The following is a 56,012-nucleotide window of genomic DNA, read 5'->3' as shown; positions in this document are numbered from 1 at the left end:
GCGGGCGCCTTGGCCGCCAGGACCCCGCCGACCGCCAGCACGGCGACCCAGAGCAGGGCCACCAGCCGGCGCCGTGCGAAGGCCCAGCGGCCCAGGCGGTACAGGAACGTTGCCACGGGAGAACGGACTCCTTCGATTCGGGAACAGGTGCGGAGGCGGGGACGGGCGGGAGCGGCGGCCCGGAAGCGGTCCGCTCGCAGCATGACCAATCCTTGATCGCCGGCCCCTGCTCCGTCGTCGTCTCTGCGCAGGCCGTTTTCGTACTGCGGACGCAGTACGGCCCTCCCCCGTACGGAGGAGCGCACGCCCTCCACCGGGAGCAGCCGGGAGCACCCCCGTGGCCTGCGGCGGGAGCAGTCCCGGGTCACCCGGCCGGCCGGTGACGACGGGCCGCGGCCGCCCCGGCCCAGTAGCGTGATGGGCCTCTGGCCCGACCGTTTCGCACCGGTTCGAGCCGACCCGTCCCGATCGGTGCTGATCCCAGCCCGCCGCCGGAGGTGCCCCATGGGCGTGCCAGCCGCCCGCATCGTGTTCGACGAGAACGACCGCGCGGCCGTCGCCGACGCCGTGACCGAGATGCTCACCACCGGCGCCCTGACCCTCGGACCGTGGACCGAGCGCTTCGAGCAGGCCTTCGCCGCCGAGCACGGCGCCTCGCACGCCGTCGCGGTGAGCAGCGGCACGGCGGCCCTGGAGATCATCCTGCGCGCCGTCGACGTCCGCGGCCGCGACGTGGTCGTCCCCGCCGTCACCTTCTACGCCACGGCCGGCGCCGTGGTGCACGCGGGCGGCCGCCCGGTGTTCGCCGACGTCGACCCGGACACCCTGGCGCTCTCCCCCGAGACCCTGGCCGCCGCCCTCACCCCGGATACCGCGGCCGTCGTACTCGTCCACATCGGCGGGCTCGTCACCCCGCACGTGGACGCCCTGCGCGAGCTCTGCGACCGGCGCGGCATCCCGCTGGTCGAGGACGCCGCGCACGCCCACGGCAGCAGCCGCGGCGGGCGCGCCGCCGGGACCTTCGGCCTGGCCGGGGCCTTCTCCTTCTACCCGACCAAGGTCACCACCAGCGGCGAGGGCGGCCTGATCCTCACCGAGTCGCCCGAGCTGCGCGACGAGGCCCGGATCTACCGCGACCAGGGCAAGGGCTCCTTCGGCACCAACCACCACGTCCGGCTCGGCTACTCCTGGCGGATGAGCGAGCTGCACGCCGCCGTCGGCGCGGTGCACCTGCGCCGGCTCAAGGAGTTCATCGAGACCCGCCGGGCCGTCGCCCGCCGCTACGACGCGGCGCTGGCCGGCGTCGACGGACTGCGACCGGTGCTCGAACCGCCCGGCAGCCGCGGCAACTACTACAAGTACGTGGCGCTGCTGGCGCCCGGCGTCGACCGCGCCGCCTTCAAGAAGGCGGTGGCCGAGGAGTACGGGGTGCGGATGTCCGGCGAGGTCTACGACCTGCCGCTGCACCTGCAGCCGGTCCTCGCCCCCTACCGGGGCGGACCGCTGCCGGTGGCCGAGGACGTCTGCGCCCGGCAGGTCTGCCTGCCGGTGCACTCCGACATGACCGAGGACGAGACGGAGCTGGTCATCGAGGCCGTCTCGACCGTGCACCGGCGGATGGCCGGGTAGCCCGGAGCGAAGGGAGCAAGACCGTGCGGATAGCCGTCACCGGGGGCTGCGGGTTCATCGGCTCACACGTCGTGGACCACCTGATCGCGGCCGGCCACGAGGTCCTCGCCGTGGACACCACCGACAAGTACCTCAACCCCGACGCCGAACACGCCCGGATCGACGTCCTCGACCTGCCCGCGCTCACCTCCGCGCTGGCCGGCAGCGAGGTCGTCTACCACCTGGCCGCGATGGCCGACGTCGAGCAGGTCTCCGCCGACCCCGTCCGGGCGGTGCGGACCAACATCGACGGCACCGAGGCCGTCCTGGAGGCCGCCCGGCGCAGCGGACTGAGCCGCACCGTGCTGGCGAGCACCGTCTGGGTCTACGGCGCCGCCCTCACCGACGATCAACTCGATGGCGGGGAACAGGAGTTGGACGAACACGTACCGATCGAGCTGGAACACAGCGGACACCTGTACGTGGCCACCAAGCTCGCCGCCGAGATGCTCGTGCACAGCTACCGCGAGCTGTACGGGCAGCACTTCACCATCCTGCGCTACGGCATCCCCTACGGTCCGCGGATGCGCGACGAACTGGTCGTCGCGCGGTTCGTCCAGGCCGCGCTGGACGGACGGCCGATCACCATCGCCGGGGACGGGCTGCAGAGCCGCAACTTCGTCTACGTCGAGGACCTCGCCGACGCCCACGTCCGGGCCCTCTCCCCGGCCGCCGAGGACCAGACCTTCGCCCTCGAGGGCTCCACCGCCGTCTCGGTGCGCGACATCGCCGACACCGTCGACCGGCTCCTGGGGCCGGTCACCATCGAGCACATCGACGGGCGGAAGGCCGACTACACCGGGCGGCGGATCTCCTCCGCCCAGGCCAAGCGGCTGCTCGGCTGGTCGCCGAAGACCAACTTCGCCGACGGCGTGCACCGCTACGCCGACTGGTACCGGGCCACCGCCGCCGCGCCCGCCGCCGGCTGACCGGGGCCGCCCCATGCCGCACGCCCTGCTGGTCTCCGGCTCGCTCGGCCAGGGCCACGACGTGATGGCCCAGGCCTGCGCCGACACCCTGCGGGAACGCGGCTGGAGCACCAGCACCGTGGACGCCATGGCCCTGCTCGGGCAGCGCTCGGGCGCCGCCGGGGAAGCCGTCTTCCGGCGGCTGCTCGACCTGCCCGGGGTCTACGACGCCTTCCACTTCTCGGCGCTGCGCCCCGGTGCCCGGCTCGCGCTGCTCGCCGACGCGGCCGCACGCAGCCGGCTCGTCCCGGCGCTGCGCGAACTGGTCGGGGCGCAGCGGCCGCAGCTGGTGGTCTCGGTGTTCGCCACCGCCACCTCGGCGGTCAACCGGCTGCCGGGGCGGGACTTCCGGCACTTCGTGTTCTGCACCGACGTCACGCCGCACCGGCTCTGGGTGCAGGACGGCACCGACCTGTTCCTGGTCACCTCCGAGGTCGCCGCCTGCGCCGTGCGCCGCTACCGGCCGGACGCCGAGGTCGCCGTGCTGCCCGCCCCGCTGCGGCAGCCGTTCTACCGGCCGCCCGGCCGGGCCGAGGCGCGCGCCGCACTCGGCGTGCCGGCGGATGCCGGGTGCGTGCTGCTGATGTCCGGCTCCTGGGGGCTCGGGCCGATCGCCCGCACCGCCGCCTCGCTGGCCGCCGCCGGGCCGCACGTGCTCGCCGTGGCCGGGCGCAACCGGGAACTCGAACAGCGGCTGCGGGCGGCCGCCCGCCGGGAGCCGCGCCTGCACGCCTTCGGCTACACCGACCGGATCCCGGCCCTGATGGCCGCCGCCGACCTGGTCGTCACCAGCTCCGGCGACACCTGCAGCGAGGCCCGGGCCGTCGGGCGCCGGCTGCTGCTGCTCGACGTCGTCCAGGGCCACGGGCGGGACAACCTCCAGCACGAACTGGAGCTCGGCCACGCCGACGTGGCCACCGCCCGGCCGGCCGAGGTGGTCCGCAACGCGCTCGCGGCGCTGGCCCGGCCGGAACCCGAACCGTCGCCCGGCGCCGCCCCGGACGCCTGGCAGCGGGGGTTCGGGGCGGCGCTGGAACGGGTGGGGCTGGGGTGAGCGGCCCTCAGCTGTCGCTCCTGCCGGGTTCGTCGGCCGCCTTGTTCCACGACTTGGCGCGCCAGTAGAACCCGTTCCACGACGGCGACGGCCCGGAGCGGGCGCTCCGGGCCGCCGTCGCGCGGGCGGGGATCAGTACTGGGTGGTGATGGTCACGCCGCTGAAGTCGGTCTGGGCGTAGAGGCTGATGTAGCGGTAGCCCGCCGTGGTGTTGGTGACGGTCAGGTTCTGGCTGGTGGTGCCGTTGGTGGTCGAGCCGTTGGTGTAGGCGTTCGGCGTGGCCCAGGTGTCGGGGTTGTAGAGCAGGTACGCGGTGCCCGTGCCGCCGGAGCTGGAGACCTTCAGGGTCGTGGTGCCGGCCGGCAGGTAGATGTAGTAGTACGCCAGGTTGCCGGCGGTCGCGGACTGGCCGGTGCGGGAGCAGTTCTTGTCCAGCACGCGGGTGTCGGCGGCGGTGCAGCCGGCCAGGCTGCCGACCGTGACGGACTGGCTGATGGTGTTGGTCCGGCCGTTGCCGTCGGTCACCGTGAGGCTGACGCTGTAGCTGCCGGCCGCGGCGTAGGTGTGCGCGGGGCTCTGGGCGGTGGAGGTGGCGCCGTCACCGAAGTTCCAGGCCCAGGAGGCGATGCTGCCGCCGGACTCGGTCGACTGGTCGGTGAACTGCACGTTCAGGCCGACCGGGACGGCGTTGAAGGCCGCGGTCGGGGCGCCGCCCACCACGCAGGCACCGGCGGCGCAGGCGTCCAGCCAGGTGTTGAACTCGGCGTCGTACGCGGTGCCGATCGAGTTGTAGACCGCGTAGCCGCCGGCGTAGTCACCGGTGCGGAAGTGGCCCAGCATGTTCGGGATGACGTCCGGGTGCTTCTCGACCATGAAGCGGACCGCGAGGTAGCCCCACGGGTAGGTGCGGGTGGTGTCGCTGTTGTCGTAGGTGTTCTGGAACAGCGTGCTGAGCGGGTAGGTGTGCTTGGGCGCCTCGGCCACCGCACCGGTGTCGGTGACGTCGCGGTAGCTGTAGGAGACGTACTCGGCGACGCCCTCGATCCACCAGACGTCCGGCACGGAGATCTGCTGGGTGAAGTTGCCCTTCATGTCGAGGCGGCCGTCGAGGGCGTGGGTGTACTCGTGGTTGAGGTTCCAGATGCCCGCGGTGAAGCCGTCGTTGCCGTTCTGGTAGGTCAGCGAGATCGGCTGGTTGGCGGGGGCGGTCGGGTCGCCGATGAGCGTGATGCCGCCGTTGTTGGTGCTGACGCCGTAGATGCCGCCCGCGTACGTCTGGTAGTCCTGCGGGGAGGCGAACACCACCATCTGCAGCGAGTTCTCGTACTGGCCGGGGATCGGGCCGCTGTCCTTGACCAGCTTGTGGAAGAACGGGTCCTGGTTCTGCAGGCTGGCGCAGACGGCGGCCAGGTCGGCGGCGGTCAGGCTCTGCGCCAGGATGCTGTGGGTGGCGTCGCAGGTGTGGCTGACCGGCAGGGCGGCGGCCTTGAGCTGCGACGGCAGGTCGCAGACGCCGTAGTACGAGCAGTTCGCCTTGTCGTAGAAGGCGGCCATGCCGGCCACCCCGACCCACAGCGGCGCGGTGGGGCCGGTGATCGACGAGACGTCCATCAGGCCCTTGACCAGCGGCCGGACGGTGTTCACCAGCGCCGGGTGCTCCATGAACCGGGCCGTCTCCAGACCGGCGTTGGAGTCCAGGAAGGCGTTGTTGCCGCCGAGCAGGCCGCGGTGGTTGAGCGCGAAGCTGTCGAGGGTGTTGATCAGGCTCGGGTCGGCGGTGACGGCCGCGACGTAGTCGGCGTTCTGGTGGCCGCGGAAGATCGGGGTGTACACGCTGTTCGCGAAGTTCACCATGTACCAGGACGCGTCCCAGTCGCTGTTGTACGCGTTCAGCACCCGCTGGTAGGTGCCGAGGTAGTGGGCCTGGAGGTTGGCGCTGTCGCTGAGGATCATCGCCTGGCCCGCGATCTGGCCGTTGCCGTCGTTGACGTCCAGGAAGTGCGGACTGGCCACGAAGGCGTCGAGGGCGGCCTGCACGGCGCCGGTCAGCGTCGCGTCGTAGCTGCCGACGTCGGCCGGGTGGTAGTACTGCACGTAGTAGCCGGCCTGCAGGAAGTACACCAGCTGGAAGATGCCGGTCGAGTTGTCGCCGGTGTACGAGGCGGCGGCGCTCTTCAGGCCGTCGGCGACGGCGAGCATCTGGCCCTGCTGGAACACCCCGTGGGCGTCGCCGCCGGTGATCCGGAACAGCGAGCTGATGCAGTCGATGGACGAACCCTCGATGTAGCCGACCAGGTCGGCGCCGGTCCGGCTGCTGAAGTCGGCGGGCGTGCAGGAGGTGTTGGCCGTACCCGCCGTGTGCGCGCCGCTGACGCCGGCCCGGGCCGCCGGGGCCTTGGCGAGCTTGGGCGTCGGGGCCTGGGGGGCGGCGGACTGCGGTGAGCGCGGCGGGAGTTGGGCGGGCGCCAGGCGGCCGGGCTGGGTCTCCGCGGTGGTGTTGAGACCGAAGGCGGTGCCGGTGGGGGCTATGCCGCCGGGGTGTGTGGGCTGGGCGGCCCGGCTCGCCTGCCGGCCGGCCTGCGCCGTGGGGGCGGCGAAGCTCGGGGCGGCGGCGAGGCCGGTGATGGCGGTACTCGCGGCGGCGAGCACGGCCAGTGCCCGGGGTAGCCGAAGTCGGTGACGCATCGTCACTCCTTGGTGGGGGGTGGGGGTGAGCCTCGCGAACGAGCGACGGAGGACTCGCCTGGCACGGTGTCATGGACAACCCACCGCAATCAATAGGGTGTGACATATCACTTTCGATCGCGGTCGACCCTTCGACTGCGAAGCCACCGGCCGAACCCGGGGCCGCCGCCGGCGCCCGTAGCCCGGGGCCCGGGGCCCGGGCCGGAGTACCCGCCGGTCCGTGTACCCGCCGGTCCGCGTACGCGCCGGGGCCCGGGGAGCGCCGCGGCGTTCCCCGGGCCCCCGATGGTTCCGGCCGGCGCCTGCTCAGGCTGCCCTGAGCACGCCGAGCAGCCGGGCGACCTCGGCGGTGACCAGCTCGGAAAGCAGTTCGGGCCCTGGGTGTCCGGAGTGCCCCGAGTGCCCGTACTTCGGACCGTCCGTGGCGTTCACGGACGCGTGGGCCAGTCCGCCTGACCAGTCGGGCACGGGTAGCTCACCCCGTTGTCGACGCAGCCGCCCCGGTGGTGGGCGCGACCCGCCGATCGTCCCAACTACCGTGCGCCGCAGGCAAGGGGCGGAACGGCGTGGTCGCGCAGCGGGCCGAGGGTGAGGGCGTGGGCGCGGCAGTGCGCGGCGATCAGCGGGAGCGCGGCCAGGGTGGCGCGCCAGGAGTCCGGGGCGGAGGTGCAGTCGGAGTCGTGCAGCAGGAGGGTGGCGCCGGCGGTGAGGCCGGGGCGGGCGGTCGCGAAGACCGACTCGCCGGTGGCCTCCGCCGTCCAGTCCCGCCCCCAGGCCGTCCACAGCACGCTGCGCAGGCCCAGTCGGCGGGCGGCCAGCGCCGGACCGGCCGTCAGCACGCCGTACGGCGGGCGGTACCAGAGCGGGCGGGCGCCGCACAGTTCGGCCACCGCCCCGGTGGCGCGGCGCAGTTCGCGCAGGTCGCGGGCCGGGGCGGGGTACCACTGCTGCCGGTGGTGCCAGCCGTGCACGGCCACCTCGTGGCCGCGCAGCACCAGTTCCCGGCCCAGGGCCGGGGCGCGTTCCAGCATCGCGCCGAGCAGGAAGAAGGTGGCCCGGGCGCCGAGTGCGTCGAGGGCGTCGAGGACGTACGGGGTGCTGCGCGGGTCGGGGCCGTCGTCGAAGGTGAGGGCGAGGTGGCCCGGGGCGCTGCCGTACCCGGCGGTGCGGCGGGCCAGGCTGCGGCGCACCGGCGGGAGGCGGACCGCGGCCGGGGCCAGGTGCAGGAACTCCAGGCCCGCCGCGAGGGCGAGGGCCGTGCCCGCCCGCAAGGCTCGGGGGGCCCGCGAAGCCTGGACGGCCCGGGAGCCTCCGGGGCCCCGGGGGCTCACCCGAAGCGGGCGGCCATCCGGCGGAACACACCGGGCGCGACCCCGTGGATCCGGGCCGGGAAGCCGAGCCAGTGCGGGACGTAGAGGCGGTCCCGCTCGGTGGTGATGGTCGCCACCACGGTGTCCGCGACCCGCTCCGCCGAGACCGGACGCGGGCGTTCGCGCTGGTACGGGGTGCCGCGGCGGTCGAAGAACGGGGTGTCCACCGCGCCGGGCAGGACCAGCCGGACGCCGACCCCGGTGCCGCGCAGCTCGTACCAGAGGCTCTCGGCGAACATCGTCAGCCCGCCCTTGGTGGCCGAGTAGCCGGACTCGTCGCGCACCCCGACCTGGCCGGCCATCGAGCCGAGCAGCACGATCCGGCCGTGCCGGCGCTCCAGCATCCCGGGCAGCAGCAGGCGGATCAGCCGCAGCGGGGCGGCCAGGTTGACCTCGATCATCCGGTCGAGGGTGTCGGACGGGGTGTCGGCGAACGGGCCGCGCCAGCCGAGGCCGGCGCTGGAGACCAGGACGTCCACCCGGCCGGCGGCGGCGAGCGCCGCCTCGGCCAGGCGGGTGGGGCCGTCCGGCTTGCTCAGGTCCTCGGGCAGGGCGACGCCGCCGGTGCGCTCGGCGAGGGCGTCGAGGCGGGCCCGGTCGGTGCCGGAGAGCAGGGTCTGCCAGCCGGCGTCGGCCAGCCGGGTGGCGGTGGCCAGGCCGATGCCCGAGGAGGCGCCGGTGATCAGCGCGACGGGGCGGGCGGGCGGCCCCGGGTGCCGGGGCCGGGCCTGGGCTTCCTCCGCCGTCACGGCTTCCTCCGTCATCGCGCACCTGCCGGTCCGTGGGCGTCCTGCCGTCCGATTTGTCCGGCAAGTCACCTTCGCACGGCGGAGCTTTCCGGGCTACCGGGGCGGAACCGCCGCCTCGGCCTCGGTATCCGGGTGCGGGGCCGACAGTTCTGCGGACTCACCCTCCAGTTCACCGAACCGGGACAGCAGGAACGTGCCGCCCACCGCGACCGCGAAGCCCGTCAGGGCGCACCAGGCGAACCCGGGGCGCGCGGAGTCCCCCAGCGACACCACCCCCACCAGGGCCGGGCCGAAGGTCTCGGCGACCGTCCCGGCCGCCGTCGCCGCCGTCACCGTGCCGCGCTGCAGGGCGAGCGCGTACGCCAGGTAGCCGCCCAACCCGCCCACCGCCAGGGCGTACGCGGCCGGATCGGTCAGCACGGCGGTGAGCGTGGACGCGTCCAGGACGCGCACCGCCAGACTGGTGATCCCGAAACCGACGCCCGCCAGCAGGCCGAGACCGGCCGCGGCCGCCGTGCCCTCCCGGCGGACCAGGGCCAGCACGGCGATCAGCATCACGGCGGTGGTCGCCAGCAGCGCCCAGTGGAAGGCCGCCGGGGCGTACTCCCGGCCCTCCTTGCCGGAACCCAGCGCCAGCAGGCTCAGCCCCACCACCACGGCGACGATGCCCGCCGCGTCCCCCCGGCGCAGCCGCGCGCCCAGCAGCCAGACGGCGGCCAGGGCGGTGACGGCGAGGCTCGCGTTGGTGACGGCCTGCACCAGGAACAGCGGCAGGCTGCGCAGGGCGACGATGCTCAGCACGAAGCCGAGGATGTCCAGCGCCGTCCCGAGGATGAACTGCCAGGACCGCAGCAGCGCGGCCAGCAGCCCCGCGCGCACCCGGTCCGCGCGCGGCGCCGACCGCGCCCCGCGCGCCTGGAACACCGCCCCGAACCCGAAGCAGACGGTGGCGACCAGCGCGGTGGTGAGTCCCAGCAGCATGCGTCTCCCTCGCGGGGCGGCATCGGTTCACCACCCAGTCTGGGCCCGGGGCGGCGGGGGTGCACGGGTGGGACCGGTGGGGCGACCGGGGACGGCGCGGCGCGGCCGGGGGGCGGGAACCGGTCGGGCCGGAGCCCGGTCGGCCCCGGCCCCGATGACCGGCGTGCCGATCAGTACCAGTTCGTGTAGCCGAACTGGGTGTTGTTGTCGTAGTGGAACGAGGCCCGGGCCTGGATGTCCTTGTCGTTGACCATCCGGGTGTAGACCGTGCCGGTGCCGTAGTTCACGACGGTGTACGAGGCGCCCTGGTTGTTCTCGATCTGGATCGTGGCCGGGACGCGGCCAGCGGTGGTCGCTCGCGCCCACGCGGCACGGCAGGTCGGGCTGTAGCGCAGCTCCGCATCGCCGTCGGGCGCCGTGTAGTCGATGGTCCGCGCGTCGTTCTGGCAGATGGTGTTGGCCGGGTCGAGGCCCGTGCAGCTGCCGGCGTAGCAGGAGGTGGCGGCCGAGGCCGTACCCGTGGCGACCAGAGTGCCGGACGCGGCCAGCACCAGGGTGGCGGCGGCGGACGCGAGTGTGCGCAGGGAAGGCTTCACGGTGGTCTCCGAACGAGTGAAGGATGCGGCGGCACGCCCAGTTGGCGGCGCCTGGCCACACCCTGCCACCGGCACGGCGCCGTCCCGGCCGTCTCCGCCGTCCCCGGGATCCCCGGGACGGCGGCGGGGACGGCGGTCAGCCCAGGGCCGCGGCGAGCAGGGCCGCCGTGCGGGCGATCAGCGGCTCGTCGGCCTTGGCGGTGGGGTCCTGCGGGTGGGTGGTCAGGACGGCGAGGACGACCGGGTCGCCGTTCGGGGTCCAGGCGATGCCGACGTCGTTGGCGGTGCCGTGGCTGCCGGTGCCGGTCTTGTCGGCGAGGGTCCAGTCCGCTGGCAGGCCCTCGCGGAAGCGGTGGGTGCTGGTGGTGTTGCCGCGCAGCCAGGTGAGGAGTTGGTCCCGCTTCCCGGGCGGGAGGGCGTGGCCGAGCGTGAGGCGGCGGTAGGTGCGGGCGATGGCGTGCGGGGTCGTGGTGTCCGTGATGCGGTCCGGTTCGGCCGAGTTGAGTTCGGGCTCCCAGCGGTCCAAACGGGTGATCCGGTCGCCGATGGAGCGGCAGAAGCGGGTGACGGCGGTCGGCCCGCCGAGCCGCTGGAGCAGCAGATTGGCGGCGGCGTTGTCGCTGTGGTCGATGGCGGCTTTGCAGAGTTCGCCGACGGTCATGCCGTTGGCGAGGTTGGCGGGCAGACCGGTGACGGGGGCGCCGACGGCCCGGTCGATGTCGGCCCGGGTGTAGTGGATGCGCCGGGCCAGGTAGTCACCGTCGCGGTCGAGGTCGCGCAGGACGGCGGCGACGGCGACGGTCTTGAAGGTCGAGCACATCGGGAAGGTCTCGTCGGCCCGGTAGCGGACGGTGCGTCCGGTGGCGAGGTTGTGGGCGTGGACGCCGAGCCGGGCGGAGTGCTGTCGTTCGAGCTCGGCGAGTGCCCGGTGAACACCGGTGCCGGTGCCGGTGCCGGTGCCGGTGCCGGTGGCCGCGTGGGCCGCTGTGCCGGTCGACGCGGTGACGGCGACGGCCGCCGCTCCGACGCCGAGGGCCAGGACGGCGCGGCGGCTGTGCCGGGCTTCCGAAGGCTGCACGTGCATGGTTCCCCTCTGATCGAATCTCGCGGGCGGGCCGCGTCCTCGATCTTCAGGACGCGGTGACCGCTCCGATGGTTCGTCAGCCGGTCGAACCGCCGTGGTTCAGGGCCGCATCGCCACGCCCGCGTAGGCGGAGGCGTCGGAGGCCGAGACGGACGGATCGTCGGACCGGGGCCGCCAGTGCGGGGTGGGGACGACGCCGGGTTCGAGGAGGGTCCAGCCGTCGAAGAACCGGACGAACTCCGCGCGGGTGCGGGCTTGGGCGGCGGTGCCGGCCGCCTGGTAGATGCCGACGATCCGGCGGATCTCCTCGGGGGCGAAGTCAGGCGTGACGTGGGTCATCACCAGGGCGCTGCCGGGGGCGAGGACGGACTTGAGGTGTTCGACCAGCTCGTGGGCACCGCGGGCGTCGGGGACGAAGTGCAGCAGCGCGTTGAGCGAGAGCGCGACCGGGCGGCGGAGGTCGATGGTCTCGCGCAGGCCGGGTGCGGCGAGCAGGCTGTCCGGGTCGGTGACGTCGGCCTCGACGTAGGCGGTGCGGCCCTCGGGGGTACCGGTGAGCAGGGCTTGGGCGTGGGTGAGGACGATGGGGTCGTTGTCGGCGTAGACGACCCGGGCCCGGGGCTGGACGCTCTGGGCGACCTCGTGGAGGTTGGGCGAGGTGGGGATGCCGGTGCCGATGTCGAGGAACTGGTCGATGCCGGCCCGGGCGAGGGCGCGGGTGGAACGGTGCACGAAGGAGCGGTTGGCGCGAGCGGCCTCGCGCAGCCAGGGGGCGATGGCGAGGACGTGGCCGGCGGCCTCGCGGTCGGCGGCGAAGTTGGTGCAGCCGCCCAGGTAGTAGTCGTACATCCGGGCCGAATGCGGCACGTTCAGCCGCAGGTCGACCCCGTCGTAGAGGCTCATCGCCCTCCCCCTCGGCTGCGTGGGCACCGACCGATTGCTGCCCAGCCTATCCGGGGGCCAACCGTCCCTCCGAGGACCTGATCTCGCACGAAGACCATAAGAAATGACCATCTGTATTCGCGTTGCAGCCTGGAGTGACCGGCCTGATGGAATGAGGATGGGCGCGGACAGCCCGATCCTCGGGTGGCCCGGCCAGCAGCCGACGGCCACGGAAAGCAGGCTCGATGACGATCGACAGGGGTTCCCCCGCGCGCGGGTACCGCGGAGGGACGGCGCTGGAGCACACCGGGGCGGCCGGGGCGGAGCGGACGGCGGTGATGGAGCCGTCACTACGGCTGGACCTCACCTACACCGCGTTCTGCGAGACCCATGAACCCGCCTGGCACGCCCTCGCGTTGACCCGGATAGGCAGCCAGGCCGACGCGGCACTCGTGGTCGAGGCGGTCAAGGCCGACCTGGCCCGGTGCTGGCCGCAGGTCCTGCGCTTCGAGGAACCGGCCGCGTACGCCTGGCGGTTGGCCAACCGGCACGTCGGGGACTGGGTGGCGGCCGAGGAACCGGTCGAGGTGGAGGCGGTCACCTTCGCGGCCGTGATCGGGGCGTTCAAGCAGGTCGCCGACGGACTGCTGCACAGCGAGGCGGACGAGGTCCGGCTGTACGCGGCGATCCTCGAACTGCCGGACCGGCAGCGGGACGTGGTGATCCTGCGCTACCTGCTCGGCCTGCACGCCAAGGTGATCGCCGCGTACCTGGGACGGCCGGTGGCCACGGTGCACTCCAACCTCCGGCACGCCCGGGAGCGGCTGGCGCGTCGACTCGGAGTGGGCGAACTCCCGGACCGGGGAGGCGAAGCGTGACGGCCGACCGGGCGGAGCGGCCCGTCGACGGGGCGTGCGCGGCGGGCGGGGGGCGCACGGTGTTCCGAGTACCCCGAACCGAACGCGCCCACGCCGAGCGGATCGCGGCCCTGCGGCAGGCCCGGATCACCGCCGCCCCGGCCCACCTGCCCACCGAACACGAGCAGGCCGCCTTCGAACTCGGCCTGGTGGTCGCCCTGGTACTGGGGGCGCCGTGCGCCTCCCGGGGGCTGGACCTACTGGTCAACGCGCGCCGGATCCAGCCGGAAGGAGCGGAGGTGTTCGGCGCGCTGCTGTACGCCACCGGCAAGGAGGAGGGCGCCGAGTTCTGGTGGCGCTTCGCGGCCGGGTCGGGCAGCGGGACGGCCGCGTACTGCCTCCACCTGCACCATCTGATGCTCGGCGAGACCGACGACGCCGACTACTGGCGGGCCTGGTCGGAACAGCTGTCGACGGCCGAACGGCCGCCCGGGCCCCGGCCGTTGCAGATGAGCCGGCCGCTACTGCCGGAGGACGTGCGGCGGGACATCCTCTCCCGGGTGCACCGGGGGCTGGCGCCGCAGCTGCCACCCGCGCTGGTCGCAGTGATCGACCGACTGCCGTTGCAGGACGGGGAAGAGGAGGAGGTGCCCAACCCGTGGGGGCTCACCTCCGGGGCCACCTCGGGCTGCTCGTGGGACCCCTGCCGGGAGTTCGGCGAGGGCGAACCGGGGCTCCGCCGGAAGGGCAGAGCACGGGACGAACCCACGGACCAAGCCAGGGACGAGCCGGAGGACGGCCGGGACCCGTCGGGGTGAGTGCCGCCCGGCCGCCCCGCGGTCCCACGTTCAGGTGAGTGCGGCGAGCCGGGCGACGACCTCCGGGTCCCGGCCGCTGCCCGCGCCGAGCCGTTCGCCGTCCGGGCCGCGGTAGCGGATGCGGTAGTGCTGCGGTGCCATCGCGGTGTCCCGGCCGGGCAGGGCGGCGACCACCGCGCGGTGCACGTCGGCGGGGGTCAGGTGGGGGTCGGCGGTGTCCAGGTCGACGGTCAACCTGCCGTCCTCGACGGACACTCGGCAGGCCGGCCGGGAATCCCGGGGGAGGTCGGGGCCGTGGTCGGGGCCGTGGTCGAGACCGGTGTCCAGGGCCGCGTCGAGCGCCGCCCCGACCAGGCTCCGGACGGCGGCCAGGTCGATCCGGGAGCCGTCGACAACCCGCCAGTCGGCTCCGCCGTCGCCGTCACTGCCGCTGAAGCCGTCGCTGCCGTCGGAGCCATCGGAGCCGTCGCTGCCGGCGACCGGCGGCCCGGGGGCGTCGTGCAGGCCGACGAGCGGGACGGGCCCTCCGGCGGCGGCCGCGAGCAGGGCGAGCAGCGCACGGGCGAAGCGGTCGGTCTCCACGGGGTCGAGCACCTGGGGGCAGGCGATCAGGGCGAAGTCCAGGCTGCCGCTGATCCGCAGGATGGTGAACATCAGCCGGACCGGCAGCGGCGGCGCGGGCAGCGCGGTGAGCTCGGGATCGGCGGTCGCCGCCGGTTGGGCGTCGGCGACGGCGGCGGGGATGGTGAGGCTCAGGTCGTTGACGACGACCTGGCGGGCGAACCGCGAGCCGCGCACGTGCGCGGCGTCCTCCACCAGCTGCCAGACCTGCTCGGCGTCCAGCACGCTGTGCCAGTAGGCGCTCAGCGAGGCCGACTTGGCGCGCCCGATCAGCTGGTCGAGGTCGGCGGTGCCGGTGTCGAGCAGGATCAGGGCGTCCTGGGCCAGGGTGCCGACGTGGTCGAGCAGCACGGCGCGCTGGCGGTTGGCGGAGAGGGCCGAGACGGCCAGCTCGGTACGATCGGCCCGGCGGGCGACCAGCGCGGAGAACGCGGCGAGCAGGACGACGGAGGGGCTCGCACCGGTGCGTCGGCAGACGGCGGCGAGGTCGGCGGCCGCGGTGCGCGAGCGGACCATCAGGGCGCCGTGGTCGCGCGGGGGGCCGGCGATCCGGGAGTCGGCGAACACGACCTGCGGGCCTGTGTCCAGCACCCGGGCCCAGTGGCGCAGGGCGCCGGCTGCCCGGCGGCGGCCCTGCGGGCTCTGTTCGGCGGCGGCGAGCTGGATCGGGGTCGGCGCGGTGACGGGCGGGAGGTCCTTCCCGGCGGCGAGGGCGTACCAGTCCTGGATCAGCACGGCGGTCGCCGCGCCGTCGGCGCCGGCGTGGCAGACCACGGCGATCAGCCGGAGCAGGTGCGGACCGTCGACGAGCAGGGTGCAGCGGATCCTCGGGACGGCGTCCAGCGGCACCGGGACCGCGACGTCCGCCTGCCCCAACTCGGCGGCCAGGGAATCGAGTTCGTGGCTCTCCAGGCCTCCCGCCTCGACCACGGTGACGGCGAACCGACCGTCCCCGTGCACCAGTTGGCTCTGCGGGAAGGCGTCCGGGCCGGGGCCGGGCGGGAAGGAGGTCCGCAGCGACTCGTGCCGTTCGACCAGCAGGCGCAGGGCGTTCAGCCCGGCGGCGAGGGTGGTTCCGGGCGGCACGGGCCAGACCGACTCCTTGTTGATCGCCTCGGGGGCGTCGCGCCGGATGCAGCGGATCATGTTGTCCTGGCCGCGGGTGAGCGGGCCCGAGCCGCCGCTCGTCGCGGCGAAGCGGACGGTGACCCGTCGGCCCGCCCCGACGGGGTCGTGCGGTGCCGGGTCGTGCGGAGCGGAGTCGTGCGGAGCGGCGTTGTGCGCAGTCACGTCGTACGTGCCTTTCGGCTCGCCGGGAAGGTCTCAGCGGGGAGTGCGGCCGGACGCCACCAGCGGCCGCCGGTGATCATCCGGAAGGGTTTGACGGTTCTGACGGGTTCTGACGGGTTCTGACGGGTTCTGACGGCCAATCAATAGGCCGACCAAACAAGGGTGTTGACCTGACCAGGACAGCCGCCGACAGTGGCGACGGCAGCCCGGTACGGCCCTGGAACGGGCACGTCGCACAGCCCCACCGGCCCCGCCCCGAGCGGGCCCGGGTCGGCGAGCAGCAGCGGCGAGGGCCCCGCCACCGACACCCCGAGCGCCTGCACCAGCCGTCCGCCGTACGCCTTCACACAGGCCTCCCGGCGACACCACAGCGTGGTGAACCGAGCTGCCCGCTCGGCGGGTTCGGCGGGTTCCGCGACGAACCGCGCCTCCTCGAAGGGGAACCAGCGGGCGGCCATCCGCTCCGCCCGGCGGGCGTCGCGCAGCGGCTCCACGTCGACGCCGACCGCCCGGCCCTCGGCCAGGGCCAGCACCGCCAGCGGCTCCGCGGTCGACCAGTTCACCCGCAGCCCGCCCGCGCCCGCCGGCTCCGGCTTGCCGTGCTGCCCGTGCCGCCAGACCAGCTCGGCCGGGCGGGTGCCGAGCCGCGCGGCGACCAGCTCCCGGACGGCGCCGCGCACCACGGTGAACCGGCTCCGCCGCCCGGTGTCCGCCCGTTCGGCGCGGGCCCGCTCCTCCGCGTCCAGCGTCCGCCACAGCCGGGCGACCACCTCCGGCGGCTGGTCGGCGTCGATCAGCCACAGGTCGACCCCGGTCACGGCTGGGTCAGGGTGCTCAGCACCCCGAGTCGACGGTCCAGCCCGGCGACCAGCAGCGGCCGCAGCTCCGCCCGCCACCCGGGCAGCCGCTCGGCGAGCTCCACCCACGGGCCGGTGAACGGCTGCGCGGCGAACCCGCCGTCGGCACCGGTCGCGTCCAGGACCGCCGTCCCGGGCCCCAGTTCCTCCGCCCTCGCCCGGACGGACGGCTCCGGCCGTTCGGGGCCGGGCCGCTGGTGCACGGCCAGCCCGGCGCCCGGCGCCTCCTCGCAGACCAGCACCACGGCGGCGTGCCGCCGGGGCATCACCACCGGTTCGGCCGGCTCGTAGTGCAGCGCGGTCTGTTCGGCGAGCACCACCACCGCCCGGCGGCAGACTCCGGCGCGGTGGTACTCGGCCGCCAGCCGCAGCGCGGTGAAGGCCGCGGCGGTGCCCTGGTCGCAGACCGCGAAGGCCAGCGGTTCGCCGGGGACGGACCGGCTGAGCGCGAGCGAGGACGGCGCGCCGGGGCGCACGTCCGGGGTGTCGAAGGCGAGGATCAGCAGGTCCACCGGCTCGTCCGCGGCCAGCGCCTCGCGCAGCAGGCCGGCGGCCAGCTCCTCGTAGGAGTGGCCGACGCCCTCGCGCAGCAGGTCCTCGCGCAGCGGCAGGCCGTACGGGCGGACCAGGTCGGAGACGAAGACCCGCAGGTCGGGGTCGAGCGAGGCCTCCGAGCGGCCGTCGGAGCACCGGGCGAGGGCCCGGGTGATCCGCAGTCCGGCGGGGGCGGGGGAACCGGGGGGACCGGCGGCCACCCGGTCAGTCCTCGGCGATGAGGTGCCCGGCGACGTAGTCGGCCAGCTTGGTGACCGATCGCAGGTCGTCCTCGGTGATCTGCTCGACGTCCACCTGGATGTCGAGCGACTCCTCGAGTTCCAGGATGAGTTCGATGGTGCCGGCCGAGGTCAGCCCGAGGTCGTCGAACAGGCAGGCGTCCGCGGGGATCTCGGGCAGTTCGCGCTTGAGCACGCGCGGCAGGAGCTCGCCGATGCCGTGCAGGATGCGCTCGCGCAGCTCGGGATCAGTGGTCTGGACCAGTTGTTCTGACATGGGTGTCCCGTCCCGTCGTGCGTGGGAAGTGTGCTCTGGGCTTCAAGGAGTGTGCTCTGGGATCACAACGCGGGGAGCTCGGACGGTGGTTCGAGCGGGTCCGGGCCGACGGCGCGTCAGTACTGCATCACCATCGCGGAGAAGGTGGCCCCGACGCCGGCGGCGGCGATCAGGTAGTGGTCGCCGCGGCGGATCAGCCCCCGCGTGGTGGCGGTGTGAAGATTGATGAGGCTGTCTGCAGCGAAACTGTGCCCGACCGACAGCACGTTGTCCAGCACCACCTTGTCGAGCGGATAGCCGATCCGGCGCGCGATCATCCGCCACGACGCCTGGTTGACGTTGTGCGGAAGCACCGCGGCCAGGTCGGAGAGGTCCAGACCGGCCTGGTGCAGGGCGGCCTCGACGGCCTCCACCATGACGTTCGGGTACTCCCGCTGGTAGCGGGCGAGCAGCTCGGCGTCCTCGGCCAGCCGGCCGTCGAACTCCGGGCGCTGGCGCACCGCGAAGGAGCGCACCCGGTGCCGCGGGCCGTCCGCGCTGACCAGGCAGGCGGCCGCGCCCTCGGCGAAGATGCCGGTCTCCGGCACCAGCTGGGCGTCCTTGGTGAAGGTCTTCTCCCCCGCCAGCACCAGCGCGAGGGCCTGCGGGTCGGGGTCGCCGGCCAGCAGCCGGCCCGCCAGGTCGATGGCCAGCAGGCCCACCGCGCAGGCGTGGTGGGTCACGGTGAAGGCGCTCGCGTGCGCCAGTCCACGCGCGGCGAGCACCTCGTGCAGGGGGTTGAGCGGGTAGGGCACGGCCACCGGCATGCTGCGCGCGTGGATCACGAAGCGGACGTGCCGCTCGCGTCCGCGCAGCTCCGGCAGGTTGTCGAGGGTTGCGTCGAGCAGGTCGGGCAGCGTCCCGGTCGGATCCAGTCGCAGCTGGTCCAGGCCGTGGAAGCGGCGGAAGAGACGGAGTTGACGTGGGGTCAGGCCGATGCGCTCGCCCACCGCCTCGATGGGAACGGCGTGTGGGGGGAGGTGAACGGCCACTGCCTCCAGTGCGGTCACGCGGGCTAGTATTCCGACGCCCGCCTGGTCGCACAAGTGATCTCGGGCCCTTCTCCCGCGCGGCCGCCTCGTCGGGCGCCATCGAGGCCGCCTCCTCCCGGCCGTCGTCCCGGCCGTAGTCCCGGCCGTCGTCCACGCCGCCCCACGCACCGCCGCGGAGCCGCCGCGCACCCCAACCCGCTTTCGTCGACCGGACCGGAGAACCTCCCATGTCGGACCGTGAACCACCCTCCCCCGAACGGCCGTTGAACCGGTCGTTGGCCGCCCTGCTGGCCGAGGTGGCCGGCGCGCCCCCTGGCTGGGCCGACCGGCTGCCCCCGGACGCCCGGCTGGACGGCGACCTGCTGCTGGACGAGTGCGAACTCGCCGAGCTGGCCGTCCGACTGCCCCAACGCTTCGGCCCGGCCGCCGACCTGGCCGGACTGCGCGCCGGACTGGACCTGGCCGCCCTGGAGGCGCTGACCGTCGCCGACCTCCAGGCCCTGCTCCCCGAGGAGGACCGACGATGACCCGGTTCCTGCTGGTGATGCCGCCGCTCACCGGACACGTCAACCCGGCCGCGGGCATCGCCGCCGAGCTGACCGCGCGCGGCCACGAAGTCGCCTGGACCGGCACCGAGTCGGTGCTGCGCCCGCTGCTCGGCCCGGACGCACGGGTGCTCGGCACCGGCACCCGGGCCTTCCGCGCCCAGGGCGGGCACGGCCTGGCGGCGCTGCGCTCGCTCTGGGAGGGCTTCATCGTCCCGTACGCCCGGTTCACCGCGAAACCGCTGGACACCATCGTGCGGGAGTACCGGCCGGACGTACTGCTGGTCGACCAGCACACCCCGGCGGGCGCGCTGGTGGCGCACCGGCACGGGCTGCCGTGGGCGTCCTTCGCGCCCGGGGCGATGGAACTGGGCCGCCCGTACCGGGCGTTGCCGCAGGTCGAGGCGTGGATGACCGGGCTGCTGCGCGGGCTGTGGGAGCGGGCCCGACTGCCCGCCGAGGAGTACCTGGACCCGCGCTGCTCCCCCGCCCTGGTGCTGGCCACCACCGGACCCGCGCTGACCGGCAGCACCCCGCCGGCACACCACGCGCTGGTCGGGCCGGTGCTCACGGCGCGCCCGCCCGATCCGCACTTCCCGTGGCAGCGGCTGCTGCCGGGGCTGCGGCGGGTGCTGGTCACCATGGGCACGCTGGCCGGCGGGCTGGGCGCGGACTTCCACGCGCGGGCCGCCCGGGCGCTGGAACTGTGCGGACCGGGGGTGCAGCCGGTGTTCGCGGCGCCGCGCGAGCTGCTGCCCCCGACGGCCGAACTCCCGCCGCACGCCGTGGCGGTGGACCGGGCTCCGGTGCTGGAACTGCTGGCGCGCGGCGAGCTGGACGCGGTGCTCTGCCACGGCGGGATGAACACCGTGGGCGAGGCGCTGGCGCACGGCGTGCCGCTGGTGACCGCGCCGATCCGGCACGACCAGCCGTTCGTCGCCGCGCAGGTGGCGGCGGCCGGGGCGGGCGTGCGGGTGCCGTTCGCCCGGGTGACGCCCGAGCGGCTGGCGGCGGCGCTCACCGCCGCACTCGAGCCAACGGGCCTCCGGGACCGGGCGGTTCAGGTCGGCCGGGATCTGCTGGCGGGCGGCGGGGCGGCCGCCGCGGCTGACCGGCTGGAGGCACTGGCCGGTGGCGGGGCCGTGACAGCGGCTCGGCGGGCCCGCTGACGGCGGCTCGGCGGGCCCGCAGGCCGGCCCTTAGCAGATCGGGTGATCACACGTCCATTGGTCTAGGCCATTGTCTCCGGGTGGGGTCCGCCCCTAGGGTGTCGCAGCAACACCGCCTTTCCCAGGCGCCGAGCCCGCCCTTTCCCGGGTGCCGTGGCAGCCCATCCCCGTACGGGAGTTCCGGTTGATCGAGACCGCGGGACTGCGCAAGTCCTACCGCAAGAAGACCTCCCGCCGACGCGGCGAGGACGCCACCGTCGACGCCGTACGCGGCATCGACCTGTCCGTCGCCGCCGGCGAGATCTACGGCTTCCTCGGCCCCAACGGCGCCGGGAAGACCACCACCCTGCGCATGCTGGCCACCCTGATCCGCCCGGACGGCGGACGGGCCGACATCGCCGGGGCCGACCTGTTCGCGGACCCGGCCGAGGTCCGCCGCCGGATCGGCTACGTCGCCCAGGGCGGCGGGACCACCGACAACGTCAGCGCCCGCGAGGAACTGGTGCTCCAGTCCCGGCTGTACGGCGCGGGCAAGGCGCAGGCCGCCCGGGCCGCCGAGGACGCCCTCAAGGCCTTCGACCTGGGCGACTTCGGCGACCGGCCGTGCGCCACCTACTCCGGCGGCCAGCGCCGCCGGGTGGACATCGCCCTCGGGGTGATCCACCGGCCGCAGGTGCTGTTCCTGGACGAGCCGACGGTCGGGCTGGACCCGGCCAGCCGGGCCCACGTCTGGGAGGAGATCCGCCGGCTGCGCACCGAGGGCATGACCGTGGTCGTCACCACCCACTACCTGGACGAGGCCGACGCGCTCTGCGACCGGGTCGCCATCGTCGACCACGGCCAGGTGGTGGCCGAGGGCACGCCCGAGGCGCTCAAGCGCGAGATCTCCGGCGACGTCGTGCTGCTCGGGCTCGTCCCGGGCGAGGACGCCGCCGAACGCGCGGCCGCGGCGCTGCGCCCGCAGCCGTACCTGCACCGGCTGGAGACCGACGGCGACGAGGGGCTGCGGCTCTACCTGGAGGACGGCGCGGCCGCCATCCCGCAGCTGCTGCGCGCCGTGGAGGCGGCGGGCGTCACCCCCGGCACCGTACAGCTCCAACGGCCCAGCCTGGACGACGTGTTCCTGGCCCGCACCGGCCGCTCGCTGCGGCAGTCCTGACCCAGCCCCACCGCCCTGCCTGCCCGACCCCCTGGGGAGACCGTGAAGCTCGCCCGCGACACCTGGCTGATCCTCCAGCGCCAGCTGCTGCTCATGATCCGCACCCCGATCTGGATCGCCGTCGGCATCATCCAGCCGTTGTTCTACCTGCTGCTGTTCGCCCCGCTGCTGAAGAAGGTGCTCGCCCCCGACGGCGCCGGCAGCTACGCCGACGCCTACCAGGTGTACGTGCCCGGCCTGCTGGCCGTGCTGTGCATCTTCGGCGGGCTGTTCACCGGCTTCAGCCTGCTGGGCGAGCTCAAGGCCGGGATCATCGAGCGCTCCCGGGTCACCCCGGTCAGCCGGCTGGCACTGCTGCTCGGGCGGGCGCTGCGGGAGATGGTGGCGCTGCTGGTGCAGGCCGTCCTGATCACCCTGATCGCCCTGCCGTTCGGCCTGCGGGTCAGCCCGCCGAACCTGCTGCTCGCCTACCTGCTGCTCGGCCTGCTGGCACTGATGACCTCGGCGATCTCCTTCGGCATCGCCCTGATGGTGCCCACCGACGCCGCCATGTCGCCGGTGGTGAACACCATCGCCCAGCCGATCGCACTGCTCTCCGGGGTGCTGCTGCCGCTCACCCTGGCGCCGGAATGGCTGCAGCAGCTCGCCCGATGGAACCCCTTCTACTGGGCGGTGGAGGGCATGCGCGCGCTGTTCTCCGGGCACGCCGGGGACGCCGCGGTCTGGCAGGGGCTGCTGGTGGTCGCGCTGATGACCGTCGTGGCGGTGTCCTGGTCGGCCCGGCTGTTCTCCACCCGGGTGCGGTAGGGCGCGCCGGTACGGCACAGGGGCCCGGCTCGGGGGTGCGAGCCGGGCCGCCACGTTTGCCGGGCACTCGGGAGGAGCGCTCGGGAGGAGCACTCAGGAGGAGCACTCAGGAGCGGATGAACTCCGCCAACTTGACTACTCCGTCAATGATCTGAGCCTGCGTCAGCGAGCTGATCGAGAGCCGCAGCCGGTGCTCGCCGCCGCCCGCCGGGTAGAACGGCGCCATCGGCGTCCACAGCACCCCGAACTCCCGGGCACAGCGCTCCATCGCCGCGTCGTCGGCCCGGAAGGGCACCGTCAGCACGGCGAAGAAGCCGCCCTCCGGCCGGTTCCAGTCCACCCCCAGCCGGCGCCGCTCGGAGGCCGGGAAGTGCCGGTCCAGCTCCCGCAGCAGGGTGTCCATCCCGGCCGCGTAGTGGGCCGTGGCGCGGGCGTTGGCGGCGCGCAGACTGCACTCGTGGACCAGCAGCATGCCGCCGATGACGGCCTGGCTGAGCGCGGGGGTGTTGACCGTCGTCATGCTCTTCAGCTTGGCCAGTTCGTCGGCGAGCAGGCTGCGCCGCCCGCCCGGGCCGGCCACCTCCTGGTCGGCGACCACGTAGCCGACCCGGGCGCCCGGGAAGCAGGTCTTGGCGAAGGAGCCCAGGTAGACCACCTGGCGGCGGCGGTCCAGCGCCTTGAGGGTGGGCCGCGGGCCGGGGGTGCGGGCGAAGAAGCCGTACGGGTTGTCCTCGACGACCAGCAGGCCCTCCTCGGCGGCCGCCGCCAGCAGCCGGGTGCGGGCGGCGACCGGCATGCTGGTGCCGGAGGGGTTGGCGAAGTCCGGGACGACGTACAGGGCGCGCGGGCGGCGCCCCCCGGCCCGTACCTCCCGGGCGGCGGCGCGGACGGCCTCCGGGTCGGGGCCGCCGTCGGGGCCCTCGGGGACCGGCAGGGTGGTCAGGTCGAGCAGCCGGGCGGCGCCGGTGACGCCGACGTAGCAGGGCGAGCTGACCAGCAGCACGTCCTGCGGGCCCGCGCACAGGGCGCGCAGGACGAGCAGCATGCCCTCCTGGGCGCCGACGGTGAGCACCAGGGCCCCGGGGTCGACGGTGAGGCCCTCGTCGTTGGCGAGGGTGCGGGCGACCAGGTCGGCGATGATGCCCTTGGTGGGGCCGTACTGGAACAGCGCGGTGCGCACGGCGTCGCGGTCCAGTCCGCGGTCGGCCAGGTGGTCGAGGTAGCCGTCCAGGTAGGCGGGGACGTCCTCGGGTTCGAAGAAGCCCTCGTAGGGGCGGCCGGGGGCGAAGGAGACGGCCCCGGGGTAGCGGGTGGTGACCTCGTTGAGGAAGGTCATCGCGTCCAGCAGCGGGTCGGCGAGCGAGCCGTGCAGATCGGCCAGGTCGAGGTCGGTCACCGCAGCGCCTCCCGCAGTCGCTCGGCGGCGTGCGCCTGGGCCTCGGCGGCGGCGTCCAGGGTGCCGGTCATGGCGAAGAAGCCGTGCGGCACGCCCTGGTAGCGGCGCAGCTCCACCGGCACCCCGGCGGCGCGCAGCGCCTCGGCGTACTGCTCGCCCTCGTCGCGCAGCGGGTCGTACTCTGCGGTGAGGACGGTCGCGGGCGGCAGGCCGGACAGGTCGGCGGCCCGCAGCGGGGACGCGTACGGGGCGGCGCCGTCGGCCGGGTCGGCCAGGTAGTGGCTCCAGTACCAGGCGACCGAGCGGCGGTTGAAGAACAGCGGGTCGTCGTGCTCGCGCAGTGAGGGGGTGTCGGCGGCGTGGTCGGTGTTGGGGTAGACCAGCAGTTGGTGGCGCAGCGCGGGGCCGCCCTCGGCGCGCAGCAGCAGGGTGAGGGCGGCGGCGAGGTTGCCGCCGGCGCTGTCGCCGCCGACCGCGAGGCGGTCCGGGTCGATGCCGAACCCGGCGGCCCGGGAGACCAGTTGGCTCAGCGCGGCACGGCAGTCGTGCAGGGCGGCGGGGAACGGGTGCTCGGGGGCCGGCCGGTAGCCGACCGAGGCGGTGACGCAGCCGACGGCGTTGCTGAGACGGCGGCAGATCGCGTCGCTGGTGTCGATCGAGCCGAGCGTCCAGCCGCCGCCGAACAGGTAGAGCAGGGCGGGCAGTCGGCGGCCGGGTGGTTCGGGCCGGTAGAGCCGCAGGGTGAGTTCGCCGCCTGGGCCGGGGATGCGGTGCTCCTCGACGGCGGCGACCGGCTCGGGGGTGCCGGCCGCGGCGCGGATGTCGGCGAGGTCGGCGGCGCGGGCCTCGGCGAGGGTCAGGGTGTACAGCGGCGGCGCGCCGCTGCGCGCGCGGTGGGCGCGCAGGGCCTCGGCCTGGGGGTGCAGGGGCATGGGTGGCGGTCCGTTCGGTGGCCCGGCCGGGGCCGGGCGGCGGCTCGGCGGGGGTTCAGTGTTGGCTCAGCGGGCTCAGCGAGGGCTCAGCGGTCGGCCTCGACGTAGACGGTCTCGTCGGTGCGGAAGGCCGTGTCGAGGTCGGCGACGTCCGAACGGAGGCCCTGGCGGTAGGCGCAGTGGCGGATCTGGTCGGGGGTGAACCCGGCCAGGGTGAGGACGTGCCGCAGTTCGTCCAGGTCGTAGATCCACTGGTGGCCGTAGTACCGGAAGATCTGGTTGACCAGGAAGGCCGGGCGGGCGGGCATCGGCGGACCGAAGCCGAGGGTGCCGAGCCGACGGCGGTGCTTGGCGAGGAAGCCGTCGCCGGTGGCGTAGCCGACCAGGTAGCGGGCCAGGTCGGGGGTGGTGAGCCGGAGCACGCCGCCGGGGCGCAGGATCCGGCGGGCCTCGCGCAGCCAGCCGACCGCGACGGGCAGGGAGACGTGCTCGATCAGGTGCTCGGCGTAGACCCAGTCGACGCTGGCGTCGGCGAAGGGCAGCGGGCGGGAGATGTCGAGCTGGGTGAACCAGCGGTCGCCGTCGACCCGGTAGAGGGTGCCGGGCTCGGTGGCCGGGCCAGGGCCGGTCGCGTCCGCGGGGCCACGCAGGGTGGCCAGGTCGGTGCCGAGGCCCTCCGGGTGGGCGGTCCGGAAGGCGGCGAACTCGATGCCGGTGAGGCCGAGTTCACGGAAGTCGCGGTGGTCGTGCGGCAGTGCGCCGGGGCGGGCCTCGAGCTTCCCGCAGGTGGCGACCTGGGCGCTGAAGGCGTCCAGGCGGGCGTCGAGCCCGTCCGGGTCGTCCCAGTCCCAGCCGGGGAAGCGGTCGCCCGGTCCGGCCTTCGGTGCGCTCGCCGGCGTGCTCGTCGGTTCGGTCATCGGTTCTCCTCCTGGAGGAACGTGCTGCGGGTGCGGCGCGGTTCAGCCGTCCGCTCGGGGCCAGCGGGCGAGGGCGTCGCGACCCAGGTCGGCGAGCCGGGGGCGGCCCAACAGGGCCAGGGTGTGGTCGAGTTCCTCGTGCAGCAGCCGGAGCACCCGGTGCACCCCGGCCGCACCGCCGGTGGCCAGGCCCCACAGGGCCGGTCGGCCGATCAGCACGGCCCGGGCGCCGAGGGCGAGGGCGACCGCGATGTCGGTGCCGGTGCGCACGCCGCCGTCGAACAACACCGGGAGCTCGGCGGGTACCGTGTCGACCACCTCGGGCAGGGCGGTCAGCGCCGGGAGCGCGCCGTCGAGCTGGCGGCCGCCGTGGTTGGAGACCAGGAGCGCGTCCACGCCGTGTTCGACGGCCAGCCGGGCGTCCTCGGCGGTCAGCACGCCCTTGAGGACCAGCGGCAGCCGGGTGCGCTCGCGCAGCCAGGCCAGGTCGGCCCAGGTCAGGGTGGGGTCGAACTGCTCGCGGGCGTGCTCGGCGATGCCCGAACTGCCGTCGGCGGCGCGGTGGCTGGCAGACATCAGGGTCTCGTCCAGGTTGACCGCGCGGACGGTGGGCGGGACGGCGAAGCCGTTGCGCAGGTCGCGCAGCCGGCGGCCGATCCGGGGCGCGTCCACGGTCAGCACCAGGGCGCGGAAGCCGACCGCCTCGGCGCGTTCGACCAGGGCGGCCAGCGCGGCGCGGCGGCGCAGCCAGTAGAGCTGGAGCCAGAGCGGGCCGGTGGCGGCCGCGGCGATCTCCTCGAGGGTGCGGCTGGCGAACATCCCGGCGACCAGCAGGGCTCCGGCACGACCGGCGGCGCGTGCGGTGGCGGTCTCGCCCTCCGGGTCGACCAGCCGGTGGTAGGCCATCGGGGCGATGCCGAGCGGGGTCCGCAGCGGTGCGCCGAGCAGGGTCAGCGCGGGGTCGCAGGCCGAGACGTCGACCAGGGTGCGCGGGCGCAGTGCATAGTGCCCGAACACCTCCCGGTTCGCCGCCAGGGTGCGTTCCGCGCCGCTGCCGCCCTCGATGAAGTCCCAGATTTCCGGGGGGAGTCGATCGCGTGCGGCGTGCTCGATCCCGGCCAGCGTGAGTGCTCCCACGGGCATCCTCGTTTCCCGGACGGCCACGCGCGGACCAGTCCCGGTTGGGCAGCGTAGGAGCAACGCCCACATTGGTATAGACCTTGATTTGACCAAACGTCTGTGCCAAGGTCTGGCAACGGAATTGACCGTATTGGTTGAGAACGACGCCCATTGCGTCCATGTCAAATCCCCCTCACTTGTGTGGAGCCGCGTTGACCGGCTTTTCCCCCTTTTCGCTTCCGCTTTCCGCACCGCCGCACGCCGACGCCCCGCAGGACTGGGTCGAGCGGTCGCTGCTGGCCGGGCCGGGCGGCGAGGAGTGCCTGCGCCTCGGCGCACCCCTCGACCGGGACGCCCTGCGCGCCCTGGTCGAGGAGCAGTGCGTCCGACTGACCGCCGCCGGGCTCGGCCCGGGCGGCACCGCCGCGCTGCGGCTGCCGCCCTCGGTGGCGTTCGTCGCCGTGCTGCTGGCCTGCTGGCGGCTCGGCGCCCAAGTCGCGCTGCTCGACCACCGGTTGACCGACCACGAGGTGGACACGGCGGTGGCCGGGCTCACCCCGCAGGTGCTGGTAGGCTCCGCCCACCGGCCCGCCGCGGCGCTGCGCGGCTTCTCCGAGGTCGAGCCGGTCGCCACCGCACTACCGGACGGGCTGCCGGCCCGCACCGGGCACGCGCTGATCCAGCTCAGCTCCGGATCCACCGGCCCGGCCAAGGTCATCGCCCGCACCGCCGCCGACCTGCTGCGCGAACTCGACTGCTACCGCAGGCTGGTGGAGTTCCCGGGCGAGGGCGAGCGGGTCGTGCTGCTGTCCTCGGTGGTGCACGTGCTCGGGCTGGTCGGCGGGCTGCTCAACAGCCTGCACGCCCGGGCCGCGCTCACCGTGCCGGAACGGATGACGGCGGCCGGGATCCTCGCCGCGGTCGCCGCCGACGAGCGGCCGACCACCGTCGTCGGGGTGCCCTTCCACGCCGAACTGCTGGCCGGGACGGTCGCTCCCCCGCCGCTGCCGCAACTGCGCCGGATGGTCGTGGCAGGCGAACTGGTCCGCCCGGGCCTGCCCGCGCTGTTCACCGAACGGTACGGCGTGCCGCTCGGCACCATGTACGGCATGACCGAGACCGGGGTCATCGCCACCGACCTCGACGGCACGCTGCACCCCGCCAAGCGCCCCGTCCACGGCATGCGGATGCGACTCGTCGCCGGCGAGTTGCAGCTCGGCGCCGCCTCCTCCCCGTACCCGGGGCTGGACGACCCGGGCCGCTGGGCGGACGGCTGGCTGCACACCCGCGACGCCGCCGCGCTGGACGAGGCGACCGGCCTGGTCACCGTGCTCGGCCGGCTCGACTCCCAGGTCTCGATCGGCGGGCTGAAGGTCGACCTCACCGAGGTCGAGCAGACCCTCGCCGCACTTCCCGAGGTCCGCGAGGCCGTCGTCGTCTTCGACGGCGAGGCGATCGAGGCCTACCTGTCCGTCGAAGCCGGGGCCGACCCCGCCCTCGTCCAGGACGGGTTGGCGCGTCGGCTCGCCGCCTACAAGCGGCCGCGCCGGCTCGTCCTGCTGCCCGCCCTCCCCCGCACCGCCACCGGAAAGCTGCTGCGCGACCCGGCCGCCCTGCGCGACACCGCCGCGGCCGCCGTGCGCTGACGGACGCACCACCGCCGAAACTCCGCCGGACCTCCGCAGGCCACCCTCCGCACCATCCCGACAAGGAGCCCACCATCATGCAGGACCGCATCCGCGCGTTCGTTCTGGCCGCCCTCACCGAGATGCAGTACGACGTCTCCGAGGTCACCGGGGACACCGACCTCGGCCCGGCCGGGCTGGACCTCGAATCCCTCGCGCTGGCCGAGCTCTCGGTGCAGGTCGAGGACGAGTTCGGGATCAAGTTCGACCTGGACGAGATGGAGACCACCGCGATGATGACGCTGGACGAGTTCACCGCCGACGTCGTCAAGCGGATCGACGCCCTCCCCGCCACCGCCGGCAGCGCCGCGTGACCGGCGCCGCCCGCCCCGCGCACTCCGCGCCCGGCAGGCTCCCCGACCGGGCCGAAGTCCTGGCGATGCTGGCGGCGTTCGGGCAGCGCGCCGCCGACACTGTGCCCGAGGAGCTCGGCTCACTCGAACTGACCTGGCTGATCGCCGAGTTCGAGCAGCGCTACGACATCCAGGTGGATCTGGACGACGAACACTTCGGCGCCGTGCGGACGGTCGACGACGCCGTCGAGCTGCTGCGCTCGACAGTGCTCGCCGAACACGCCGGGGCGCGGCCGTGACCGGCGCCGCCCCGCTCGGCGCCGCCCCGCTCGGGCCCGTCCCGACGCCCCGGTCCGTAGCGGCCTCCGCCCGCCCGGTGGTCACCGGCGTCGGGGTGCTCAGCGCCGCCGGGCGCGGGCTCGCCGCACTGACCGAGGCCACCGCCCACGGCAAGGCCGCGTTCGCCGAGGTGACCCGCTTCGACGTGAGCGGCCGCCGCACCACCCGGGCCGCCCTGCTGCCCGGGACGGTGCCGCTGGCCAGCACCTTCCCGCTGGCCCGGGCCGTGCTCGACGCGATCGGGCAGGCCTGTCGGCAGGCCGGGCTGACCGCCGCCGAGGGCTCCGCACTGCCCGTCCTGCTCGCCCTGCACAGTGACGAGCGCACCCGCGCCACCGCCGACGCGGTGGCGGCCGGGGTCCGCGCGCACTGGGGCGCGCCGGGCGTCACCCGGGTGTACACCGGCGCCTGCGTGGCGGCGGCCACCGCCGTCGCCGACGCCGCCGCCCTGGTCTCCGGCGGGCGGCACGAACGCGTCCTGGTCGCGGCCGGCCACCTGGTCGAGCCCGGGGTGTTCGCCGTCTTCGACGCCGGACGCGCCCTGGCCCGGGACGGCGAACTGCGCCCGTTCAGTACCGGCCGCACCGGCACCCTGCTCGGCGACGCGGCCGCCGCCGTCCTGGTCGAGTCCGCCCCGGCCGCCGAACGGCGCGGCGCGCCCGCGCTCGCCCGGCTGGCCGGCTGGGGCCGGGCCGGAGACGCCCACCACGTCTGCCGCCCGGAGCCGGACGGCGCCGGGGTGGCCCGGGCGATCGAGGCCGCGCTGGCCCGCGCGGGCGTCACCCCGGAGCAGGTCGGCTACGTCAACGCCAACGGCACCGGCTCCGACCTCGCCGACCAGGCCGAAGCCACCGCCCTGCGGCGGGTGTTCGGCCCGCATACCGACCAACTGCCGGTCAGCTCCAGCAAATCCGTGCACGGCCACGCCCTGGAGGCCTCCGCCCTGCTCGAACTCGCCGTCACCGTCGGCGCCTTGGACACCGGCCTGACCCCGGTGAACGCCGGCTGGCTCGGACCCGACCCGGGCATCCGGCTCGACCTCGTGCTGGACGGCCCGCACACCGCCCGCCCCGACTACGCGCTCAGCCTCAACTCCGCCTTCGGCGGCGCCAACACCGCCCTGCTGCTGGCCGCCGCCTGATCCCGACACCCACACCATGACCACCCCTGCCGCCACCGCCCCGCGCGTCCTCGCCGAGGCCCGCCGCCCCGGCCCGGACCTCGACGGACCCCCGCCACCGCTGCCCGGTTTCGCCCCCTCCGGCCTGGGCCCGCTGATCGCCGACACCGCCGAGCGCTGCCTGCGCGCCCACCACGGCCCGCCCCCCGCGCCCGGACGCACCGCCCTGCTGCTCGCCAGCGCGAGCGGCGACCGCGCCACCGCGCGCGCCATCGACCTGAGCGCGGAGCCCGGACGGCGCCCGGCCCCGCTGCTGTTCTTCCAGTCCAACCCCAACGCCGTCCTCGGGCACATCGCCGCCCGCTGGGGCCTGACCGGCCCCGTCGTGGCGATCAGCCCGGCCGAGGCCGCACCCGGCACGGTCCCCGCGGACGCGTACGAGCTGGCCGCGCTGCTGCTCGCCGACGGCGACGCCGACCACGTCCTGGTCATCGCCGCCGAGCAGTCCGCCGAACAGTCCGCCGACGGCGACCACGCCGTGGCCGTGCTGCTCACCCACCCTGCCGACTGAACCCGCGGGACCTCCCCGGCCGTAGCCGTCGATGAGGCCCGCCGCCTGACGCAGCCGTACCCGGCACACCAGCGACCGCCCGGCCCACCCCCGCACCGCCGACGCCCGGCCGCCGCCCGCGCCCGCCGCACCCCGACACCCGATCAGCCGCCCGGGCCGCCCCGGCCCCGAGGGAGGGATCCACCCCCGTGACCATCCGCAGTCTCCGCACCCACCTCGCGGACGACCCCGACGTGGGCGCCGGCAACGTGCTGACCGCCCGGATCGCCCTCGGCCAGGGCCTGGACGAGCCGCTGCTCACCTTCGACACCCCGGTGGACCACCACCCCGCCTGGCAGCCGCTCACCCTGCGCGAGCTCGACCGCGCCGTCCGGGCCCGCGCCGCCGCCCTGCACGGCCTCGGCATCACCCGGCGCGACCCGGTCGTGGTCTACGCGAGCGACGCCGCCGACCACGTGCTCGCCTTCCTCGCGCTGGCTCGGCTCGGCGCCGTCCCCGCCCTGCTCAACCCCAACCTGGACGGCGAGCGGGCCGCCCGCTACATCGCCCGGATCGGCGCCGCCGGGGTGCTCGCCGACCCCGCCCACCTGGCCGCCCTGGCCGGCCACGACCCGGGCGCGCCGCTGCTGCCCGAGATCGCCGGCCTCGGCGCGGGCGACCCGGACGCCGCCCCGGAGGCGTACCGGCACTGGTCCGGGGACCCGGTGGCGATCACCCACTCCTCCGGCACCACCGGCATGCCCAAGGCCGTCGTCCACTCCCACGCGAGCCTGTACGCGGCGATCCGCCACCGGCTGCGGCTGCCCCGCCCGCAGGGCCAGGACCGGATGCTCAGCGCCCTGCCCGCCCCGCACGCCGCGACCCTGATCGCGCTCAACCTGGCACTCAGCTCGCACACCGAACTCGCCTGCCTCTCCGCCCAGTCCGGCGCGGGGGTACTGGACGCGATCGAGCGCTGGCGCCCCACCGGGGTGGTCGGCTTCGCCGCCACCTGGTCCGACCTCGCCCACCACGACCTGACCGCACGGGACTTGGCGTCCGTCGCGCTCTGGTGGAACACCGGCGACTGCGCCCACGAGGTGCACATCCGCCGGCTGATCGCCACCGGCAGCCGGCAGACCGTCACCCGTGACGGCCGGACCAGACTGCCCGGCTCGCTGTTCGTGGACGGCCTCGGCTCCACCGAGATGGGCCACTCCCACTTCTTCATCACCCACGGCCCCGGCACCGAACGCTACGGGCGCTGCGTCGGCCGCCCGCACGCCTTCGTGGACTGCGAGGTGGTCGGCCCGGACGGCGAACCGCTCGGCCCCGGTGAGGTCGGCGAACTCGCCACCGCCTCGCCGACGTTGGCGCTCGGCTACTGGAACGACTCGGCCACCACCTTCCGCACCCGGCTGCGCGGCCGCTTCCTCACCGGGGACCTGATGTACCGGGACGAGGAGGGCTACTGGTACCACGTCGACCGGGCCGTCGACTCACTCGAACTCGCCGACGGAAAAAGGCTGTTCACCGCGATGTCGGAGGAGCGGGTGCTGGCCGCCCGGCCCGACGTGCTGGACTGCACGGTGGTCGCGGTCCGGGACGGCGAGCGGGTGGTCACCGACGTGCTGCTGCTCCTGGCCGAGGAGGCCGACCGGGGCGCCGCCGTCGCGGCCGACCGCGAGAAGGCCGTGGTCGCCGCCCTGGACGAGGCCACCGCCGCGACCGTGCGCCAGGTCCTGGTGGTCACCGGCGACGACATCCCGCTCGGCCCGACCGGAAAGGTCCGCAAGGTGCTGCTGCGTCAGCGCCACCTCGAGGCGGTGAGCGCCCGGTGACCGGACGCGAAGCCGCCGTCATCACCGGCATCGGCCTGGTCTCCCCGCTCGGCCGCAAGCCCGCCGAGGTGTTCGAGGCACTGTCGGCCGGCCGCTCCGGCCTGCGCGCCGTCCCCGAGGGCCACCCCGCGCACGGCTGGCTGCCCGCCGCCGGCATCGCCCCCGCCGTGGACGGGCGCGAGGTGCTGCCGCCCACCGAGACCCGCTGCGTGGACCGCTTCGTGCTGCTCGCCCTGGCAGCCGCCGACGACGCGCTCGCCGACGCCGCCCTGGTGGTCGGCCGGGACGCCGACCCGCACCGCACCGCCGTGGTGCTGGCCACCGGGGGCGGCGGCCTGGAGACCTTCGAGCAGCAGTCGCACCGCCGGCTGGAGCGCGGCCGCCCCGGCGTCAGCCCGTACCTGCTGCCGGGCATGCTCTCCAACATGGCCGCCGCCCGGATCGCCATCAAGTACGGTATCCGCGGCTACAGTTCGGCCGTGGTGACGGCCTGCGCGGCCGGCGCCCAGGCGATCGCCGAGGGGCTGCGGCTGATCCGCGCGGGCGACGCCGACGTGGTGGTGTGCGGCGGCACCGAGTCCTCGCTGCACCCGACGATCGCCGCCGCCTTCACCAACGCCCGCGCCCTGGCCCAGGGTTGGGATGATCCGGAGCAGTCCAGCCGGCCCTTCGACAAGCGCCGCAACGGCTTCGTGCTGGGCGAGGGCAGCGCCGTCCTGGTCCTGGAGAGCGCCGCTCACGCCGCCGCACGCGGCGCCACCGGGTACGCGGACGTGCTCGGCTGGGGCGCCTCCACCGACGCCCACCACCCGACCATGCCCCGCCCGGACGGCACCGGCGCCGCCGACGCGATGCGCATGGCGCTCGCCAACGCGGGCCTGGCACCGGGCGACATCGACTACGTGAACGCCCACGGCACCGGCACCAAGCTCGGTGACACGGCCGAGACCGCCGCCCTGCACGCCGTCTTCGGCGCGCACCGGCCGGCGGTCAGCTCCACCAAGGGCGCCACCGGCCATCTCCTGGGCGCGGCAGGCGCGTTGGAGGCGGCGTTGACGGCCCTGGCGGTGGCGAGGGGGACGCTGCCGCCGACGCTCAACCTGACCGACCCGGACCCGACCTGCGACCTGGACCACGTCCGGGGCGCCGCCCGGTCCACCCCGGTGCGCGCCGCGCTGAGCAACGCCTTCGCCTTCGGCGGCCACAACCTGAGCCTGATCCTCGGCCCGGCCTCCGTCCGCACACCCTAGGGCGTGCGCGACGGCCGGGCAGCGCCGCCCGGCCGCGCGCCGGCCCCCGAACCACCATCCCTCCGGGGGGAGATCCCGTTGTCCATCCAGACCATCGCCCGCGTCGAGTTCCACTGCGCGGATGCCGACAAGACCGCCGCCGGACTGCACGCCGACTACGACTTCACCGCCGCGCCGCCGACCACCTCGGCGGACGGCACCCGCTCCATCGACCTGCGCCAGGGCTCGATCCGGCTGCGGCTGACCTCCGCCGCCGACCCCGGCCACCCGGTGTCCGCCTACGTCGCCCGGCACGGCGACGGCGTCGCCGCCCTGGCCCTCGGCTGCGCCGACCCGCGGGCCGCCCTGGAACGGGCCGAGCGGCACGGTGCCCGAGTGCTGGACCGGGAGGCCTGCCTGATCGCCGGCTTCGGGGACACCGCGCTGCGGTTCACCTCGATGCACGCAGCCGGATCCGGCGAGGCCGCCGGGAGCACCGAGGCCGACGGAAGCACCGAAGCCGACGGCGGCACCACCGACCCCGCCGAAGCCGACCCCGCCGGGCCCGGCCTGCTGGACGCCCTCGACCACGTCGCGATCTGCCTGCCCGGCGGTGAACTCGCCGACGCCGTACGGTTCTGCGAGGCCGCGCTCGGCTTCCACGCGATCTTCGAGGAGTACATCGAGGTCGGCGAGCAGGCCATGGACTCCACCGTGGTGCAGAGCGCCTCCGGCCTGGTCACCTTCACCCTGATCGAGCCCGACACCGCCCGCCGCCCCGGCCAGATCGACGAGTTCCTCGCCGCCCACGGCGGCGCCGGGGTGCAGCACCTGGCGTTCAGCACCCGGGACATCGCCACCGCCGTCCGGACCGCCCGCTCCCGCGGCGTGGAGTTCCTGACCACCCCGGCTGCCTACTTCGACGCGCTCACCGAGCGGCTCGGCGGGACGGCCATCCCGGTGGAGACCCTGCGCGACCTGCACGTCCTGGTGGACCAGGACCACGGCGGCCAGCTGTTCCAGATCTTCGCCCGCTCGACCCACCCCCGGCGCACCTCCTTCCTGGAACTGATCGAGCGACAGGGCGCGGGCACGTTCGGCACCGCGAACATCAAGGCGCTCTACGAGGCGGTCGAGCGACAGACCTCCGCCGCCGCCCGCTGACCGCCCCCAGAAGGGAAGCACCGCCGATGACCACCGCCACCGAGTTCCGCCTCACCGACGCCGAACGCGCCCTGCTGCCCACCCCCGAGGAGGTGGCGCATTACCGCGAGCACGGCTGGTACCTCTCCCGCAAGCTGTTCACCGACGAGGAGCTGGACACCCTCCAGGCCGCCACCGAGCTGTACTACGCGGGCCACCGCGACCGCGAACTGCCCGTCCGCCCGCCCCGGTTGGCCGCCTGGGAGCCCTCGCACGGGCCGGTCCAGCGGCACAACGACTACGTCCACCACGAGAGCGACGCGATCGGTGCCGTCCTGCGCAAGCCGCTGGTCGGCGCGGTCGCCGCACTGCTCGCCGGGGCCGAGGAGATCCGGATCTTCCAGGCCACCCTGATCTACAAGCCGCCGGTGCCGGGGGAGCCCAGCAACCACGTGCCGTGGCACTTCGACAAGCACTACTGGCAGACCTCGACGTCTCAGGACATGCTCACCGCCTTCATCCCGTTCCACGACTGCCGGGAGGAGAACGGCACCATCACCATGGTGGACGGCAGTCACCGCTGGCGGGAGATGCCCTCCGGGGAGGACTCAACCCGGCACTTCGCCGACCGCGACAACTCCGAGCTGGACGCCATCCTGGAGGCCAACGCCGCGTTCAACGGGCAGCGGGTGCGGAAGGTCCCGATGCTGATCCCGCGCGGCCACCTGTCCTTCCACCACTGCCGCACCTACCACGGCAGCGGCCCCAATCTGGCCGCCTTCCCCCGCAGGGCCGTCTCGCTGCACCTCCAGGACGGCGCCAACGAGTACCGCCGGCACGAGCGGGCGGACGGCGGCCCGGTGGTGTACAACCACGACGTGCTGGTGCGCCGCACCTCCGACGACCGGCCGGACTACGCCGACCCGGCGTTCTGCCCGACGATCTGGCGGGGAACGCTGTGACCGCACCGCCCGCCACCGGCATCGCCCCGCTGGCCACCCCGGCCGAGCGCTACCGGATGCTGCGGCTGATCCGCGGCTTCGAGGAGCTGGCGCTCGGCCTGGTGAAGACCGGCGCGATCCCCGGCGGCATCCACCCGTACATCGGGCAGGAGGCTGTCGCGGTCGGCGTCTGCTCGGCGCTCGGCCCGGCCGACCGGCTGACCAGCACCCACCGCGGCCACGGCCACGTGCTCGCCCGGGGCGCCGCCCCGCACCGGCTGCTCGCCGAACTCGCGGGCCGGGTGGACGGGTTGAACGGCGGCCGGGGCGGTTCGATGCACGCCGCCGACGTGTCGCTGGGCATCCTCGGCGCCAACGGCATCGTCGGCGCCGGGGCCCCGATCGCGGTCGGCGCCGCCTGGGCCGCCAAGCACAGCACGCACTCCACGCACTGCGGGGGCGGGGCCGCGGCCGACCCGGTCGCGGTCTCCTTCTTCGGCGACGGCGCGCTCAACCAGGGCGTGCTGCTGGAGTCGTTCAACCTCGCGGCGATGTGGCGGCTGCCGGTGGTGTTCGTCTGCGAGAACAACGGCTACGCCACCACGCTGCCCGCCGCCACCGCCGTCGCGGGCACCGCCACCGGCCGGGCCGCCGCCTTCGGCATCCCCGCCGAGCAGGTGGACGGCATGGACACCGAGGCCGTCCGGGCCGCCGCCCGACACGCGGTCGAGCGGGCCCGCGCGGGCGGCGGCCCGGGCTTCCTGGAGTGCCGCACCTACCGCTACGAGGGCCACCACACCATGGAACGCCGGATGAAGCTGCACTACCGCACCCCCGAGGAGGTCGCGGCCTGGCGCGAGCACGACCCGCTGGCCCGGGCCACCGGCCCGCTCGACCCGGCGACGGTCGTCGAACTGGACCGCTCGGTGGCCGAACAGCTGGCCGCCGCCGAGGAGTTCGCCCTGGCCTCGGCCCACCCGGACCCGGCGGGCGCGCTGGACCACCTGTACGCCGACGGCCTGCGACCCCGGGCGGGGGTGTCGGCGTGACCAGGCTCTCGTACACCAAGGCGCTCAACCGGGCGCTGGCCGACGAACTCGCCGAGGACCCGGCGGTCTGCGTGTTCGGCGAGGACATCGGCGCCGGCCTGGCCGGCCCGACCCTGGGCCTGCTGGACCGCTTCGGCCCCGGCCGGATCGTGGACACCCCGCTCTCCGAACAGGCCTTCACCGCGATGGCGATGGGCGCCGCGCTGGCCGGGCGGCGGCCGGTGCTGGAGTTCCAGATCCCCTCGCTGCTCTTCCTGGTCTTCGAGCAACTCGTCAACCAGGCCCACAAGTTCTCGCTGATGACCGGCGGTCAGGCGGCCGTCCCGCTGACCTGCCTGGTGCCAGGCTCGGGCTCCCGGGACGGCTGGGCCGGGCAGCACTCCGACCACCCGTACAGCCTGTTCGCGCACGCCGGGGTGAAGACCGTGGTGCCCGCCACCCCTACCGACGCCTACGGGCTGCTGCGCTCGGCGATCCGCGACCCGGACCCGGTGGTGGTGTTCGCCCCGGCGGCAGCCCTGCCGGTCCGCGAGACGGTCACCTGGGAGCTGGCGCCCGTCCCGCTCGGGCGGGCCCGGATCCACCGGCCCGGCACGGACGTCACCCTGGTCGCCCTCGGACACCTGGTGCACGACGCCCTGGCCGTCGCCGAGGAGTTGGCACCGGAGCTCTCGGTGGAAGTCCTGGACCCCCGCACCGTCCACCCCCTAGACTGGCCCGCGCTCGCCGAGTCCCTGGAGCGCACCGGTCGGCTGGTCGTCGTGGACGACTCCAACCGTAGCTGCGGCTTCGGCGCCGAGGTGCTGGCCACCGCCGCCGAGGAGATGCACCTGATTGCGCCACCGCGCCGGATCACCCGCCCGGACGGCGCGGTGCTGCCCTTCGCCCCCGCCCTCGACCGGGCCGTCCAGCCCGGCCGGGAACAGCTGCGGCACGCGCTGCGGTCCGTCATGAAGTCCCGCTGACCCCGGCAGCCGTCAAGTCCCGCACCGGCCACCGTCATCCAGAGACCCGGCCGCCGTCACGAAGCCCCGACCTCCGTGACGGCCACCCCTCCCCCACCCCGAGAACAGGAGCACCGATGTCGACCAACCGCTACCACTGGGACCGCTCGCACCCCGGCCTCACCAGCCTCCAGCAGGCCATCGACCCGCTGCGCCGCGAGGTGGTCGAGCACTCGGTGTACCGCTCGCTCACCAGCATCGCGCGCGTCCGCACCTTCCTGAACAGCCACGTCTTCGCGGTCTGGGACTTCATGTCGCTGCTCAAGAGCCTGCAGCGCGACCTCACCTGCGTGGACGTGCCGTGGGTCCCGAGCGGCCCGACCGCCAGCCGCCGGCTGATCAACGAGATCGTCCTGGTGGAGGAGAGCGACGAGCTGGGCGAGGGCTACACCAGCCACTTCGAGCTGTACGTCGAGGGCATGCGCCAGGCCGGCGCCGATCCCCGCCCGGTGGCGGACTTCCTGGCGCGCCTGGGCTCCGGCGAGGCCGTGCCGGAGGCCCTCAAGGCTGCCGGGGTGCCCGACCCGGCCGTGGACTTCACCTCCGTCACCTGGTCGATCGTGGAGAACGCGCCGGTGCACGCCCGGGCCGCCGCCTTCGCCTTCGGCCGGGAGGACCTGATCCCGGACATGTTCACCCAGGTGGTCGGGATCGACGACCCCGACGGTGTGCTCACCGTCTTCAAGGACTACCTGGCCCGCCACATCGAGGTGGACGGCGAGCAGCACACCCCGATGGCGATGCAGATGCTGATCGACCTGTGCGGCGACGACCAGGCCCTGTGGGACTCCTGCGCCGAGACGGTCCGGACGGCGCTGGAGGCCCGGCTCCGGCTCTGGACCGCGATCGAGCAGTCCTTCTAGGGCCCTTCCGGCGGATCTTGGCGGATCAGCGCAAGATCCGCCGGACAGGCCCTGAGCCGCAATCTCCCGAGCTGCGGGCTCAGAGCACCTTCGGCAGCACCGCCGCCGAGCCGGGCGGCTCGTCACCCGCCGCCCGGAACCGGTGCAGCGCCGCCCGGCCGTCCGCCCCGCGCACCCGGGCGGCCAGCCGGACGGGCAGCACCACGGTGGTCAGCCAGCCCTCGCCGCGGTACCCCTCGATCGTCCAACTGACCCAGGGCAGAGGGTAGTTGGCGGCAGGACTGAAGAACACCGGCGGGCTTCCCTGGAAGCTCACCCGGTAGGCGCCGAAGCGGCTCCAATTGGAGAAGCTGAACCGGCGCCGCTGCGGGTCGAAGCCCAGCGGCACGCACTCCCCCAACCGCGAACGGCCCAGCCCCGCCAGGAAGTCCAGGTTGGAGCGCAGGTTGAGGTGGGCGGTCGGGAACTCCTCGACAGCCGTCCGCAGCGCGCCCGCCAGTACCGCCGGCCCGTCCTTCGGCCGGTGCGGCACGTGCACCTCGCTCAGCAGGTTGCCCACCAGGGCGGGCGAAAGGCCCAGCCAGCGGCGGGCGTTGACCGGGACGGTGAGCATCCGCTCTTCCCGGTCGCCGTCCAGCTCCCGCAGGGTGGCGAGGACATGGGCGCAGAGCACGTCCCCGGCGGAGAGCCGCAGCCCGGCGGCGGCCCCGAACTCCTCGCGCATCCGGCCGACTTCGGTCTCGGTGAAGGCGATCTGGACGGTCCGGTTGGCGCGCGGCCCGGCCGCGACCTCGCGGGCCAGCAGCTCCGCCTCCGCCGGGTCCGGCAGCCGGAAGCCGGGCCGCCCGCAGTCCTCGGCCGGCAGCAACGCGTCCAGCAACGCGTCCTGGTCGTCGACGAGTTCGGCCTCCGGCAGCGGTTCGCCCTCGACCGCCGCGGACCAGATCCGCAGCAGCAGCATGAAGCTGTGCAGGTCCCCGATCGCGTGGTGCCAGGAGCAGCCGAGCACCGTCCCGCCGTCGGCGGTCCGGGTGACCCGTACGGTGAGCAGCGGGGCGTCGCCGGTGCGCGCCGCCCGGGCGTCCACCGGGTCGACCAGTTCGGAGCCGGCCGCGACCACCCGGCCCATCGCCTCGGTGAGGGTGCCGTCCACGGTGTAGAGCTCCAGCGGCACGCCGGAGTCGTCGCAGACCGCCCGGAGCGCGCCGCCGTCGGTGCGCAGCCGTCCGGCGAACACCGGTACCCGCTCCAGGGCGAGGGCGAGCCCGGCGGCGAGCCGGTCCTCGTCCAGCGGCCGGTCGAAGCAGAGCACGACGGAGACGGCGAGGTCGGCGAGCATGGTGTCCATCAGGCCCAGGCGCAGCACCCGGCCGTCGGCGCGGCCGGCTCGGACGGTGCGGGAGTCGCGCGGTCTCGGCCAGGTGCTCATGCGTCTCCAGTCCGGGGCGTGGCCTGCGGGCACGCCGAACGATAGTGCCGCGCCGAGGCAGTGGTCCAGTCCAATGTCAGGATCCGGAAAGGCCGTTCGGGGACGCCGACGATAGAATGCCGAGCATGGGACAGCGCCCCGGCGCGCCCACCGCGCCGCCCCTCGTCCTGGTCACCGACCGCGAATCCCGGCTGATCGACCCGACCCGGGCCTACCACCTGGGCCGGGACCCGACCAGCGAGATCGTGCTGGACGACCCCCGGGTCTCCTGGCACCACGCGGTGCTGCGCGCCGCCGCCGACCATTGGCTGCTGGAGGACGTCGGCAGCACCAACGGCACCTTCGACCAGGGCCGCCGGATCGACCACGAGGACGTCGGCCCCGGTACCCGGCTGCGCTTCGGCGATCCGGCCACCGGCCCGTCCGCGACCTTCGCCGGCCTGCCCGGCCCCGCCCCCGGCGAGCGCACCGTGCTGCTCGCCCCGCGCAGCTCCGGCACCTTCCGCAGCCCGAGCGCCGTCCTGGAGCTGCCCGGCCGGACCCTGCGGATCGGCCGGGCGCCCGACAACGACCTGGTCCTGGACGACCTGGTGGTCTCCCGGCACCACGCCGAACTGCGCGAACTGCCCGGCGGCGGGCACGAGATCGTCGACCTGGACAGCCACAACGGCACCTACCTCAACGGCCGCCCGGTCCGCCGCGCCCCGGTCGGCCCGGCCGACCTCGTCGGCATCGGCCACTCCGCGCTCTGCCTGGCCGACGGCCGGCTCGTCGAGTACACCGACACCGGTGAAGTCTCCCTGGACGTCCAGCACCTGGTCGTCCGGGTCGGCCCGGACCACCGGGTGCTGCTGGACGACGTCGGCTTCCCGCTCGCCGAGAAGGCGCTCCTCGCGGTGGCCGGCCCCAGCGGGGCCGGCAAGTCCACCCTGCTCAACGCGCTCACCGGGCTGCGCCCCGCCGACGAGGGCACCGTGCTGTACGACGGACGCGACCTCTACCGCGACTACGCCGAGTTGCGCCGCCGGATCGGCCTCGTCCCCCAGGACGACATCCTGCACACCCAGTTGACCGTCCGCCGCGCCCTGTCCTACGCCGCCGAACTGCGCTTCCCCGGGGACACCGAGGAGGAGGAACGGGAGGCCAGGGTCTCCGAGGTGATCGGCGAACTGGGCCTGGAGGCGCGCGAGCGGCAGGTGATCGCCAGCCTCTCCGGCGGCCAGCGCAAGCGGGTCAGCATCGCCCTGGAGCTGCTCACCAAGCCCTCGCTGCTCTTCCTCGACGAGCCGACCTCCGGCCTGGACCCGGGCATGGAGCGCTCGGTGATGCACCTGCTGCGCGGCCTGGCCGACGACGGCCGCACGGTGGTCGTGGTGACGCACAGCGTGCTGAGCCTCAATGTGTGCGACCGCCTGCTGGTGCTCGCGCCCGGCGGCCGGACCGCCTACTACGGGCCGCCGACCGAGGCGCTGGCCTACTTCGGGGAGCAGGAGTGGCCGGAGGCCTTCGAGGCCTTCGAGAACGACACCGAGGGGCGCTGCCGGGACCGCTTCCGCGCCTCGCCGCAGTACCAGCGGTACGTGGCGGCCGAGGCGGCGCACCCACTGCCCGCGCTGCCCCGGCCGGAGTCGGCCGCCCCGGCCGTCGGCCGGGAGAAGCCGCAGCGCTGGGCCTCCCAACTGGGCACCCTGGTGCGCCGCTACGCCGCGGTGCTCGCCGCCGACCGGCTGTTCCTCACCGTGATGATCGTGCTGCCGTTCGTCATCGGCCTGATGTGCCGGGCGATGGCCGGCACCCGGCTCACCGACGAGAACGCCATCAACTGCCTGCTCACGCTCTGCCTCGGCGGGGTGCTCACCGGCTCGGCCAACGCGGTGCGCGAGCTGGTCAAGGAGCGCGCGATCTACCGGCGGGAGCGGGTGGTCGGGCTGTCCAGGTCGGCGTACCTGGTGTCGAAGGTGGTGGTGCTCGGCGCGGTCACGGTGGCCCAGGCCGCGGTTCTGACCGTGGTCGGCCTGGCCGGGGTATCCCTCACCGCCCAGCCGCGGCCGAACGCCCCGCCGCCGGTGACCACCGGCGTGCTGATGCCCCAGCTGCCTGAGCTGATCGTCGAGGTCGCGCTGCTCGCGTTCACCTCGATGGTGCTCGGCCTGGTGGTCTCCGCCCTCGTCGGCAAGGAGGAGACCACGATGCCGCTGCTGGTGCTCCTCGCGATCGTCCAGGTCGTGTTCAGCGGCCTGATGCTCCGGCTGCACGGCGTGCCCGGACTGGAGCAGTTCGCCTGGCTGGTCCCGTCCCGGTGGGGCCTGTCCGCGATGGCCCGCACCGTGGACCTGAACCGGCTCACCGTGCCGACCCCGATCACCGCGGACCCGATGTTCCGCCCCGAGCGCACCGGGTGGCTGGTCAGCATGGCCGCGCTGGCCGCCCTCTCGGTGGCGTACGGGCTGGCGGTGCTCGCCCTGCTGCGCCGGCACGAGCCGTCCGTCATGCGCAAGTAGCCGCCCCCGCGCCCGCCGGTAGAGTGGGAGGCGAACTGCGGTGCGAGTGCCGCACGCGGCCCCTGCCCCCGGCACCGGCCGGCGCGGCGGAGGGAATGTGCCCGCCCATGGACGAGTTCGCGTTCCGCCCCACCCACGTCGCCCCGCCGGACGGCCTGGCGACCTGGACGGCGCCGGACCCGGCACGGCCGTCCGCCCGGCTCGACCCGCTGCTCCCGGTCCGGCTGATCGCCCGGCAGGGCGACTGGGCGCAGGTGCTCTGCTCCAACGGCTGGACCGCCTGGGTGGACGGCCGCCTGCTGATCGCACTCCCCCACCCGCCGCCCGCCGCGGGCGGACCGCCCGCCCGCACCGCCGACCCACGCCCCGCCCTCGCCGAGGCCGAGGCGGCCCTCGCCCGGCACCGCGCCCTGCTGGAGGACCTCGCCGCGGGCACCCTGGACCTGGAGGCCTTCCGGGAGCGGACCCGGGGCCTGCGGATCGGCCTGGTGGCGGACGGCGAGGCGCTCTGGGTGTTCGACCCGGTGCACGACCGCTGGTGCTTCTGCGACGGGCTGCAGCTGCAGACCTACGCGGCCACCGACCGGCGGCCGTCCGCCGGGCCCGCGATCTCGCCCGGCACCGCGCCCGCCGTCGCGCCGGGTGCCGTGCCCGGTGCCGTGCCGGGGCCCGACCCGCAGGCGCAGGGCCCGTACGCGCCCACCCGGACGGGTGAGCCGTGATCCCCGCCGAGCCGCCCCCGGCCGCCAGCCTGCCCGCCGGCCTGGTGGGGCGGAAGGTGGCCGGCTACCGGCTGGAGCACGAGATCGGGCGCGGCGGGATGGCCGTGGTCTACCGGGCCAAGGACCTGCGGCTCGGCCGGACCGTCGCGGTCAAGCTGCTGGCCCCCGAGCTGGCCCGCAACGAGGTGTTCCGGAAGCGCTTCATGCACGAGTCCGAGGCCGCCGCCGGGATCGACCACCCGCACATCGTCCCGGTGTTCGAGGCCGGCGAGCACGAGGGCATCCTCTACCTGGCGATGCGCTACGTCGAGGGCGGCGACCTGCGCGCCCTGATCAGCCGGGACGCCCCGCTGCCGATCGAGCGCGCCACCCGGCTGGCCCTGCAGATCGCCTCCGCCCTGGACGCCGCCCACGACCACGAGCTGGTGCACCGGGACGTCAAGCCGGGCAACGTCCTGGTCGCCGCCGGTACGGACGACGAGCACCCCGAGCACCTCTACCTGGCGGACTTCGGGCTCACCAAGAAGTCCCTCTCGCTCAGCGGGCTGACCAGCGTCGGCCAGATCGTCGGCACGCTCGACTACGCCGCACCGGAGCAGATCTCCGGCCGGCCCCTGGACGGGCGCTGCGACCAGTACGCCCTCGGCTGCGTGGTCTTCGAGATGCTCGCCGGCAGCCCGCCGTTCCGCCGGGAGAGCGACCTCGCGCTGCTCTGGGCCCACCTCAACGACCCGCCGCCCGACCTGCGCAGGCACCGCCCGGACCTCCCCGAGTCGGTGGACGCCGTGCTGGCCCGGGCACTCGCCAAGGCGCCCGGGGAGCGGTACGACAGCTGTCTGCAGTTCGTCGCCGAGCTGCGCGCGGCGACCGGCCCCGCGCCGTGGACCGGCGACGGCCCGCCCACCCAGGTCGTCCCGGCGGTCGCCCGGGCCCCCGCTCCCGGCCCGGTGCCGGACCCGCCCGCCTGGGCCGGCCCGGTCGTCCACCCGCCGTCCGGGAGCCGTTAGGGAGAACCGTCGACCATGAACGCCGTGAGCCAGGTCTTCGCCATGCTCGCCGCCGCGATCCACCTCGTGGTGTGGCCGCTGGAGAGCTACCTGTACGGGCACCCACGGGTGCGCTACCTGCTCACCGGCAGCACGGCGGACGCCCCGGAGGTCCGGCTGTGGCGGTTCAACGTCGGCTTCTACAACCTGTTCCTGGCCCTCGGCCTGGTCGCCGGGCTGGTCCTGCTGCACACCGGGCACGCCGGGTCGGGACGGCCGGTGATCCTCTACATCGGGGCCTTCATGGTGGCCGGCGGGCTCACCCTGTTCGTCTCGGAGCCGAAGCTGTGGCGCGGCGCGCTCGGCCAGGCGCTCCCGGCGGCGGCCATCCTGCTCGCCGAACTGCTCTGAGCCCGGGGCGGCCGCGGTCCCTGGGACGGCTGGGCGCCGGGCTCTGAGGCGGCCGACCGCGGTCCCTGGGACGGCCGGGCGCCGGGCTCAGCCGTCGGCGGTCTCCTCGGTGACCTCCCCGCGGCGCCGCACCCGCGCCGCCAGCAGCGCCCCGACCAGCCCGGTCAGCAGCCCCCAGCCGGCCGCCAGCGGCACCGCCGTCCACAGCTCCGGGCGCAGCGTCAGGCTGCCGCTGCCCAGCGCCGCCAGCGGGTTGTCGCCGCCGAGCAGCGAGCCGAGGAGGTCCCCCAGCCCGCCCTGGCCGAGGCCGACGCCCAGCACGGAGAGCCCGTAGTCGGCGTCCATCCGGGTCCACAGGCCCACCAGCAGCACGGTGACGGCGGTGGCCAGCGCGAAGCGGACGGCGTGCTGCCAGAGCCGGACGCGGCGCGGGGAGCGGCGGGCGGCGAGGAAGGCGGCGGCGGTCAGCAGCACGGCGGCCACCGGGAGCAGCCACCAGCTGCGCGCGTCGTGGTCGGCCAGGGTGCCGAGGTCGATGGTCGCCTCCTTGCCGCCGGGGGCGCGCAGCACCGCGCTGAGCGGTTCGGGGACGGGCAGGCCGAGCGCGCCGACCAGTCGGCCGTGCCAGACCGCGCCGAGACCGAGGCCGAAGGCGAGCCAGACCAGGTCGGGCAGGGCGAGCAGCAGCACGGCCATGGTGGAGCGGGCGTTGCCGTGCACGATCGCGGTGACGAGCCCGGCCACCGCGCCGATCGCCACGTATCCGAGCAGCACCGTCCAGAGCGCGAACGCGGCCGGGCGGACGGCGAGTTGGTACCGCAGCAGGCCGCCCGGCAGCGGCGCCCGGCGGGACACCGCGAAGACCGCGGCGAGCACCAGCAGCAGCCAGGCCAGCCCGATGCCGATGGTGGTGGGGCCGTCCGCGTGGAAGCCGACCTCCGGGGTGAGCCCGAGCGCACCGCCGATGGTCTCCGCCAGGCCGCCGCCGAGCGGGATCACGAAGGTGTGCTCGGCGGTGACGGTGATCACCACCAGGGCGATCAGCCAGAGCACCACCGTCCGGGCGATCCGGCCCAACAGCTCACCGCCTCCGGCGACGGCACGGAAGCGCAGTTGACGCAGGAACACCTCGGCGATCACCACCGCGCCGACCAGCGAGACGCTCAGCGGCATCGCGCTGATCCCGGCGTCCACGGCGGCGAACTGGCCCGCACCGCCGTCGAGTTGGACCGATCCGCCGACGGCCAGCGCCAGCGTCGCGGCGAGCACCGGCGGGAAGCCGCCCTCCGGGAGGTCGGCGGCGCCGGCCAGCCAGAGGCCCAGCGCAGCCACCGCCGCCATCGCGGCGAGCCCGGCCAGCACCACGGCGAGCGCGTCCAGCCAGCCGCGGACGGCCCCGGGCGGGCCGCCGGCCCCGGTGGTGGGCTGCTGCATGCCGCCTCCCTCTGCTCGAACGGGCCTGGTCCGTTCCGGCCCGGTCCGTTCCCAGGGTGACCGACCGCCGCGGGGCACGCTCGGCGACGGCGGGGGTACCTGCTGTTGCGGCGAACGGGGCACCGGGGGAGAAATGGAACCCAGTGGCAGGAGCTTCCCGTGCCGGCCGTACGCGCCGGCTGCCTGCGAAACGGAGCCTCGATGAGTTCCCAACCGCCCCCCTCCGGTCCGCCGAGCGAGCCGCCCCCGGGCCCGCCCTCCGGGCCTCCGTCCGGCCCGTTGGCCGGCCCCCCGTCGGGCGGCGGCACGGGCGGACCGCCGTCCGTGCCGCCGACCTCGGGCTCGTCCGCGGGCAGCGGGCGCGGCCCGCGGAGGCCGTGGTGGCGCTCCGGCAAGGGCCTGGGGGTGGCGGCGGGCGTGCTGGTCGCGGCCGTGGTGGCGACCGTGCTGGTCGTCACCAACCACGGCGGCACGAAGGAGGCCGTCCCGACCGCCAACGAGGTCGCCCTACAGGCTCCGGCCGACTCCGGGCCGGCCCCGTTCACCCCATCGGTGGAAACCCGGACCGTGAGTGCCCCGGCCCCCGCCCCCACCAGCGGCGCCGCCCAGCCGGGCGGCGCCTCCAAGAGCGGCTCGCCCGCCGCCCTGCACAGCGTGAAGGGCACCTCGGCCGGGCTGTACGGCGGGACGATGGGCAAGCCCAGCTGCGACACCGAGCGGCTGATCGGCATGGTGTCCAGCGGCGACGCCGGACGGGCCTGGGCCTCGGCGGCGGGCATCGACCAGTCGGCGATCCCCTCCTACCTGCGCTCGCTGACCTCGGCGTACCTGCGGGTGGACACCCGGATCACCAACCACGGCTACAAGAGCGGCGCCGTGGTGGAGTACCAGTCCGTACTGCAGGCGGGCACCGCCGTCCTGGTGGACGCCCAGGGTGTGCCCCGGGTGCGCTGCGCCTGCGGCAACCCGCTGAAGCCGGCGGTGCTGGTGAGCAACGCCAAGTACACCGGGAAGGTGTGGGCGGGCTTCGAGCCGACCACCCTGATCGTGGTGACGCCGGCGCCGCAGCCGGTGACCGAGATCATCCTGGTGAACATCGAGACGGGCGACTGGTTCTCCCGGCTGACCGGGCGGATCGAGGTGGTCGACAAGCACGTCGAACCGCCGAAGGGCCCGATGCCTCCGGGCATCCCGCCGCCGGCGCCGTGGATGCCGCCCAAGCCGACGGCGACGGCCTCCGGCCCGTCGTCCGGGTCGAGTTCGGCGACGACCTCCGGGGCGACCTCCTCCGGGGCGACGTCCTCGGGAGCCACGTCCTCGGGAGCCACGTCCTCGGGCGCGACCTCCTCCGGGGCGACGTCCTCGGGCGCGACCTCCTCGGGCGCGACCTCCTCGGGAGCCACCTCGGCCGCCTCCTCGGGCACCCCGTCGGGCACGTCCTCGACGACGGGCACCTCCGGGCCGTCCTCCGGGACCGGGACCACCAAGAGCCCCACCGGAACGGCCGCGGGGACGACCTCGACCACGACCGGGGGCACGACGGGCGGTGCGGGCGCCACCGGCACGGGCACCACGAGCACCGGCACCACGACCGCGACCGGCACCGCGCCCAGGACTCCGGTGGCGACCTGCGCCAGCACGGCGCCGTCGACCCTGCCGCCCTGCCCGAGCGCGACCACGCCCTGACCCTGCCGCCGGCCCGGGCGCATGCCCGGACCTGATCCCCGCCGCCACCGTCCGTCCGTCGGCCGGTGGCGGCGGCGCGCTGTCAGGGCAGCAGCACCTTCGCGTCGTCCGGGCCGAGCAGTCGCCCGTCCGCCGAACGCACCTCCACCGGGGCGACCGGGGCGCCCGAGGCGCGGTCGACCAACCGGGCCCGGGGCTCGCCCTCGGCGAAGAACCACTGGTCGCCCCACTGCCGCAGGGCGGTGATCACCGGGAACAGGGCGCGGCCCTTCTCGGTGAGCAGGTACTCCTGGTAGGGACTGCCGTCGGCGGCCGGGGCGAGTTCGAACACGCCGCTGGCGACCAGTTTGGTGAGCCGCGCCGACAGGATGTTCTTGGCCAGCCCCAGGTTCTTCTGGAACTGCCCGAAGCGGCGCAGCCCGTCGAAGGCGTCCCGGACGATCAGCAGCGTCCAACCGTCGCCGACCACGTCGAGCGGGCGGGCGACCGGGCAGGTCGAGTCCTCGTGCGTGGTGCGCTTCGGCACTTCTCCCACCTCTCAGCCGGTCGGCGCCCAGCGTACCGCCGGGCTGATGGTTGCTTATTAAAACCAGGATATGCCAGGGTGGGGCAGTAGCACTTTGAAACCGCCGCTGCCCTTCGAGGGGTTCCCGCCCATGACCTCCCCTGCTCCCACCGGCCCGCCCGTCAGCCCGCCCGCCGGCGAACGCGCACGCCCGACGAGGCCACCGCGCCGCCTGTCACCGGCCGTCGCCTGGCTGCTCTCCGTCACCTGCGGCCTGGCCGTCGCCAACGTCTACTACTCCCAGCCGCTGCTCGACCTGATCGCCCGGGACTACGGCATCGACCCGGCCGCCATCGGCCTGGTCGGCACCCTCACCCAGACCGGCTACGCGCTCGGCCTGCTGCTGATCGTCCCGCTCGGCGACCACCTCGACCGCCGCGCCCTGACCACCGCCCAACTCGGGCTCTCCGTGCTCGCCCTGCTCGCCGTCGCCGTCGCTCCCTCCGCTCCCCTGCTGCTGGCCGCGATGGCCGCGGTCGGGGTACTGGCGGTCGTCGCCCAGGTCGTCGTCGCCCACTCCGCCTCGCTCGCCGCACCGGGCGACCAGGGCCGGGTGGTCGGCACCGTCACCAGCGGGATCGTGGTCGGCATCCTGCTCGCCCGCACCGTCGCCGGGACGATCGGCGACCTGGCCGGCTGGCGCGCCGTCTACCTCGCCTCCGCCGTCGCGACCGGCGCGATGGCCTTCGCCGTCGCCGCCGCCCTCCCGCCCGAGCACCGCCGCCCGACCGGGCGGATCGGCTACCCGCGCCTGGTCGGCTCGGTGTTCACGCTCTTCGCCGAGGAGCGCGTGCTGCGCGTGCGCGCCGTGCTCGCCCTGCTCACCTTCACCTCCGTCACCGTCCTGCTCACCCCGATGGTCCTGCCGCTCGCCGCCCCGCCCTTCGAGCTCAGCCACACCCAGATCGGCCTGTTCGGGCTGGCCGGAGCCGCCGGGGCCCTCGGCGCCGGGCACGCGGGCCGTCAGGCCGACCGCGGCCGGGCCGAACGCACCGCCGGCCTCGGCCTGGCGGCCATGCTCGCCGCCTGGCTCCCGGCCGCGCTGCTGCCGCACTCGGTGTGGTGGCTGGTGCTCGCCGTGGTCGTGATCGACTACGGCCTCCAGTCCGTGCACGTGGTCAACCAGCACCTCCTCTACCAAGTCCGCCCCGAGGCCCGGAGCCGGCTGACCGCGGGCTACATGCTGCTCTACTCCGTCGGCTGCGGAGCGGGCGCGATCGCCTCCACCCTGGTGTACGACCGCGGCGGCTGGAGCGCCGTCTGCCTGCTCGGGGCCGCCACCAGCCTCGCCGCGCTCGCCTACTGGCTGACGGCGCAGCGCGGTTGAGCCGACGTCACACGCCGGGCGGCGGAACGTCCGCCGTCGGCTCCGCCGGCGCCAGGATCCCCCGCAGGGCACGTATCAGCTCCCGCCACGGCCCGATGGCCCCCGCCTCGCCCCACAGCGCGAGCAGCTCCGACTCCTCCGCCACCACCCGGTCGAGCGCCCCGACCGCGAGCGGGCGCAGCTCGACGGGCAGCGGGCCGATCGGCTCCTTGGGACCGTAGGCCGTCGTCACCGCCGCTCCACCCGGGCACTGGGCGGCCACCAGCGCCGCCGCCGCGACGGCCTGCGCGCCCTCGTCGTCGTCCAGGTACTCCGGGCTCCGGGCGGCGCGCTCCAGCGCCGCCCGGACGAGGCCCGCGCGCTCGCCCGGCGCTGCGGCGTCGAGGCGACCGGCGAAATCCGCCGCGGTGTCGTTGTCGAAATGGCCGATGTCCCAGGTGCCCATGAGAATTCCCCTCGTGTTCGTATGCAATGGATGCTGGCACGCTCCACTGACAATTCGCCCGGGCCCCGGAAATCCGCTGGTCAACCACGTGACGGTACGACAGGGTTCGCCCCATGGACATTCAGGGGCTGGACGAGGACGGGTACATCGTGGCCGCGGCCGTCGCCCGCACCCCGACGAGCGACCGCGCCACCCTGACCGTCCTGATCGACGGCCTCGCCCCCTGGCCGGCCGTCGAGTACACCGCCGTCCACGGCGAGAAGGCTCCGCGCCCATGACCGCCGTGACGCCCGCACCCGGGCCATGATGCGCGGAGACCCGGCCCAAGCCACGACCCGGCCCGAGGCACGACCCGGCCCGACACCCGGGCGCGTCCGGCGGGCGGCCCCGCCGGACGCTCGTACCGCGGGTCAGTCGACGCAGGGGATCCCGCCGGCCTTGACCGCCGGCCCCTGCATCGGCAGCCCGGCGGCCGGGTCGGCGGAGCCGTCCGCCGGGGCCGGGGCGCCCGAGGAGGGCGCGGACGGGCCGGGGGTCGCGGTCCGGGTGGCGGCGGCGAGGGTGACCAGGACGTGGCCCGCCGGGACGGCCGGGGACGGTACGGCGGTGACGCCGTAGCGGGCGGCGACCGCCTGGGCGTCGGCCTTGGCACCGGTGCCGTAGGCCACGGTGGTGGTGCGGGTCCGCGCGGGGGCGTCGGCGATCCGGCCGGCCTGGTAGCCGAGGTCGACCAGGGCCTTGGACTCGGTGGCGGCGGCGCCCGCGCCGGCGGCCGCGTTGACGTCGACCACCGACTTGGGCGCGGCGCTGGGCGAGGGCGCGGGCGCGGGCGGGGCCGACTCGCCCGGGGCGTCGCCGGGTGCGGCGGCCGGGGCGGCGGGCGCCTGCTCGCGGTTGAACAGCTGGCGGACGATCTTCTTGATCAGGTCCGGGTTGACGGTGTTGACCTCCTGCCCGCCGATGGTCTTGAACCCGGCGATGGGCAGGGTGTTGAACTCGACGTTGCCGCCGGTGAGGTTGGGCGCCTGCTGGGCGAAGTCGAGGATGTTCCACTCGTTGTCGATCACGACGTCCTTCTTCACCACCCCGAACAGCTTCTGCATCTGTCCGAAGTCGTTGAGGATGCCCTGCTGCTTGAGCTTGTACTCGACCGAGGAGATGAACGCCTGCTGCCGGTGGGTGCGGTCGAGGTCGCCGTTGGTGAGGTGGTGGCGCTGGCGGACGAAGGACAGCGCCTGGGCCGCGTCGAGCGAGCTGATCCCGGCGGGCAGTTTGAGGCCGGTGCCGCCGCCCTCGTGCGCGGCGGTCCGGGCGATGATCGGATCGTCGACCGGGTGGTTGAGGCAGACCTGGATCGGTTCGACCGCCTTGGCGATGTCGTAGAAGCCGATCAGGTTGACCTCGGCGAAGTGGTCGATCGGGACGTCCAGGAAGCTCTGCACGGTCTGGATGGTGGCCGAGCGGCCCGCCTCCCGGCTCTGTCGCTCCAGCTCCGCCTTGGACAGGCCCTTGCCGGCGAGCTTCGACTCGGCGGCCTCCTTGGCGATGCCGTAGGCCTCCTTGATCTTGTGCATCTTGCCGTCGGCACCGACGGTCTGCACGTAGTCGTCGCGCGGGACCGACAGCGCGGTGACCTTCCCGCCGTTGGCCGGGATGTGCAGCACGATCAGGGCGTTGGTGTTGTAGCCGCCGATCTCGCTGGAGCCGGCGTGGAGTTCGTCCTCGACGAACTGCTTGGGCAGGTCGTTGCCGTCCATGTCCTTGCGGCTGTCCAGGCCGATCAGCAGCAGGTTGACGGACTTGTCCAGGTGCGGCGGGGCATTCTTCTTCGCCTCGTTCAGCGCGCCGGACTTGATCATGCCGTCGTCCAGGCTGCGGTACTCGTACCAGGTGAAGCCGCTGGCGCCGAGCACGGCGACCGAGACGGCGCAGGCCAGGGTGCGGCCGGCCACGGTCAGCGGGGCCGGGCCCCGACGCGGGGCGGGCGCGCGGCGCGGGGCCCGGCCGCGCGGGCGCTGGGTGCGCTCAGCCACGGCGGCCCCTTCCGCTCGGGGCTCCGGCCCTGGGGGGCCTGCGGCGGTCCAGCACCGCCCGCACCACGATCACCAGCAGCGCGACGGCCAGCGCCTCCGCCATCACCGGGAACGCCCCGACCACCCAGCGCACCGCGCCGGTGCCCAGGCCCTTGCCCTGGTACTTGTCGGGGTTGGCCGCGTACTCGACGCCCGAGGCCGTGAGCAGCACCACCACGGGGGCGGCGGTCACCACCCACCAGCGCCCGGACCGGCTGCACAGCACCGCCGCGATGCCGGTGCCGAGCACCGCGCCGACCGCGAAGAAGATGCCGACGCCGGGGCCGCCCAGTTCGTCGGCGATCCCGCCGAGCAGCGGCAGCCCGACCGCGGCGAGCGCCGCGACCAGTCCGCCGCGCCGACGGGCCTGCTGGCGGCGGCGCGAGGCACCGGCACGCTGGGCGCGGGCCTCCCGCGGCGCGTCGGACTCGCCGCCGGCCGCGCGCGAGCGCTGGGCGGGCACGGCGGCGTCCTCGGTGCGAGGCCCCGCGTCCTGGTACGGCGTTCTCGCCCGCTGGCCGGCCATGCGCACTTCCCTCGATCGTTTCGGCTGCGGCGACGCGACCACGCCACCCCTCGTACCGGGACGCCATTCGTCCTGCGGCAACACCCACCGTCTACAGGCCTGTAGAGGCTGATGTGGAGCATACAAACCCATTTCAGCAAAGTCACCCGCCGCCGTTCGGCAGCGGCGGACCGCAAGGCAGGCCCTCGTTAGGATGACCATGATCCCCGCCACGTCGGCACACCAACAGGAACGCATAAGAGGAGTAGAGCGTCACCATGTTTGAAAGTCTTAAGAACATCGCGGACAAGGCCACCGACCTCGCCCGCGAGCACAGCGACGTGCTCGGGCAGGGCCTGGAGAAGGTCGGCGACGTGATCGACGACCGCACGGACGGCAAGTACAGCGGGCAGATCGACACCGGTGTCGAGAAGGCGAAGGACTTCCTGCGCAACCTCGACGAAGCCGGGAAGCCCGCCGAATAGGGCCGGCCGGGCCCCCCGCGGGGCACGGCCGACCGTACGACGGTCGAACTGGTTGACGGGCGAACGGGGAGGGGTCGGCAGCGGTGGGCGAGGAGCAGAAGGGGCCGCGCTGGGGGCGCTGGATCGTGATCGCCGTCCTGGCGGCGGCCGGGTGGGGGATCGTCCGCAGCGGCGGCCACGAGACCGGGGCCACCTCGGCGGCGCCCGCCGGCTCACCGTCCTCGGCCGCCTCCTCGGTCGCCTCCCCCTCGGCTCCCGGCGGGGCCCCGTCGAAGCCCGCCGGCCGCTACGAGCCCGCCGACTACGCGTCGCCGGTGCGCCGGTACGCCGCCGAGGCCGGGGTCAACCCCCAGCTGCTGATGGCGATCCTCTACAACGAGGCGTACAAGCCGCACGACCCCGACTTCGAACGGGCCTGGCAGCGCGGCAAGCCGGACGCCTCCTTCGGCATCGCCAACATGCACCGGGCCGCCTTCGACGACACCAAGCCCGGCCGCCCGTTCGCCGGCCGCCGCTGGGAGGAGCTGCCGGACGACCGCGACCTGGCCGTCCAGGCGGCCGCCTGGCACCTCCACGACCTCGCCGGACAACTCCCCGCCAAGGTGAGCGCCCCGCTGAACAAGGACGAGCTGCTCGCCCTCGGCTACAACGCCGGGGCGGGCAACATGCTCGCCTTCGCGCGGGGCGTCAAGATCGGCCCGCAGGCGCAGTCCTACCTGGACCGCCTGCACGACAACTGGGCGAAGTCCGGCGAGGCCGTGAAGTAGCCGTCGGGCCGGGTCAGCTGACGCCGAGCCGGGCGGCCCACTTGGCGCGCCAGGCGAGCGCGTCGGAGACGCCCTCGGCGAGGGTGCGCTTCGGCGTCCAGCCGAGCAGCTCGCGGGCGTTGTCCACGGAGGCGTAGCAGCCGATCACATCGCCCGGGCGCGGACCGGCCTCGCGGACGTCCAGCTTGCCGCCGACGGCCTGCTCGAAGGCCGCGACCAGCTCGCGGACGGTGGTGCCCTCGCCCGTGCCGACGTTGATCGCCCGGTAGCGGTCGGCGGCGTCGGGGGCGATCACCTCGTCAAACCGCAGCAGCGCCGCGACGTGGGCCTCCGCGAGGTCCTGCACGTGGACGTAGTCGCGGATGCCGGAGCCGTCCCGGGTCGGCCAGTCGACGCCGGTGACGGTGAACGGGGTGCCCTCGGTGTGGGCCTCGATCAGCTTGCCGAGCGCGTGGCTGGGGTTGAGGTTCTGCAGACCGGTGCGCAGCCGCGAGTCGGCGCCGACCGGGTTGAAGTACCGCAGCGCGATGACCCGTTGGCGCTCGGCCCCCTCGCCCCGGGTCCAGTCCTGGAGCACCTGCTCCATCATCAGCTTGGTGCGCGCGTACGGGCTGCTCGCCTCGACCGCGGAGTCCTCGTCGACCCGGCCGTCCGGGGTGGGCGCGTAGATCGAGGCGGAACTGCTGAACACCACCCGGGTGCAGCCGTGGCGCTGCAGGGCGTCGAGCAGCTCGACGGTCTTGGCTACGTTCTCCCGGTAGTAGAACAGCGGCTTGGCGACCGACTCCGGGACGACGATCCTGGCCGCGCAGTGCACGGTGGCGTCGATGTCCGGGTGCTCGGTGAAGATCCGCTCCAGCAGGGCGGCGTCAGCGATGTCGCCCTCGTAGAAGACGCGGTTCTCCACGAACTCGGCGCGGCCCTTGGACAGGTCGTCCAGGACGACCGGGGTGATGCCCCGGTCGAGCAGGACCGAGGCCACCGTGCTGCCGATGAAGCCGGCGCCGCCGGTGATCAGGACCTTCCTCATGCGTGGATGCTCCCTCGCGATCGGCCGGACGTCCCGTGACGCCCGGTGACCGGTGTGACGTGAATCGTGTGCGGCCGGTTCCCGGTTTGCCACGCGTCGTGGATCACTGGTCGCCGACCCGCCGACCCGCCGACCGACCCTCCGACCCTCCGAGCCGCCGACCGCCGCTCCGTCAGCGGCGGGTCCGGCCCCGCAGCCAGAAGCCGGCTCCGACCAGCAGCACGGCCGCGCCGGCGGTACCGATGGCGGCCCAGGTGGTCGCGTCGTCGGTGGTCCCCTGCGCGGGCCCGGCGGCGGAGGCCGCCACGGTCGGGCCGGCGGTGGGCGTTTCGGCGGTCGGGACGGAGGTGGGCACGGCGGAGGCCGGGCCGGCGGTGGGCGGGGCGGCGGTGGGCGGGGCGGCGGCCTGGGCGGCCGCGTCCACCGGCGCCGGGTCGCTGATCGCCGCCGCCTCCACGTCGAGTTCGCGCTCGCCATGGCCCAGCGAGGGGAAGGCGCAGTCGACGGCGACCTTCCAGTGCCCGGCGGGCAGCAGCTCCCGGGTGGTGTAGGTGCCGGGCCGGCCCGGCACGGCGACCAGCCGCCAGGGGCCGACGGTCCGGCCGTCGGCGGCGGTCGCGGCGAGCGTGCCGGCGAACTCCTCGGTGACCGGGTCGTGGTCGTTCTCCCAGGTGGCGACCGTGTCGACCCGGCCGTTCCGCTGGCCGGCCACGTCCAGGTGGACGGTGTCGCCGTGGGCGGCGGCGGGTGCGGCGGCGGGCAGGACGGCGACGGCGGCGAGGGCGAGCGGGGCGAGCAGCGGGCGGGTACGGGTTCGCATGTCGGGCGGTCCTCGGGCGATGGGGGTGAGGGTCGGTGGAGCGGCGGCGCGCCGGGCGCGGGGGGCCCCCCGGGGGGGGGGGGGCCCCCCCCCGGGGGGGGGGGGGGGCCGGGGGGGGGGGGGGGGGGGGGGGGGGGGGCGGGGGGGGGGGGGGTGTAGTTGTCA

The 56,012-nt window shown here is 74.8% G+C and carries 56 protein-coding genes (1 of these 56 cut by a window edge); 30 read left to right on the top strand and 26 right to left on the bottom strand.

The window, feature by feature from the left end; all coding sequences use genetic code 11:
• Positions 1-116, bottom strand: partial view of an MMPL family transporter gene (locus tag ABTY61_RS01850; protein WP_350502906.1) — the 5' end (the start) only. The gene continues 2,095 nt to the left of window position 1, outside the view; only the first 116 of its 2,211 coding nucleotides appear in the window; the start codon lies at positions 114-116; its stop codon lies off the left edge, out of view.
• 388 nt (positions 117-504) lie between these two features.
• Between ABTY61_RS01850 and ABTY61_RS01845 the strand changes: the two genes are divergently transcribed.
• The 3 genes from ABTY61_RS01845 to ABTY61_RS01835 are packed head-to-tail and all read left to right on the top strand — an operon-like array spanning position 505 to position 3,690.
• Positions 505-1,629 (top strand): DegT/DnrJ/EryC1/StrS family aminotransferase, encoded by a 1,125-nt coding sequence (locus ABTY61_RS01845; RefSeq protein WP_350502905.1) that lies wholly within the window; start codon positions 505-507, stop codon positions 1,627-1,629.
• A gap of 23 nt (positions 1,630-1,652) precedes the next feature.
• Positions 1,653-2,597: an NAD-dependent epimerase/dehydratase family protein gene (locus ABTY61_RS01840; RefSeq protein ID WP_350502904.1), complete on the top strand. Its 945-nt coding sequence runs from the start codon at positions 1,653-1,655 to the stop codon at positions 2,595-2,597.
• Between the two features lie 13 nt (positions 2,598-2,610).
• Positions 2,611-3,690: a glycosyltransferase gene (locus ABTY61_RS01835; protein WP_350502903.1), complete on the top strand. Its 1,080-nt coding sequence runs from the start codon at positions 2,611-2,613 to the stop codon at positions 3,688-3,690.
• Between the two features lie 132 nt (positions 3,691-3,822).
• On the opposite strand, the gene ABTY61_RS01830 is transcribed toward ABTY61_RS01835, so the two are convergent.
• The 8 genes from ABTY61_RS01830 to ABTY61_RS01795 all read right to left on the bottom strand — a co-directional run bounded on the left by ABTY61_RS01830 (position 3,823) and on the right by ABTY61_RS01795 (position 12,058).
• Complete coding sequence (locus tag ABTY61_RS01830; RefSeq protein WP_350502902.1) at positions 3,823-6,375, bottom strand: collagenase; 2,553 nt, start codon at positions 6,373-6,375, stop codon at positions 3,823-3,825.
• 306 nt (positions 6,376-6,681) lie between these two features.
• Entirely contained in the window at positions 6,682-6,843 is a 162-nt protein-coding gene (locus ABTY61_RS01825) for a hypothetical protein (RefSeq protein ID WP_350502901.1), read from the bottom strand.
• 65 nt (positions 6,844-6,908) lie between these two features.
• Entirely contained in the window at positions 6,909-7,646 is a 738-nt protein-coding gene (locus ABTY61_RS01820; protein WP_350502900.1) for a polysaccharide deacetylase family protein, read from the bottom strand.
• Between the two features lie 56 nt (positions 7,647-7,702).
• Entirely contained in the window at positions 7,703-8,509 is an 807-nt protein-coding gene (locus ABTY61_RS01815) for an SDR family NAD(P)-dependent oxidoreductase (protein ID WP_350502899.1), read from the bottom strand.
• Between the two features lie 78 nt (positions 8,510-8,587).
• Positions 8,588-9,475 carry a DMT family transporter gene (locus tag ABTY61_RS01810; RefSeq protein ID WP_350502898.1) on the bottom strand — a complete coding sequence of 296 codons (888 nt, stop codon included), beginning with the start codon at positions 9,473-9,475 and terminating at the stop codon, positions 8,588-8,590.
• 170 nt (positions 9,476-9,645) lie between these two features.
• A complete protein-coding gene (locus tag ABTY61_RS01805) occupies positions 9,646-10,071 on the bottom strand; it encodes a DUF2690 domain-containing protein (RefSeq protein ID WP_350502897.1) in 426 nt (141 codons plus the stop codon).
• A 136-nt stretch (positions 10,072-10,207) separates the two neighbouring features.
• Positions 10,208-11,149, bottom strand: a complete 942-nt coding sequence (gene bla / locus ABTY61_RS01800; RefSeq protein WP_350502896.1) for a class A beta-lactamase — start codon at positions 11,147-11,149, stop codon at positions 10,208-10,210.
• A gap of 105 nt (positions 11,150-11,254) precedes the next feature.
• Positions 11,255-12,058: an SAM-dependent methyltransferase gene (locus ABTY61_RS01795; RefSeq protein WP_350502895.1), complete on the bottom strand. Its 804-nt coding sequence runs from the start codon at positions 12,056-12,058 to the stop codon at positions 11,255-11,257.
• A 224-nt stretch (positions 12,059-12,282) separates the two neighbouring features.
• Here ABTY61_RS01795 and ABTY61_RS01790 point away from each other — a divergent pair, with 224 nt between their 5' ends.
• Together ABTY61_RS01790 and ABTY61_RS01785 are read left to right on the top strand one after the other, a co-directional pair.
• Positions 12,283-12,915, top strand: coding sequence for an RNA polymerase sigma factor (locus ABTY61_RS01790; RefSeq protein WP_350502894.1), 633 nt, complete (start codon positions 12,283-12,285; stop codon positions 12,913-12,915).
• Complete coding sequence (locus tag ABTY61_RS01785) at positions 12,912-13,712, top strand: hypothetical protein (RefSeq protein ID WP_350502893.1); 801 nt, start codon at positions 12,912-12,914, stop codon at positions 13,710-13,712. The genes ABTY61_RS01790 and ABTY61_RS01785 overlap by 4 nt, the downstream gene beginning before the upstream one ends.
• A 30-nt stretch (positions 13,713-13,742) precedes the next feature.
• Here ABTY61_RS01785 and ABTY61_RS01780 read toward each other — a convergent pair whose 3' ends face one another.
• The 5 genes from ABTY61_RS01780 to ABTY61_RS01760 form a co-directional block, all read right to left on the bottom strand.
• On the bottom strand, positions 13,743-15,623 hold the full coding sequence (locus ABTY61_RS01780) for a condensation domain-containing protein (protein ID WP_350502892.1): 1,881 nt from the start codon (positions 15,621-15,623) through the stop codon (positions 13,743-13,745).
• A gap of 140 nt (positions 15,624-15,763) precedes the next feature.
• Positions 15,764-16,441 (bottom strand): 4'-phosphopantetheinyl transferase family protein, encoded by a 678-nt coding sequence (locus ABTY61_RS01775; RefSeq protein ID WP_350502891.1) that lies wholly within the window; start codon positions 16,439-16,441, stop codon positions 15,764-15,766.
• Positions 16,438-17,235, bottom strand: a complete 798-nt coding sequence (locus ABTY61_RS01770) for a hypothetical protein (RefSeq protein ID WP_350502890.1) — start codon at positions 17,233-17,235, stop codon at positions 16,438-16,440. The genes ABTY61_RS01775 and ABTY61_RS01770 overlap by 4 nt, the downstream gene beginning before the upstream one ends.
• Before the next feature lie 4 nt (positions 17,236-17,239).
• The gene (locus ABTY61_RS01765; RefSeq protein ID WP_350502889.1) at positions 17,240-17,530 is read right to left on the bottom strand and encodes a phosphopantetheine-binding protein; all 291 of its coding nucleotides are present in this window, start codon (positions 17,528-17,530) and stop codon (positions 17,240-17,242) included.
• 116 nt (positions 17,531-17,646) lie between these two features.
• Positions 17,647-18,579, bottom strand: a complete 933-nt coding sequence (locus ABTY61_RS01760) for a 3-oxoacyl-[acyl-carrier-protein] synthase III C-terminal domain-containing protein (RefSeq protein WP_350502888.1) — start codon at positions 18,577-18,579, stop codon at positions 17,647-17,649.
• Positions 18,580-18,788: 209 nt separating this feature from the next.
• Between ABTY61_RS01760 and ABTY61_RS01755 the strand changes: the two genes are divergently transcribed.
• The 4 genes from ABTY61_RS01755 (at position 18,789) to ABTY61_RS01740 (ending at position 22,241) form a co-directional block, all read left to right on the top strand.
• On the top strand, positions 18,789-19,088 hold the full coding sequence (locus ABTY61_RS01755; protein WP_350502887.1) for a hypothetical protein: 300 nt from the start codon (positions 18,789-18,791) through the stop codon (positions 19,086-19,088).
• Entirely contained in the window at positions 19,085-20,275 is a 1,191-nt protein-coding gene (locus ABTY61_RS01750) for a glycosyltransferase (protein WP_350502886.1), read from the top strand. Before ABTY61_RS01755 ends, ABTY61_RS01750 begins: the two co-directional genes overlap by 4 nt.
• Before the next feature lie 184 nt (positions 20,276-20,459).
• Positions 20,460-21,434, top strand: coding sequence for an ATP-binding cassette domain-containing protein (locus ABTY61_RS01745; protein ID WP_350502885.1), 975 nt, complete (start codon positions 20,460-20,462; stop codon positions 21,432-21,434).
• Between the two features lie 42 nt (positions 21,435-21,476).
• On the top strand, positions 21,477-22,241 hold the full coding sequence (locus tag ABTY61_RS01740) for an ABC transporter permease (RefSeq protein WP_350502884.1): 765 nt from the start codon (positions 21,477-21,479) through the stop codon (positions 22,239-22,241).
• Positions 22,242-22,347: 106 nt separating this feature from the next.
• Here ABTY61_RS01740 and ABTY61_RS01735 read toward each other — a convergent pair whose 3' ends face one another.
• From ABTY61_RS01735 to ABTY61_RS01720, 4 genes are all read right to left on the bottom strand, one after another.
• Positions 22,348-23,637, bottom strand: a complete 1,290-nt coding sequence (locus ABTY61_RS01735) for an aminotransferase-like domain-containing protein (RefSeq protein ID WP_350502883.1) — start codon at positions 23,635-23,637, stop codon at positions 22,348-22,350.
• Entirely contained in the window at positions 23,634-24,569 is a 936-nt protein-coding gene (gene lipP1, locus ABTY61_RS01730) for a LipP1 family hormone-sensitive lipase (protein ID WP_350502882.1), read from the bottom strand. Before lipP1 ends, ABTY61_RS01735 begins: the two co-directional genes overlap by 4 nt.
• Positions 24,570-24,655: 86 nt before the next feature.
• Complete coding sequence (locus ABTY61_RS01725) at positions 24,656-25,486, bottom strand: class I SAM-dependent methyltransferase (protein ID WP_350502881.1); 831 nt, start codon at positions 25,484-25,486, stop codon at positions 24,656-24,658.
• Between the two features lie 42 nt (positions 25,487-25,528).
• A complete protein-coding gene (locus ABTY61_RS01720; RefSeq protein WP_502895184.1) occupies positions 25,529-26,629 on the bottom strand; it encodes an alpha-hydroxy acid oxidase in 1,101 nt (366 codons plus the stop codon).
• 188 nt (positions 26,630-26,817) lie between these two features.
• Between ABTY61_RS01720 and ABTY61_RS01715 the strand changes: the two genes are divergently transcribed.
• The 12 genes from ABTY61_RS01715 (at position 26,818) to ABTY61_RS01660 (ending at position 38,662) form a co-directional block, all read left to right on the top strand.
• Complete coding sequence (locus ABTY61_RS01715) at positions 26,818-28,251, top strand: class I adenylate-forming enzyme family protein (protein WP_350502879.1); 1,434 nt, start codon at positions 26,818-26,820, stop codon at positions 28,249-28,251.
• Positions 28,252-28,328: 77 nt separating this feature from the next.
• The gene (locus tag ABTY61_RS01710) at positions 28,329-28,604 is read left to right on the top strand and encodes an acyl carrier protein (protein ID WP_188304079.1); all 276 of its coding nucleotides are present in this window, start codon (positions 28,329-28,331) and stop codon (positions 28,602-28,604) included.
• Entirely contained in the window at positions 28,601-28,882 is a 282-nt protein-coding gene (locus ABTY61_RS01705; RefSeq protein ID WP_350502878.1) for an acyl carrier protein, read from the top strand. Before ABTY61_RS01710 ends, ABTY61_RS01705 begins: the two co-directional genes overlap by 4 nt.
• On the top strand, positions 28,879-30,063 hold the full coding sequence (locus ABTY61_RS01700) for a beta-ketoacyl-[acyl-carrier-protein] synthase family protein (RefSeq protein WP_350502877.1): 1,185 nt from the start codon (positions 28,879-28,881) through the stop codon (positions 30,061-30,063). Before ABTY61_RS01705 ends, ABTY61_RS01700 begins: the two co-directional genes overlap by 4 nt.
• A 16-nt stretch (positions 30,064-30,079) precedes the next feature.
• Positions 30,080-30,613 (top strand): beta-ketoacyl synthase N-terminal-like domain-containing protein, encoded by a 534-nt coding sequence (locus ABTY61_RS01695; protein WP_350502876.1) that lies wholly within the window; start codon positions 30,080-30,082, stop codon positions 30,611-30,613.
• A 188-nt stretch (positions 30,614-30,801) separates the two neighbouring features.
• Positions 30,802-32,433 (top strand): class I adenylate-forming enzyme family protein, encoded by a 1,632-nt coding sequence (locus tag ABTY61_RS01690; RefSeq protein ID WP_350502875.1) that lies wholly within the window; start codon positions 30,802-30,804, stop codon positions 32,431-32,433.
• Positions 32,430-33,683 carry a beta-ketoacyl-[acyl-carrier-protein] synthase family protein gene (locus ABTY61_RS01685; RefSeq protein ID WP_350502874.1) on the top strand — a complete coding sequence of 418 codons (1,254 nt, stop codon included), beginning with the start codon at positions 32,430-32,432 and terminating at the stop codon, positions 33,681-33,683. The genes ABTY61_RS01690 and ABTY61_RS01685 overlap by 4 nt, the downstream gene beginning before the upstream one ends.
• A 78-nt stretch (positions 33,684-33,761) precedes the next feature.
• Positions 33,762-34,826, top strand: a complete 1,065-nt coding sequence (hppD, locus tag ABTY61_RS01680) for a 4-hydroxyphenylpyruvate dioxygenase (RefSeq protein ID WP_350502873.1) — start codon at positions 33,762-33,764, stop codon at positions 34,824-34,826.
• A 26-nt stretch (positions 34,827-34,852) separates the two neighbouring features.
• Positions 34,853-35,767, top strand: coding sequence for a phytanoyl-CoA dioxygenase family protein (locus ABTY61_RS01675; RefSeq protein WP_350502872.1), 915 nt, complete (start codon positions 34,853-34,855; stop codon positions 35,765-35,767).
• A complete protein-coding gene (locus tag ABTY61_RS01670) occupies positions 35,764-36,795 on the top strand; it encodes a thiamine pyrophosphate-dependent dehydrogenase E1 component subunit alpha (RefSeq protein WP_350502871.1) in 1,032 nt (343 codons plus the stop codon). The genes ABTY61_RS01675 and ABTY61_RS01670 overlap by 4 nt, the downstream gene beginning before the upstream one ends.
• Complete coding sequence (locus ABTY61_RS01665; RefSeq protein WP_350502870.1) at positions 36,792-37,760, top strand: alpha-ketoacid dehydrogenase subunit beta; 969 nt, start codon at positions 36,792-36,794, stop codon at positions 37,758-37,760. Before ABTY61_RS01670 ends, ABTY61_RS01665 begins: the two co-directional genes overlap by 4 nt.
• 116 nt (positions 37,761-37,876) lie before the next feature.
• Positions 37,877-38,662: a DUF3050 domain-containing protein gene (locus tag ABTY61_RS01660; RefSeq protein ID WP_350502869.1), complete on the top strand. Its 786-nt coding sequence runs from the start codon at positions 37,877-37,879 to the stop codon at positions 38,660-38,662.
• Between the two features lie 79 nt (positions 38,663-38,741).
• Here the strand turns inward: ABTY61_RS01660 and ABTY61_RS01655 are convergent, their stop codons facing one another.
• On the bottom strand, positions 38,742-40,091 hold the full coding sequence (locus tag ABTY61_RS01655) for an acyltransferase (protein WP_350502868.1): 1,350 nt from the start codon (positions 40,089-40,091) through the stop codon (positions 38,742-38,744).
• Positions 40,092-40,216: 125 nt separating this feature from the next.
• Between ABTY61_RS01655 and ABTY61_RS01650 the strand changes: the two genes are divergently transcribed.
• The 4 genes from ABTY61_RS01650 to ABTY61_RS01635 all read left to right on the top strand — a co-directional run bounded on the left by ABTY61_RS01650 (position 40,217) and on the right by ABTY61_RS01635 (position 44,711).
• On the top strand, positions 40,217-42,592 hold the full coding sequence (locus tag ABTY61_RS01650) for an ABC transporter ATP-binding protein/permease (RefSeq protein ID WP_350502867.1): 2,376 nt from the start codon (positions 40,217-40,219) through the stop codon (positions 42,590-42,592).
• Positions 42,593-42,699: 107 nt separating this feature from the next.
• The gene (locus tag ABTY61_RS01645) at positions 42,700-43,314 is read left to right on the top strand and encodes an SH3 domain-containing protein (RefSeq protein WP_350502866.1); all 615 of its coding nucleotides are present in this window, start codon (positions 42,700-42,702) and stop codon (positions 43,312-43,314) included.
• Positions 43,311-44,321 carry a serine/threonine-protein kinase gene (locus ABTY61_RS01640; RefSeq protein WP_350502865.1) on the top strand — a complete coding sequence of 337 codons (1,011 nt, stop codon included), beginning with the start codon at positions 43,311-43,313 and terminating at the stop codon, positions 44,319-44,321. Before ABTY61_RS01645 ends, ABTY61_RS01640 begins: the two co-directional genes overlap by 4 nt.
• A 15-nt stretch (positions 44,322-44,336) precedes the next feature.
• Complete coding sequence (locus ABTY61_RS01635; protein ID WP_350502864.1) at positions 44,337-44,711, top strand: DUF1304 family protein; 375 nt, start codon at positions 44,337-44,339, stop codon at positions 44,709-44,711.
• Positions 44,712-44,798: 87 nt separating this feature from the next.
• On the opposite strand, the gene ABTY61_RS01630 is transcribed toward ABTY61_RS01635, so the two are convergent.
• On the bottom strand, positions 44,799-46,145 hold the full coding sequence (locus ABTY61_RS01630; protein ID WP_350502863.1) for a streptophobe family protein: 1,347 nt from the start codon (positions 46,143-46,145) through the stop codon (positions 44,799-44,801).
• A gap of 324 nt (positions 46,146-46,469) precedes the next feature.
• Here ABTY61_RS01630 and ABTY61_RS01625 point away from each other — a divergent pair, with 324 nt between their 5' ends.
• On the top strand, positions 46,470-47,831 hold the full coding sequence (locus ABTY61_RS01625; protein WP_350502862.1) for a DUF6777 domain-containing protein: 1,362 nt from the start codon (positions 46,470-46,472) through the stop codon (positions 47,829-47,831).
• An 82-nt stretch (positions 47,832-47,913) separates the two neighbouring features.
• Here ABTY61_RS01625 and ABTY61_RS01620 read toward each other — a convergent pair whose 3' ends face one another.
• Positions 47,914-48,357, bottom strand: coding sequence for a winged helix-turn-helix transcriptional regulator (locus ABTY61_RS01620; RefSeq protein WP_350502861.1), 444 nt, complete (start codon positions 48,355-48,357; stop codon positions 47,914-47,916).
• 130 nt (positions 48,358-48,487) lie between these two features.
• On the opposite strand from ABTY61_RS01620, the gene ABTY61_RS01615 reads away from it, so the two are divergent.
• On the top strand, positions 48,488-49,723 hold the full coding sequence (locus tag ABTY61_RS01615; RefSeq protein WP_350502860.1) for an MFS transporter: 1,236 nt from the start codon (positions 48,488-48,490) through the stop codon (positions 49,721-49,723).
• Positions 49,724-49,730: 7 nt separating this feature from the next.
• On the opposite strand, the gene ABTY61_RS01610 is transcribed toward ABTY61_RS01615, so the two are convergent.
• Positions 49,731-50,168, bottom strand: coding sequence for a DUF4259 domain-containing protein (locus ABTY61_RS01610; RefSeq protein WP_350502859.1), 438 nt, complete (start codon positions 50,166-50,168; stop codon positions 49,731-49,733).
• Between the two features lie 113 nt (positions 50,169-50,281).
• Between ABTY61_RS01610 and ABTY61_RS01605 the strand changes: the two genes are divergently transcribed.
• Entirely contained in the window at positions 50,282-50,446 is a 165-nt protein-coding gene (locus tag ABTY61_RS01605; RefSeq protein ID WP_350502858.1) for a hypothetical protein, read from the top strand.
• A gap of 132 nt (positions 50,447-50,578) precedes the next feature.
• Here ABTY61_RS01605 and ABTY61_RS01600 read toward each other — a convergent pair whose 3' ends face one another.
• Both ABTY61_RS01600 and ABTY61_RS01595 read right to left on the bottom strand, forming a co-directional pair.
• The gene (locus ABTY61_RS01600; protein WP_350502857.1) at positions 50,579-52,201 is read right to left on the bottom strand and encodes an LCP family protein; all 1,623 of its coding nucleotides are present in this window, start codon (positions 52,199-52,201) and stop codon (positions 50,579-50,581) included.
• Positions 52,194-52,766, bottom strand: a complete 573-nt coding sequence (locus tag ABTY61_RS01595; RefSeq protein ID WP_350502856.1) for a DUF6542 domain-containing protein — start codon at positions 52,764-52,766, stop codon at positions 52,194-52,196. The genes ABTY61_RS01600 and ABTY61_RS01595 overlap by 8 nt, the downstream gene beginning before the upstream one ends.
• Before the next feature lie 257 nt (positions 52,767-53,023).
• Between ABTY61_RS01595 and ABTY61_RS01590 the strand changes: the two genes are divergently transcribed.
• Both ABTY61_RS01590 and ABTY61_RS01585 read left to right on the top strand, forming a co-directional pair.
• Entirely contained in the window at positions 53,024-53,230 is a 207-nt protein-coding gene (locus tag ABTY61_RS01590; RefSeq protein ID WP_350502855.1) for an antitoxin, read from the top strand.
• Between the two features lie 83 nt (positions 53,231-53,313).
• Entirely contained in the window at positions 53,314-53,997 is a 684-nt protein-coding gene (locus tag ABTY61_RS01585; RefSeq protein WP_502895183.1) for a lytic transglycosylase domain-containing protein, read from the top strand.
• Positions 53,998-54,010: 13 nt separating this feature from the next.
• On the opposite strand, the gene galE is transcribed toward ABTY61_RS01585, so the two are convergent.
• Complete coding sequence (gene galE / locus ABTY61_RS01580) at positions 54,011-55,027, bottom strand: UDP-glucose 4-epimerase GalE (protein WP_350502854.1); 1,017 nt, start codon at positions 55,025-55,027, stop codon at positions 54,011-54,013.
• A gap of 172 nt (positions 55,028-55,199) precedes the next feature.
• Positions 55,200-55,847, bottom strand: coding sequence for a hypothetical protein (locus tag ABTY61_RS01575; protein WP_350502853.1), 648 nt, complete (start codon positions 55,845-55,847; stop codon positions 55,200-55,202).
• Between the last annotated feature and the right edge of the window lie 165 nt (positions 55,848-56,012).

The organism is Kitasatospora sp. NPDC096128, from assembly GCF_040303105.1.
Lineage (GTDB): Bacteria > Actinomycetota > Actinomycetes > Streptomycetales > Streptomycetaceae > Kitasatospora.
This window is presented reverse-complemented; position numbering and strand designations above follow the sequence as displayed.

Bases quoted from the DNA above. Each gene is read 5' to 3' on its own strand.
- ABTY61_RS01845 (WP_350502905.1), top strand. From the start codon at position 505: ATGGGCGTGCCAGCCGCCCGCATCGTGTTCGACGAGAACGACCGCGCG.
- ABTY61_RS01835 (WP_350502903.1), top strand. From the start codon at position 2,611: ATGCCGCACGCCCTGCTGGTCTCCGGCTCGCTCGGCCAGGGCCACGAC.
- ABTY61_RS01830 (WP_350502902.1), bottom strand. From the start codon at position 6,375: ATGCGTCACCGACTTCGGCTACCCCGGGCACTGGCCGTGCTCGCCGCC.
- ABTY61_RS01815 (WP_350502899.1), bottom strand. From the start codon at position 8,509: ATGACGGAGGAAGCCGTGACGGCGGAGGAAGCCCAGGCCCGGCCCCGG.
- ABTY61_RS01810 (WP_350502898.1), bottom strand. From the start codon at position 9,475: ATGCTGCTGGGACTCACCACCGCGCTGGTCGCCACCGTCTGCTTCGGG.
- ABTY61_RS01795 (WP_350502895.1), bottom strand. From the start codon at position 12,058: ATGAGCCTCTACGACGGGGTCGACCTGCGGCTGAACGTGCCGCATTCG.
- ABTY61_RS01790 (WP_350502894.1), top strand. From the start codon at position 12,283: ATGACGATCGACAGGGGTTCCCCCGCGCGCGGGTACCGCGGAGGGACG.
- ABTY61_RS01765 (WP_350502889.1), bottom strand. From the start codon at position 17,530: ATGTCAGAACAACTGGTCCAGACCACTGATCCCGAGCTGCGCGAGCGC.
- ABTY61_RS01755 (WP_350502887.1), top strand. From the start codon at position 18,789: ATGTCGGACCGTGAACCACCCTCCCCCGAACGGCCGTTGAACCGGTCG.
- ABTY61_RS01750 (WP_350502886.1), top strand. From the start codon at position 19,085: ATGACCCGGTTCCTGCTGGTGATGCCGCCGCTCACCGGACACGTCAAC.
- lipP1 (WP_350502882.1), bottom strand. From the start codon at position 24,569: ATGCCCCTGCACCCCCAGGCCGAGGCCCTGCGCGCCCACCGCGCGCGC.
- ABTY61_RS01725 (WP_350502881.1), bottom strand. From the start codon at position 25,486: ATGACCGAACCGACGAGCACGCCGGCGAGCGCACCGAAGGCCGGACCG.
- ABTY61_RS01720 (WP_502895184.1), bottom strand. From the start codon at position 26,629: ATGCCCGTGGGAGCACTCACGCTGGCCGGGATCGAGCACGCCGCACGC.
- ABTY61_RS01710 (WP_188304079.1), top strand. From the start codon at position 28,329: ATGCAGGACCGCATCCGCGCGTTCGTTCTGGCCGCCCTCACCGAGATG.
- ABTY61_RS01695 (WP_350502876.1), top strand. From the start codon at position 30,080: ATGACCACCCCTGCCGCCACCGCCCCGCGCGTCCTCGCCGAGGCCCGC.
- ABTY61_RS01675 (WP_350502872.1), top strand. From the start codon at position 34,853: ATGACCACCGCCACCGAGTTCCGCCTCACCGACGCCGAACGCGCCCTG.
- ABTY61_RS01660 (WP_350502869.1), top strand. From the start codon at position 37,877: ATGTCGACCAACCGCTACCACTGGGACCGCTCGCACCCCGGCCTCACC.
- ABTY61_RS01655 (WP_350502868.1), bottom strand. From the start codon at position 40,091: ATGAGCACCTGGCCGAGACCGCGCGACTCCCGCACCGTCCGAGCCGGC.
- ABTY61_RS01650 (WP_350502867.1), top strand. From the start codon at position 40,217: ATGGGACAGCGCCCCGGCGCGCCCACCGCGCCGCCCCTCGTCCTGGTC.
- ABTY61_RS01645 (WP_350502866.1), top strand. From the start codon at position 42,700: ATGGACGAGTTCGCGTTCCGCCCCACCCACGTCGCCCCGCCGGACGGC.
- ABTY61_RS01635 (WP_350502864.1), top strand. From the start codon at position 44,337: ATGAACGCCGTGAGCCAGGTCTTCGCCATGCTCGCCGCCGCGATCCAC.
- ABTY61_RS01630 (WP_350502863.1), bottom strand. From the start codon at position 46,145: ATGCAGCAGCCCACCACCGGGGCCGGCGGCCCGCCCGGGGCCGTCCGC.
- ABTY61_RS01615 (WP_350502860.1), top strand. From the start codon at position 48,488: ATGACCTCCCCTGCTCCCACCGGCCCGCCCGTCAGCCCGCCCGCCGGC.
- ABTY61_RS01610 (WP_350502859.1), bottom strand. From the start codon at position 50,168: ATGGGCACCTGGGACATCGGCCATTTCGACAACGACACCGCGGCGGAT.
- ABTY61_RS01605 (WP_350502858.1), top strand. From the start codon at position 50,282: ATGGACATTCAGGGGCTGGACGAGGACGGGTACATCGTGGCCGCGGCC.
- ABTY61_RS01595 (WP_350502856.1), bottom strand. From the start codon at position 52,766: ATGGCCGGCCAGCGGGCGAGAACGCCGTACCAGGACGCGGGGCCTCGC.
- ABTY61_RS01590 (WP_350502855.1), top strand. From the start codon at position 53,024: ATGTTTGAAAGTCTTAAGAACATCGCGGACAAGGCCACCGACCTCGCC.
- galE (WP_350502854.1), bottom strand. From the start codon at position 55,027: ATGAGGAAGGTCCTGATCACCGGCGGCGCCGGCTTCATCGGCAGCACG.
- ABTY61_RS01575 (WP_350502853.1), bottom strand. From the start codon at position 55,847: ATGCGAACCCGTACCCGCCCGCTGCTCGCCCCGCTCGCCCTCGCCGCC.